Annotated in this window: 51 protein-coding genes and 5 tRNA genes (1 of these 56 running past the window's edge); 36 read left to right on the forward strand and 20 right to left on the reverse strand. The window is 40.8% G+C overall.

The genetic code is table 11. The features are described from left to right. Positions 1-119: 119 nt before the first annotated feature. Positions 120-557 carry a ZapG family protein gene (locus DS2_RS08340; protein ID WP_035014278.1) on the reverse strand — a complete coding sequence of 146 codons (438 nt, stop codon included), beginning with the start codon at positions 555-557 and terminating at the stop codon, positions 120-122. 69 nt (positions 558-626) lie between these two features. On the opposite strand from DS2_RS08340, the gene zapE reads away from it, so the two are divergent. The 8 genes from zapE to DS2_RS08380 all read left to right on the forward strand — a co-directional run bounded on the left by zapE (position 627) and on the right by DS2_RS08380 (position 6,962). Continuing rightward, on the forward strand, positions 627-1,727 hold the full coding sequence (gene zapE, locus DS2_RS08345) for a cell division protein ZapE (protein WP_035014279.1): 1,101 nt from the start codon (positions 627-629) through the stop codon (positions 1,725-1,727). Positions 1,728-1,915: 188 nt separating this feature from the next. Continuing rightward, positions 1,916-2,344, forward strand: a complete 429-nt coding sequence (rplM, locus tag DS2_RS08350) for a 50S ribosomal protein L13 (RefSeq protein WP_016954474.1) — start codon at positions 1,916-1,918, stop codon at positions 2,342-2,344. A gap of 15 nt (positions 2,345-2,359) precedes the next feature. Continuing rightward, positions 2,360-2,752: a 30S ribosomal protein S9 gene (gene rpsI / locus DS2_RS08355; RefSeq protein WP_035014280.1), complete on the forward strand. Its 393-nt coding sequence runs from the start codon at positions 2,360-2,362 to the stop codon at positions 2,750-2,752. A 351-nt stretch (positions 2,753-3,103) separates the two neighbouring features. Further along, positions 3,104-3,694 (forward strand): ubiquinol-cytochrome c reductase iron-sulfur subunit, encoded by a 591-nt coding sequence (petA, locus tag DS2_RS08360; protein WP_035014281.1) that lies wholly within the window; start codon positions 3,104-3,106, stop codon positions 3,692-3,694. 2 nt (positions 3,695-3,696) lie between these two features. After that, positions 3,697-4,965 (forward strand): cytochrome b, encoded by a 1,269-nt coding sequence (locus DS2_RS08365; protein WP_035014282.1) that lies wholly within the window; start codon positions 3,697-3,699, stop codon positions 4,963-4,965. After that, positions 4,962-5,702 (forward strand): cytochrome c1, encoded by a 741-nt coding sequence (locus DS2_RS08370; protein WP_035014283.1) that lies wholly within the window; start codon positions 4,962-4,964, stop codon positions 5,700-5,702. The genes DS2_RS08365 and DS2_RS08370 overlap by 4 nt, the downstream gene beginning before the upstream one ends. 139 nt (positions 5,703-5,841) lie before the next feature. Then, positions 5,842-6,474 (forward strand): stringent starvation protein SspA, encoded by a 633-nt coding sequence (gene sspA, locus DS2_RS08375; protein WP_035014284.1) that lies wholly within the window; start codon positions 5,842-5,844, stop codon positions 6,472-6,474. Beyond that, positions 6,474-6,962, forward strand: coding sequence for a ClpXP protease specificity-enhancing factor (locus DS2_RS08380; RefSeq protein WP_035014285.1), 489 nt, complete (start codon positions 6,474-6,476; stop codon positions 6,960-6,962). The genes sspA and DS2_RS08380 overlap by 1 nt, the downstream gene beginning before the upstream one ends. A gap of 558 nt (positions 6,963-7,520) precedes the next feature. Here the strand turns inward: DS2_RS08380 and DS2_RS08385 are convergent. Beyond that, positions 7,521-10,187, reverse strand: a complete 2,667-nt coding sequence (locus tag DS2_RS08385) for an alpha-amylase family glycosyl hydrolase (RefSeq protein ID WP_235188567.1) — start codon at positions 10,185-10,187, stop codon at positions 7,521-7,523. A gap of 247 nt (positions 10,188-10,434) precedes the next feature. Here DS2_RS08385 and DS2_RS08390 point away from each other — a divergent pair, with 247 nt between their 5' ends. From DS2_RS08390 to DS2_RS08430, 9 genes are all read left to right on the forward strand, one after another. Then, positions 10,435-11,238: an ABC transporter permease gene (locus tag DS2_RS08390; RefSeq protein ID WP_051479734.1), complete on the forward strand. Its 804-nt coding sequence runs from the start codon at positions 10,435-10,437 to the stop codon at positions 11,236-11,238. Continuing rightward, complete coding sequence (locus DS2_RS08395; protein WP_035014287.1) at positions 11,235-11,882, forward strand: ABC transporter ATP-binding protein; 648 nt, start codon at positions 11,235-11,237, stop codon at positions 11,880-11,882. The genes DS2_RS08390 and DS2_RS08395 overlap by 4 nt, the downstream gene beginning before the upstream one ends. 84 nt (positions 11,883-11,966) lie before the next feature. Next, positions 11,967-13,151 (forward strand): sugar transporter, encoded by a 1,185-nt coding sequence (locus DS2_RS08400; RefSeq protein ID WP_152537575.1) that lies wholly within the window; start codon positions 11,967-11,969, stop codon positions 13,149-13,151. Beyond that, on the forward strand, positions 13,151-14,731 hold the full coding sequence (locus tag DS2_RS08405) for a polysaccharide biosynthesis/export family protein (RefSeq protein ID WP_035014288.1): 1,581 nt from the start codon (positions 13,151-13,153) through the stop codon (positions 14,729-14,731). Before DS2_RS08400 ends, DS2_RS08405 begins: the two co-directional genes overlap by 1 nt. 18 nt (positions 14,732-14,749) lie before the next feature. Next, positions 14,750-17,395: a bifunctional glycosyltransferase/CDP-glycerol:glycerophosphate glycerophosphotransferase gene (locus DS2_RS08410; protein WP_051479736.1), complete on the forward strand. Its 2,646-nt coding sequence runs from the start codon at positions 14,750-14,752 to the stop codon at positions 17,393-17,395. A 171-nt stretch (positions 17,396-17,566) separates the two neighbouring features. After that, entirely contained in the window at positions 17,567-18,430 is an 864-nt protein-coding gene (locus DS2_RS08415; protein ID WP_160168551.1) for a glycosyltransferase family 2 protein, read from the forward strand. A gap of 19 nt (positions 18,431-18,449) precedes the next feature. Further along, on the forward strand, positions 18,450-20,549 hold the full coding sequence (locus tag DS2_RS08420) for a capsular polysaccharide biosynthesis protein (protein ID WP_051479737.1): 2,100 nt from the start codon (positions 18,450-18,452) through the stop codon (positions 20,547-20,549). Positions 20,550-20,583: 34 nt separating this feature from the next. Beyond that, a complete protein-coding gene (locus tag DS2_RS08425; RefSeq protein WP_051479738.1) occupies positions 20,584-21,885 on the forward strand; it encodes a capsule biosynthesis protein in 1,302 nt (433 codons plus the stop codon). Positions 21,886-21,890: 5 nt separating this feature from the next. Beyond that, positions 21,891-22,262 carry a DUF2750 domain-containing protein gene (locus DS2_RS08430; protein ID WP_035014290.1) on the forward strand — a complete coding sequence of 124 codons (372 nt, stop codon included), beginning with the start codon at positions 21,891-21,893 and terminating at the stop codon, positions 22,260-22,262. Position 22,263: 1 nt separating this feature from the next. On the opposite strand, the gene DS2_RS08435 is transcribed toward DS2_RS08430, so the two are convergent. From DS2_RS08435 to tusA, 3 genes are all read right to left on the reverse strand, one after another. Further along, positions 22,264-23,883 (reverse strand): putative bifunctional diguanylate cyclase/phosphodiesterase, encoded by a 1,620-nt coding sequence (locus DS2_RS08435; RefSeq protein WP_035014291.1) that lies wholly within the window; start codon positions 23,881-23,883, stop codon positions 22,264-22,266. A gap of 54 nt (positions 23,884-23,937) precedes the next feature. Further along, positions 23,938-24,120, reverse strand: a complete 183-nt coding sequence (locus tag DS2_RS08440) for a hypothetical protein (protein ID WP_035014292.1) — start codon at positions 24,118-24,120, stop codon at positions 23,938-23,940. Between the two features lie 85 nt (positions 24,121-24,205). Further along, on the reverse strand, positions 24,206-24,448 hold the full coding sequence (gene tusA / locus DS2_RS08445; RefSeq protein ID WP_035014293.1) for a sulfurtransferase TusA: 243 nt from the start codon (positions 24,446-24,448) through the stop codon (positions 24,206-24,208). 129 nt (positions 24,449-24,577) lie between these two features. On the opposite strand from tusA, the gene DS2_RS08450 reads away from it, so the two are divergent. The 3 genes from DS2_RS08450 to DS2_RS08460 are packed head-to-tail and all read left to right on the forward strand — an operon-like array spanning position 24,578 to position 28,693. Further along, on the forward strand, positions 24,578-26,455 hold the full coding sequence (locus DS2_RS08450) for a GNA1162 family protein (protein ID WP_035014294.1): 1,878 nt from the start codon (positions 24,578-24,580) through the stop codon (positions 26,453-26,455). Between the two features lie 11 nt (positions 26,456-26,466). After that, positions 26,467-27,441, forward strand: a complete 975-nt coding sequence (locus DS2_RS19800; RefSeq protein WP_152537576.1) for an LPP20 family lipoprotein — start codon at positions 26,467-26,469, stop codon at positions 27,439-27,441. Then, positions 27,437-28,693 (forward strand): glycosyltransferase, encoded by a 1,257-nt coding sequence (locus DS2_RS08460; protein WP_035014363.1) that lies wholly within the window; start codon positions 27,437-27,439, stop codon positions 28,691-28,693. The genes DS2_RS19800 and DS2_RS08460 overlap by 5 nt, the downstream gene beginning before the upstream one ends. A 432-nt stretch (positions 28,694-29,125) precedes the next feature. On the opposite strand, the gene panC is transcribed toward DS2_RS08460, so the two are convergent. From panC to DS2_RS08495, 7 genes are all read right to left on the reverse strand, one after another. Then, positions 29,126-29,974 carry a pantoate--beta-alanine ligase gene (panC, locus tag DS2_RS08465; protein WP_035014295.1) on the reverse strand — a complete coding sequence of 283 codons (849 nt, stop codon included), beginning with the start codon at positions 29,972-29,974 and terminating at the stop codon, positions 29,126-29,128. Positions 29,975-30,013: 39 nt separating this feature from the next. After that, positions 30,014-30,496: a 2-amino-4-hydroxy-6-hydroxymethyldihydropteridine diphosphokinase gene (folK, locus tag DS2_RS08470; RefSeq protein ID WP_035014296.1), complete on the reverse strand. Its 483-nt coding sequence runs from the start codon at positions 30,494-30,496 to the stop codon at positions 30,014-30,016. Then, positions 30,489-31,862 carry a polynucleotide adenylyltransferase PcnB gene (gene pcnB, locus DS2_RS08475; protein ID WP_235188568.1) on the reverse strand — a complete coding sequence of 458 codons (1,374 nt, stop codon included), beginning with the start codon at positions 31,860-31,862 and terminating at the stop codon, positions 30,489-30,491. Before pcnB ends, folK begins: the two co-directional genes overlap by 8 nt. 102 nt (positions 31,863-31,964) lie before the next feature. Continuing rightward, positions 31,965-32,840, reverse strand: coding sequence for a tRNA glutamyl-Q(34) synthetase GluQRS (gene gluQRS / locus DS2_RS08480; protein WP_035014299.1), 876 nt, complete (start codon positions 32,838-32,840; stop codon positions 31,965-31,967). Between the two features lie 82 nt (positions 32,841-32,922). Continuing rightward, positions 32,923-33,375 (reverse strand): RNA polymerase-binding protein DksA, encoded by a 453-nt coding sequence (dksA, locus tag DS2_RS08485; RefSeq protein ID WP_035014300.1) that lies wholly within the window; start codon positions 33,373-33,375, stop codon positions 32,923-32,925. 669 nt (positions 33,376-34,044) lie between these two features. Then, positions 34,045-34,617 carry a YceI family protein gene (locus DS2_RS08490; protein ID WP_035014301.1) on the reverse strand — a complete coding sequence of 191 codons (573 nt, stop codon included), beginning with the start codon at positions 34,615-34,617 and terminating at the stop codon, positions 34,045-34,047. A gap of 22 nt (positions 34,618-34,639) precedes the next feature. Then, positions 34,640-35,158 (reverse strand): cytochrome b, encoded by a 519-nt coding sequence (locus tag DS2_RS08495; RefSeq protein WP_035014302.1) that lies wholly within the window; start codon positions 35,156-35,158, stop codon positions 34,640-34,642. Positions 35,159-35,471: 313 nt separating this feature from the next. Here DS2_RS08495 and galU point away from each other — a divergent pair, with 313 nt between their 5' ends. Beyond that, entirely contained in the window at positions 35,472-36,308 is an 837-nt protein-coding gene (gene galU / locus DS2_RS08500) for a UTP--glucose-1-phosphate uridylyltransferase GalU (protein ID WP_035014303.1), read from the forward strand. Position 36,309: 1 nt separating this feature from the next. Here galU and DS2_RS08505 read toward each other — a convergent pair whose 3' ends face one another. Beyond that, the gene (locus DS2_RS08505) at positions 36,310-37,962 is read right to left on the reverse strand and encodes a fused response regulator/phosphatase (RefSeq protein ID WP_035014305.1); all 1,653 of its coding nucleotides are present in this window, start codon (positions 37,960-37,962) and stop codon (positions 36,310-36,312) included. Positions 37,963-37,986: 24 nt separating this feature from the next. After that, positions 37,987-38,292, reverse strand: a complete 306-nt coding sequence (locus DS2_RS08510; protein ID WP_035014306.1) for an STAS domain-containing protein — start codon at positions 38,290-38,292, stop codon at positions 37,987-37,989. A 297-nt stretch (positions 38,293-38,589) separates the two neighbouring features. Between DS2_RS08510 and DS2_RS08515 the strand changes: the two genes are divergently transcribed. The 9 genes from DS2_RS08515 (at position 38,590) to DS2_RS08555 (ending at position 42,856) form a co-directional block, all read left to right on the forward strand. After that, positions 38,590-39,393 carry a response regulator gene (locus tag DS2_RS08515; RefSeq protein WP_035014307.1) on the forward strand — a complete coding sequence of 268 codons (804 nt, stop codon included), beginning with the start codon at positions 38,590-38,592 and terminating at the stop codon, positions 39,391-39,393. A 156-nt stretch (positions 39,394-39,549) separates the two neighbouring features. Then, the gene (locus DS2_RS08520; RefSeq protein WP_035014308.1) at positions 39,550-40,164 is read left to right on the forward strand and encodes a 50S ribosomal protein L25/general stress protein Ctc; all 615 of its coding nucleotides are present in this window, start codon (positions 39,550-39,552) and stop codon (positions 40,162-40,164) included. A gap of 8 nt (positions 40,165-40,172) precedes the next feature. Beyond that, the gene (gene pth, locus DS2_RS08525; protein ID WP_035014309.1) at positions 40,173-40,760 is read left to right on the forward strand and encodes an aminoacyl-tRNA hydrolase; all 588 of its coding nucleotides are present in this window, start codon (positions 40,173-40,175) and stop codon (positions 40,758-40,760) included. Positions 40,761-40,770: 10 nt separating this feature from the next. Next, entirely contained in the window at positions 40,771-41,862 is a 1,092-nt protein-coding gene (gene ychF, locus DS2_RS08530) for a redox-regulated ATPase YchF (protein ID WP_035014310.1), read from the forward strand. A 571-nt stretch (positions 41,863-42,433) separates the two neighbouring features. Next, positions 42,434-42,510: transfer RNA gene (locus DS2_RS08535), tRNA-Met, on the forward strand. Positions 42,511-42,518: 8 nt separating this feature from the next. Beyond that, a tRNA-Leu gene (locus DS2_RS08540) sits at positions 42,519-42,601 on the forward strand. A gap of 4 nt (positions 42,602-42,605) precedes the next feature. Beyond that, positions 42,606-42,680, forward strand: a tRNA-Gln gene (locus DS2_RS08545). 13 nt (positions 42,681-42,693) lie between these two features. Beyond that, positions 42,694-42,768: transfer RNA gene (locus DS2_RS08550), tRNA-Gln, on the forward strand. A 13-nt stretch (positions 42,769-42,781) separates the two neighbouring features. Continuing rightward, positions 42,782-42,856: transfer RNA gene (locus tag DS2_RS08555), tRNA-Gln, on the forward strand. Positions 42,857-42,937: 81 nt separating this feature from the next. Here DS2_RS08555 and DS2_RS08560 read toward each other — a convergent pair. The 4 genes from DS2_RS08560 to DS2_RS08575 all read right to left on the reverse strand — a co-directional run bounded on the left by DS2_RS08560 (position 42,938) and on the right by DS2_RS08575 (position 47,110). Beyond that, positions 42,938-43,906, reverse strand: coding sequence for a sulfite exporter TauE/SafE family protein (locus tag DS2_RS08560; RefSeq protein ID WP_035014311.1), 969 nt, complete (start codon positions 43,904-43,906; stop codon positions 42,938-42,940). Continuing rightward, complete coding sequence (locus tag DS2_RS08565; protein WP_035014312.1) at positions 43,899-44,333, reverse strand: lysozyme inhibitor LprI family protein; 435 nt, start codon at positions 44,331-44,333, stop codon at positions 43,899-43,901. Before DS2_RS08565 ends, DS2_RS08560 begins: the two co-directional genes overlap by 8 nt. Then, positions 44,333-45,511, reverse strand: coding sequence for an FAD-dependent monooxygenase (locus tag DS2_RS08570; protein WP_160168552.1), 1,179 nt, complete (start codon positions 45,509-45,511; stop codon positions 44,333-44,335). The genes DS2_RS08565 and DS2_RS08570 overlap by 1 nt, the downstream gene beginning before the upstream one ends. An 81-nt stretch (positions 45,512-45,592) precedes the next feature. Further along, entirely contained in the window at positions 45,593-47,110 is a 1,518-nt protein-coding gene (locus tag DS2_RS08575; RefSeq protein ID WP_035014314.1) for a YifB family Mg chelatase-like AAA ATPase, read from the reverse strand. A 203-nt stretch (positions 47,111-47,313) separates the two neighbouring features. On the opposite strand from DS2_RS08575, the gene DS2_RS08580 reads away from it, so the two are divergent. From DS2_RS08580 to DS2_RS08600, 5 genes are all read left to right on the forward strand, one after another. Further along, entirely contained in the window at positions 47,314-48,282 is a 969-nt protein-coding gene (locus DS2_RS08580; RefSeq protein ID WP_051479740.1) for a CobW family GTP-binding protein, read from the forward strand. Between the two features lie 187 nt (positions 48,283-48,469). Beyond that, positions 48,470-49,249: a TetR/AcrR family transcriptional regulator gene (locus DS2_RS08585; RefSeq protein ID WP_035014315.1), complete on the forward strand. Its 780-nt coding sequence runs from the start codon at positions 48,470-48,472 to the stop codon at positions 49,247-49,249. A 33-nt stretch (positions 49,250-49,282) separates the two neighbouring features. After that, positions 49,283-51,622, forward strand: coding sequence for an efflux RND transporter permease subunit (locus tag DS2_RS08590; RefSeq protein ID WP_035014316.1), 2,340 nt, complete (start codon positions 49,283-49,285; stop codon positions 51,620-51,622). After that, on the forward strand, positions 51,588-52,394 hold the full coding sequence (locus tag DS2_RS08595; RefSeq protein WP_035014317.1) for an outer membrane lipoprotein-sorting protein: 807 nt from the start codon (positions 51,588-51,590) through the stop codon (positions 52,392-52,394). Before DS2_RS08590 ends, DS2_RS08595 begins: the two co-directional genes overlap by 35 nt. A gap of 43 nt (positions 52,395-52,437) precedes the next feature. Then, entirely contained in the window at positions 52,438-53,667 is a 1,230-nt protein-coding gene (locus DS2_RS08600; protein WP_035014318.1) for a hypothetical protein, read from the forward strand. Positions 53,668-53,670: 3 nt separating this feature from the next. Here the strand turns inward: DS2_RS08600 and DS2_RS08605 are convergent, their stop codons facing one another. Together DS2_RS08605 and DS2_RS08610 are read right to left on the reverse strand one after the other, a co-directional pair. Beyond that, the gene (locus DS2_RS08605) at positions 53,671-55,848 is read right to left on the reverse strand and encodes a DUF6351 family protein (RefSeq protein WP_035014319.1); all 2,178 of its coding nucleotides are present in this window, start codon (positions 55,846-55,848) and stop codon (positions 53,671-53,673) included. Positions 55,849-56,041: 193 nt separating this feature from the next. After that, the gene (locus DS2_RS08610; RefSeq protein WP_035014320.1) at positions 56,042-56,347 is read right to left on the reverse strand and encodes a YebG family protein; all 306 of its coding nucleotides are present in this window, start codon (positions 56,345-56,347) and stop codon (positions 56,042-56,044) included. Positions 56,348-56,506: 159 nt separating this feature from the next. Between DS2_RS08610 and panP the strand changes: the two genes are divergently transcribed. Then, positions 56,507-57,671: the 5' portion of a pyridoxal-dependent aspartate 1-decarboxylase PanP gene (panP, locus tag DS2_RS08615; RefSeq protein WP_051479741.1), read on the forward strand. The gene runs 512 nt beyond the window's last position; 1,165 of the gene's 1,677 nt are visible here — the first part of the coding sequence; it begins with the start codon at positions 56,507-56,509; its stop codon lies off the right edge, out of view.

Below are 57,671 nucleotides of genomic sequence, written 5' to 3' on the forward strand. Positions count from 1 at the left end.
GATTATCGCTATTTATATTGATTTAGCTCTAACTAACCTGCTATAACTTGGCGGAAATAACCTGCCTTGTATAACGCATAGTTGCAATAAAGACTCTTTCCAATGGAAAAAAGTTCAGTTTACTTTTGATTCTGTTCGCTAAACCAACCCATTTTATTTTCTGAATAATCACGCGGAAGCTCTTCAGAATGACTGTCGATTTTTGTTTTATTCGCACTTTCAACTGCCTGGCTTTGCGCCATGATAGCTGCAGTATCATCACCAAAAAATGGTACAAACTCTTTGTGTTCTTTTTGCGTAGCAGCTAATTTGGAAAACTGCTGTTGTGACTCGTTAGCGGCTTGGGTTGCTTGCTGAGCGATTTGTTGCATAGCTTGATTTACTGAAGCCAAATAGCTATCAACATCTTGTTTAAAAGACTCTTGCGCTTTTACGTGCTCAGCTAATTCCTCTGATAGTTTATGTGTTTTACCTGAAATTTGTGGGATAAAGCGCACGGCTATCAAACCTGTCGCCATACCAGCAATGAAAATTATAATGTCTATTAACCAAGTCATGATGAATTACCTCAAAAAAAATATTAGCATTAGCACTTTATCGTTAAATATACTTGTGTTTTGCCTGTTATGACTAGCCCGATTTTACAATATAAACAAGATTTATCCTCTGGAAAGTTGCTCCCAGACGACGCGCAAGCAAACGCAATCGAGCATTTAGATACATTACACCATCAATTGGTTGAATATTTAGCGTCAAACCCATCATGGCGAACCTCTCTTAAATATCTGTTTAAGAAGCCGAAAATTCAAGCGCCAAAAGGTCTTTATTTTTGGGGCGGTGTTGGGCGCGGCAAAACATACATGATGGATTTGTTTTATCACTCGTTACCAACAGAGCAAAAAATGCGTGTGCACTTCCATCGTTTTATGCACAGAGTACACAATGAGCTCAAATTATTGGGTGGCCAATCAGACCCATTAATCACCTTAGCAGACAAACTCGCCAAAGAAGCCAAAGTGATCTGTTTTGACGAGTTTTTTGTTTCCGATATTACTGATGCCATGATCCTTGCTGGGCTAATTCAAGCTTTATTTGAACATGGTGTGGTATTGGTTGCGACTTCAAATATCGAACCTCAGGGCCTATACCGAAACGGTTTGCAACGACAAAGATTTTTACCTGCGATTGATTTAATTGAAAAAAATTGTCTGGTCTTGAATGTCGATAGTGGGGTTGATTACCGGTTGCGGACTTTAACCCAGGCTGAGATTTATCATTCACCTTGTGACAAAAACGCTTTGGCGAATTTAGACAGCTATTTTAGCAAAATGGCCATTGGTGATATCTCGACTGACGATTTTATTCAAATTGAAAATCGTAAAATTGCAGTGCATAAACTTGCACAAGATTTGGTTTGGTTTGACTTTAGAGCTATATGTGATGGGCCGCGAAGCCAAAATGACTATATTGAACTAAGCCAATGTTTTCACACTGTATTATTAAGTAATGTTGAGCAAATGGGTCATGGCACTGACGATATTGCACGCCGATTTATTGCGTTAGTTGATGAATTTTATGAACGTAATGTCAAGCTGATCATCGCTGCGCAAGTACCGATGGAACAACTTTACACTCAGGGCTTGTTAAGTTTTGAATTTAAACGCTGCTTAAGCCGTTTACAAGAAATGCAATCAACTGAGTTTTTGGCTAAACCACATTTAGCCTAACTGATTTACTAAAAATGCAATTAATAGGTGATCTTTTTTTAACCGTCCTATATAATGCGCGCCTCCCAAACCCGGTAAGGCACGAAAAAGGGCCTTTGTTCAAATTCTCGAAGGGGTCTTTGACATAAACTAGGGGAGGCATACTGCCTCAAAAATGTGGAATTTTTTGTATTTAGGTCAAATTCGAAATGAAAACTTTCTCTGCAAAGCCTGAATCTGTAAAGCGCGACTGGTTTGTAGTTGACGCTGACGGTAAAACTTTAGGTCGTATAGCTACTGAGATCGCGCGTCGTTTACGCGGTAAACATAAACCAGAATATACTCCTCACGTAGATACTGGTGATTACATTGTTGTTATCAATGCTGAAAAAGTAGCGGTAACTGGTGCTAAGCGTAGTGACAAAGTGTATTACTCACACTCTGGTTTCCCAGGTGGATTAAAATCAATTACTTTTGACAAGTTAATTGAGAAAAAACCAGAAATGATCATCGAAAGCGCTGTAAAAGGTATGCTTCCGAAAGGTCCATTAGGCCGTGCAATGGCGCGTAAACTTAAAGTATACGCAGGTGCTGAGCACAACCATCAAGCGCAACAACCGCAAACTTTGGACATCTAATTCGGAGACATTACTATGGCAGACTCTCAATACTATGGTACTGGTCGTCGTAAGAGCTCAACCGCTCGTGTATTTATAAGACCAGGCACAGGTAACATCACTATCAACAAACGTTCTATCGAAGAATACTTCGGCCGTGAAACTTCACGTATGGTTGTTCGTCAACCTTTAGAATTAGTTGAAATGACTGAAAAATTCGATTTGTACGTAACCGTTGCTGGCGGTGGTAACACTGGTCAAGCTGGTGCTATCCGTCACGGTATCTCTCGTGCATTGATGGAATTTGATGAATCATTACGTCCTGCATTACGCCAAGCTGGTTTTGTTACCCGTGATGCGCGTCGTGTTGAACGTAAGAAAGTTGGTCTTAAGAAAGCGCGTAAGCGTCCACAATTCTCAAAACGTTAATTCGTTTTATATACCAACTTTTGCAAAAACCCGGCTTTGTCCGGGTTTTTTTATAAGTTTAAAAAATTTATTCAAGGTCAAATTTGTCTGTTGTTGGAAAGATCACAGGCTAATTCGGCAGTGCGAAATTGACTATAAATTAAGCCTACATGAGCGCATACGAACTAATTGCAAAATATATTGGTTATTTTGGGGCTTTTTCCGTGATTTCCTTGTCAGTTATACGGTTTTTTTTATATCATTCGCATTATTTTATTTCTGCCCCTAGCTGTGGGTGATTTTTGCTGTTTTTTCAGCCAAGTACTATGCTAGGACAGTCAATTTTTTAAATCTAGTCTCGGAGAAGATTGAATGAGTAATGCGCCTGTTGATAACGGTCGCCGTCGCTTCTTAACCGTCGCAACTTCGGTTGTTGGTGGGGTGGGTGCTGTCGGAGCAGCTGTGCCTTTCATCGCGTCTTGGAATCCGAGTGCAAAAGCCAAAGCGGCTGGTGCACCGGTAGAAGTAAACGTGAGTAAACTCCAACCTGGTCAAATGTTAAGAGTTGAGTGGCGTGGTAAACCTGTGTGGGTGGTCAAACGTACTGATGAAATGTTAGCACAATTAGCTAAACATGAAGGTCAGTTGCGTGACGCTGCGTCAGAAAACGAACAACAACCTCAATATGCTACAAACCAACATCGCTCAATCAAGCCTGAGTATTTTGTTGCAGTTGGTATTTGTACCCACTTAGGTTGTTCACCGCAATATTTGGCTGATAGTTTTTCGGCTCAAGTAGAAGGTGTACCATCGGGCTTCTTCTGTCCTTGTCATGGGTCTAAGTTTGATATGGCTGGTCGTGTATTCCAAAGTGTACCGGCACCATTAAACTTGGTTATTCCACCTCATAAGTACTTAGACGAGAATACTATTCTTGTCGGTGACGACTCGGGAGCTGCATAATCATGTGGAAAAATTTACTCGATTGGATTGAATATCGCATTCCAATGATGCGTGTTGCAAATATGCACGCACTACAATATCCAGCACCGAAAAACATGAACTTCTGGTATGTTTTCGGTTTTATCGCAACAGTTGTATTAGTTAACCAAATTGTTACTGGTATTTGGTTAACCATGAACTACGTACCAAGCGCAGAAGGCGCATTCGCTTCTGTTGAATATATTATGCGTGACGTCGACTACGGTTGGATTTTGCGTTATATGCATTCTACCGGGGCATCGGCATTCTTCGTGGTTGTGTATTTACACATGTTCCGCGGCATGATGTACGGTTCTTACCAAAAACCACGCGAGTTATTGTGGTTATTCGGTATGTTCATATACTTAGCACTTATGGCTGAAGCTTTTATGGGGTACTTGTTACCTTGGGGCCAAATGTCATACTGGGGCGCACAGGTAATTATTTCTCTATTTGGTGCGATTCCTGTTATTGGTGACGACTTAACTTTATGGATCCGTGGTGACTATGTAATCTCAGGCGCAACATTGAATCGTTTCTTTGCGTTGCACGTAATTGCACTGCCATTGGTTATTGTTATCTTAGTGTTCTTGCACATTGTTGCATTGCATGAGGTGGGTTCCAACAATCCGCAAGGTATCAACATTAAGCATCCTAAAGGCTCTTTGAAAGAAGAAGAGAAAACTAAATACCAAATTCACGAGTATTACACAGACAAATACGACATTATTGATGACGTAGTACCCTTCTTCCCACATATTGTGTTGAAAGATTTAGTTGCCTTTACAGTTTTCTGTGCCGCTTGTGCTTATGTTATTTTCTTCAACCCAGAAATGGGCGGGCTATTTATTGAGCCACCTAACTTTGAACCAGCTAACCCATTAAAAACACCTGAGCATATTGCCCCTGTTTGGTATTTCACACCTTTCTATGCAATTTTACGTGCGGTTCCTGATAAATTATTAGGTGTCATCGCTATGTTTGGTGCAATTGCTATGTTAGCGGCTCTACCTTGGGTTGACCGTTGTAAAGTACGTTCAATTAAATACCGTAGTGGTTTACACAAATTGAACTTAACGGTATTTGCAATTGTATTCGTATTGTTAGGTTGGTTAGGTTTAAAACCTGCAACTCCTACTTTTACTTTGATGTCACAAATTAGCACCTTGCTTTATTTTGGCTTCTTTGGCTTCTTGTGGTTGTACAGTAAAAACGAAAAAACTAAACCATTACCAGCGAGAATATCGAAATGAAGAAATTATTAATTGCTTTAGTTGCTTTAATTCCGAGTTTAGCTATCGCTGCAGGTGGTGGTTATTCACATCCGTTAGAAAAAGCAAAAATTGATTTAGAAGATAAAGCGTCATTGCAACGTGGTGCTGCTTTGTTTACTAACTATTGTTTAGGTTGTCACCAAATGCAGTTCCATAGATATAATCGTTCTGCGCAAGATTTGGGTATTCCTGAAGAATTAGTTAAAGAAAACTTAATTTTTGGCGATCAAAAAGTCGGCGAGCAAATGACTAACGCTATGCCTGCAAAAGAATCTGCAAAATGGTTTGGTAAACAACCACCTGATTTAACTTTGATTGCACGTTTGCGTAGCCCAGATTGGATCTACACTTATTTGAAATCTTTCTATATTGATGAAAGTAAAACTTTTGGTGTAAACAATGCTGTGTTTAAAGATGTAGGTATGCCACATGTGCTTGAACCATTACAGGGTACACAAACTGCAGAGTTTGTGTACACAGAAGTACATGGCGAAAAAACTTTATCAGGCATTAAGTTAACCCAAAAAACAGAAGGCTCTATGACACCTGAAGAGTTTGACCAAGCAATGCATGACTTGGTTAACTTTTTAGAATATGTTGGCGAACCTTCAAAACTTGAGTCTCATAAAATTGGTACTTGGGTATTAGTATTCTTAGCTGTCTTCTTTGTATTTATTTACTTGTTGAAGAAAGAATACTGGCGTGATGTGCACTAATTGTTAGTTCAGTTTACGCAATAATTTGCAGTATTTATGATGGGGGCTTGGCCCCCATTTGCCGTATCTAGTAACGTGGAATCATTCACGTTAATTTAGGCTTAAAAGCCGAATTGTTTGTTACCTTGGAGGATATTTCATGGCTGTAGCTGCCAATAAACGTTCTGTAATGATGCTTTATGCTGATGCCACTTCATTACACAGTCACCAAGTCCGCATTGTGTTGGCTGAAAAGGGAATTAGTGTTGAAATTAAACTACTTGATCCAAATAACAAACCAGAGGAATTATTTGAATTAAATCCTTATGGCACAATTCCAACTTTGTTAGATCGAGAACTCGTTTTATATCAATCTAACATTATTATGGAATATTTAGATGAGCGTTTCCCTCATCCACCTTTGATGCCAGTTTATCCTGTAGCTCGTGGTTCAAGCCGTCTAATGATGCACCGCATAGAAAATGATTGGTACAAACTTGTTGAGCAGGTTGAGAACGGTTCAGCTGAAGAAGCGAGTGCTGCGCGTGCTGAATTACGTGAAAGCATTTTAGCGATTGCGCCAATTTTCCAAGAAACGCCATACTTTATGAGCGAAGAATTTAGCTTGGTTGATTGTGTTTTAGCACCACTTTTATGGCGCTTACCTAAGCTGGGCATTGAGCTTATCGGCCAAGGTAGCAAAGAAGTTAAAGAGTATATGAACCGTGTATTTGAGCGCGAATCATTCCAAGCTTCTTTAACTGATGATGAAAGAGAAATGCGAGGCGCATAATGAATCCAACTGGCACCCAAACATCAATGTCGCCGTGTAAACCTTATTTGGTTAGAGCGATACATGATTGGATTGAAGATAACGGATGTACCCCTTACTTATTGGTGGATGCTGAGTTTCCAGGTGTGCAAGTGCCATTTGAATATGTTAAAGATGGTCAAATTGTCTTAAATATTTCGTCTGGTGCCACAGGTGCTTTGTCGATTGGTGATGATAGCATTGAGTTTAATGCTAGGTTTGGTGGTTCGCCACGTCATGTCAGTGTGCCTATTGCTGCCGTGTTGTATATTTATGCACGTGAGAATGGTGAGGGCATGCCATTTGCGCCAGAGCCTAAACCTGATTACGCTCAGCAGCCTTCTGAACCAGAGTTGACGACCATTGATGGTAGCCAGCCTGACGATGCTCCGGTTGAGACCGTGGCTGACGACTCTGCTGATAAGTCAAAAAAATCGGCTAAAGTGAGTCATTTAAAAGTGATTAAATAGGCGATTTGACTCTCGAGTCGCCTTTTTTATTCTTCGCTGCTTGTTTTGTGCAATTTTCGGAAATTCATAGGGCATAACTCTCTAGAAATTTTCTAAAAACACTGTAAATCCGTCCCTGGAAGCTCCCAAACGTCATGCCAGACGTTTGAAATTTTAGAAAATCAGTATTCGAGTTGGCAAAACTAAGCATCGGAGGTGCTAAATGTCGACATCAATATACAGAATAGCTAACGAGCAGCAATTTCGAATTAGGAAATGCTAGAGCAATAACTTAGAGCAAAATTTCTTTTTCAGGGATGAAAAAGCGAAGCGTACATGGAAGTATTCACAGCGGTTTTGCGATAGTTATGCTCTAGTAATTCCCACATGTTGCAAATAACTAGCAGCGAATAGTCGCTGGGGAAGTGCTCGAAACGTTTTTGTGAGCAATACCCATTTGTCTTCTGACTATATTGCGAAAATCAGCCAGCGCTAGGGCAAGTACGCGAGTGGGTTAGTTATGTTCGGATAGAAAATTTGCACTATCCGGCAATCCAGATAGTGCAAAAACATCAACAACTAGTTTGCAACAGTAAGAACAAACACAGCAGCAGATTGCGCTGGAACTATTACAGTTAGCTGACCACTAGAACTAGCGCCAGCATCCGCTAAATCACTTAACTCGTCAGTATAAACAGCATTATCATGAGTCACATCAACTGTGACACTTTCATCTCCATCACTATAGTTAATTAAAATGACTGCTTCGGTTCCAGTGCCCGTTCTAACTAATTTAAGCACCTCGTCACCGCCACTGCTTTGTACATTTAGTATACCTGTCGCAATTACCGAATGGTCATTTCTAACTTGATATAAGTCACGGTAGTAATTTAATAATGAATCAGCATTCGCCAATTGCGCGGTTACATTGTTGCTTGCAACATTGCTAGATAAATCTCTAAATGGCGTGCCAGTGGTAAATCCGGCATTGTTAGTATCGTCAGTCCAACTCATTGGGGTACGAATACTCCAATCACCGGATAAATTATCCGCTGCGGCCAAACCAATTTCTTCACCGTAATAAGTGAAAGGATTAGATGAAGCTAATAAGTAAGTGGCTGCCGCCAATTTGTATTGTGCAACATTGCCTGATAATTGATTCCATACACGATCACCTGCAAAGAAATCATGGTTGGCTAGAATCATCGGCATTTGGTCGGTATTCGACGCAGCTAACTCAGTTAATAATTCATCCCAAACCACACCGGTATCTACCATGCCAAGAATGGCGTGGCCCGCACTAAAGTTAAATGCACGACCACAGGAATTGTCGTTGGCAAATGCCGCATACCCAGAAGGTGATTCACAAACGATATATCTATTGTCGTAAGACTCGATGGTGTCTTTCATGGTTTTCATAATCACATGGTTTTCAGGCTGATCTTCTAAAGCGTCTTTGCCGTTCTCAACCAACACACCAACGGCATCGAAACGGAAACCGTCCACGCCCATATTTAACCAAAACTTAAGATTATTTTGATGAAAAGCAATTACATCAGGATTGGTTAAGTCGAAATCAGGCATGCTGTCGGCAAATGCTGCATAATAAGCACCGCCCGGGCTTGAACGCCATGGATCACCACCCCAAATATTCCAACCTAATGGTTTGTCAGCTTGAATAATATACCAATCACGCTTGTCATTATTGGCAGACGACATTGCATCAGCGAATAGCGGGTTTTGATTACTTGAGTGATTAATTACATAATCTAAAATAATTGCCATATCTCGATTATGCGCTTCAGCTAACAACGCCTTGAAGTCATCTAGTGAGCCGTAGTCACTTTCAATTTTGCGATAATCAGTTGTCGCATAACCATGATCATTGTCAGAGCTTTCCATCATAGGCATTAACCAAATGGCGTCAATGCCATTGTCTTTTAGATAATCTAACCGGCTGATTAAACCTTGAATGTCACCTACGCCATCACCATCTGAATCTTGATAAGCGCGTACATAAATTTGTGCAAACTGCGCGCTATCTACCCAACCATCTGCTAGAGCTGAGCTTGTATCTGTCGTTGTGACATCAGATAAATCTAAGTTAGCAGATTGATTACCCAAGTTCTGTAACAGTGAATTGTAGGCTGCACGAGCATCTGTTTCATTGTTATAAATAGTTGCTGTGTCTTGCACTATCCAAATGTCAGTGCCAAAACTGTTCGCTACAATTGATAGATCGCTATCCGTGCTCTTCACATCACCAAAGTGCATTATAAAATTAAAAGCGCTATTGGCATCTTCAATAGGCACCTGCCAAATTGCATAATCATCTTTTAGCTCGGCATATGGACGCGGCGCTTGCCAAGTGGTAGCAATTGAAGGGTCAATCGCATCCCCCCAAATATGCAATCCCCAACCAGAATAACTTTCACTGCTATGTAAATAATGAATATTTAATGTACCAGCTTGGCCTAAACCAGATTCATCAGGCAAAGGGTCAACAATTTTTAGCATTTGCATTTGTGCACTGCCATCATCTTGATAACTGACACCAATTCGATAAAGTGCATCTTCTTCAAAAGTAATTGAACCGTTATCTGGGTTGCCACCACAAGTGAGATCAACTGGTGCTGTATTGGCGCTAAGCGCAAAACCACCGCAGTTAACTGCCGACCAATCTTCGCTGGCAACTTTGACCATCTGTTGAGCAAATGTGCCATCGAACTCAATTACATAAATGCCATCATGCAAGGTGAATGGGTTAGTTGTGTCCCAGTCATCATTAAAACCACGTAAATAAAGAGCAGCTGGGGCAGTTGCGCTGGCTGCTAAGGTAAATTGTGGAGCTGGTTGACTAATGGTTATATTTAACGTTTGTTCGCTAGAAAATTCGCCATCATCGGCAGTGAATTTAATTTGATACTGCCCAGATTCGCTATAGGTTAAGGTGGTTTTTCCCGTATAAGCGCAATCAGTAATTGCAATTGGATTACTGCTATCACCCGCGTCGATTTCACAGGTTAAATTATCTTGCTCAGCATCTGAAATTGTCCAATTGAGCTCTATTGATAAGCCTTGTTCTACCGTTGCACTATCAAGCATATCAACAGTTGGGGCTGTATTAGCTGGAGTTGGCGTAGGAGTTGGAGTTGGCGTAGGCGTAGGAGTCGGACTTGGTGCTGGAGTAGGTTCTTCAGGGGGGTCAATGTCGACTTTAGTGTCTTTACAAGCGGATAAACTCATCGTCAGTACTAAAACAGAGCTTATCGCTATACAGCTTTTGGATAATTTGAACATGGGTCAATCTCGTTTTGTGTGCATGGTGTTAATAAAATGTCAAAAGTCAGTCTAGCTGCTTCTAATTAGAAAATCGCTATGCATACGTATGTAGCGGTTACATCGTGCTTGTACATTTTTAAACATTTAAACCCACTGTAAATTTGCACTTGTTTGTTATAATGCGCGCCGATTAGTCAGGAGAGCATACTTAATGTCATTTCAGCCCGCCGAGCACAGAATTCAACGCAACCCAATCCAAGTGATGTGTGATGTGATCTTTGCGTTATTTTTACGCGAGCTGAAAACCCGCTTTGGCACTTATCGACTAGGTGTTTTTTGGGCACTGGCGGAACCAATTGCCCATGTAATTATCTTTTCAATTATATTTGGTGTGCGCGCGCGTGAAGGGTTTGGGGGCGTTGAAACGCCAATATTTATTTACACTGGAATCATGCCATTTTTACTATTTCAAAACTTATTTACCAAATGCAAAAGTGCTTGTTCAGCAAATAGAGGCCTATTCCATTATCGCTATGTTAAACCAATTAATACCTATTGCGCGCGAACCTTATTGGAAATAGGGATCTTTTTATTTACTTCAATAAGTTTATTTGCGCTGTTTTGGTGGGCGGGTTACCAAGTGGCTATTTACGATATTTTGAGCTGTTTAATGATAGTGATGTTATTAACTGTCTTTGCAACATCATTTGGCATGATAGCTTCTTTTGCGGTTGAGTTTTTCCCCGAGAGCGACAAATTTTTAGCTATTTTAATGAAGCCTATGATGTTTATTTCAGGGATATTTTTCACTTTAGACATGATCCCTGAAAAATATCATGTGTACTTAATTTGGAACCCAGTGCTACATGCAGTCGAGCTATTTCGAGCCGGCTTTATCGAAAACTTTACTTCAGAACATGCTAGCTTATGGTATTTGTTTTGTTGCGCTTTGGTGAGTTTGTTTATTGCACTGCGTTTATACCGCTCACATTGGACAAGGATGATAGCAACATGATTGAGTTGGAAAAAGTTACCAAATACTACCTAACTAAGCTAGGCAAAAAATATGTGTTACGAGATGTCACCTTTACTATACCCGAAGGGCGTGACGTTGCGATACTCGGGCCTAATGGCGCGGGTAAATCGACATTATTGCGTTTATTGGGCGGGATAGACTTTCCCAACAAAGGGGAAATACGCTCAAATAAACGTATTTCATGGCCGCTTGCGTTAGCTTCAGGTTTTCAAGGCAGCATGACAGGACGAGAAAACGTCGAATTTGTTTGCCGTGTATATGGCAATAAACGCATTGCAAAAACCTGTGACTTTGTAAAAGACTTCTCTGAAATTGGTGACTATTTTGAGCTGCCGATTAAAACCTACTCGTCTGGCATGAAATCTCGCTTGGCGTTCGCTTTAAGCATGGCATTTGACTTTGAACTGTATTTAATTGATGAAATAACCTCGGTTGGCGATGCGTCATTTCGTAAAAAGTGCGCTGAGTCTATGGCAGAAAAGCGCAAAAATGCCAACGTGGTTATGGTGTCGCATGACATGTCGACCCTACGAAAACAATGCGATATGTCGATAGTATTGCAAAATAAACAACTGTATTTATTTGACAATGTTGAAGATGGCATTCAACAGTATCAAAGTTAAATATTACCTTTTTACTACAAATGTATAAATAAATTGATATAATCTTGCGCTTTTATGACTGGAACTGAATTTAGTGGTACTTTAATGGCACGGAAGTTAAAAAAGTTATTCCGTTCGCCCAAAGCCTTTTTGATAGACTCAATTGGCTTTAGGTTGGCAAAGGAAGGGGCAGATACATCATCAAAAATGGTGTTGTCTTTCCATTATGTTGCATGGCTTGTAGTGCCTGTTGTGGCATTGGCGATTTACTTGTTTGTAATCGCTAGTGACCAATATGAGTCTACCGCTACTTTAGTGATAAAAACCTCTGACGAGCCAAACCTTGCAGCTGGAGCATCTTTGCCTTTGTTGGGGATTGACGGTGGCCAGTCAAAAGATGCCTACCTAATTCAAAAGCACATTTTGTCGAAAGACATGCTTAAACATTTACAGCAAAATGTTCAATTAAGAGCGCACTTTAGCCAAACAAATGCCGACTGGGTAAGCCGATTATCGGCGGATGCAACCTTCGAAGATTTTTACCAATATTACTTAGACAAAGTGAATGTTGAATTTGATGATATTTCAGGGTTGATTAGTTTATCGGTTCGCACTTTTGAGGCCGACTATTCATACCTAGTTATCAACGAAATTATTCAACATGCCGAAGCGTTTATAAACCAATTAGGCCATCAAATAGCGTTGGAAGAAGTTGCTTTTGTTGAAAAAGAATTAAATCGCTCGCATGAAAACTTGTCTGACTTAACCGCTAAATTGACTCAATTTCAAAATAAACAACAAGTGTTCAGTACTGAACAACAAAGTACTGCGGTTTTGGGGAGCATTGCTGAACTTAATTCATTAATGATCAGCAAGAAAACCGAGGTAGAAGCATTATTAAGTTATATGAACCCAACCGCCGCCGAAGTGGTCACTTTACAAAACCAAATTAAAGCAATTGAAACACAAATAACTGAGCAACAAAGCAAACTTATTAGTGATTCAGACACAGCACTAAACGAGTTGGATATTCAATACCGCAACTTAAAAATGCAAATAGACTTTGCTGCAGACGTATATAAAGCTGCGTTACTCGGATTAGAAACCACCCGAGCCGAAGTACATAAAAAACTTAAACATTTGTTGGTGGTAGAGCACGCGACAGTAGCAGACGAAGCACTCTACCCCAGACGTTTTTATTGGTTTGTTACCCTAACCGTACTATTGGCAATGATGTACGGCATATTGGTAATGGTACTGGCAACCGTAAAAGAGCATAAAGAAGACTGATGAAAAAACATTTAATACTTTTCGCGCTATTGTTTTTACCTTTTACGACAATTGCACAAATTCAACAATCGCAGCAAACCCCAGTGTATGGTGATTGGTTGTTTAATGGCGACTTTGCTAACCAGTCTTTTAACGGTTTTAACCCAGACTATCAATTAGCGATAGGAGATAAAGTTCGTGTGCAAATTTGGGGGGGCACTAGCCTAGACGCCATTTTTGAAATAGATAAACAAGGCAACATTTTTATTCCTAAAGTTGGGCCTGTGCAGGTGAGTGGGGTTAAAAATAGCCAGCTAAACCAAGTAGTAGTTAACCGAGTAAAGCAGGTTTTTCAAAGTAATGTGCATATTTATGCAACGTTAGAAAGCGCCCAACCGGTAAAAGTATATGTCACCGGCCATGTTATGCAGCCTGGCTTATATGCAGGCTTGTCGTCTGACTCTATATTGTATTTTTTAGATAAAGCCAAAGGTATACACCCAACATCAGGTAGTTACTTAGATATTCGACTAATTAGAAGTGGCCAAGCGATTGAAACTTTTAATTTATACACCTTTTTAACCCAAGGTTTAATGACCCCGCATCAAATTCGCGACGGTGACACCATATTTGTAAGCCCACGTAAAAAACACGTCGCGGTAGACGGCTTAGTCGCCAAAGCAAGCGCAATAGAGTTTGCGCAAACGCAAACAAACCTAGCTTATATAAAACAAATGGTTAAACCACAACCAACTGTTACGCACGTACGAATTTACCGCAACTCAGGTACAGAGCAATTTGTAGACTACCATGCAATTGATGAAGCTGACCAAGCTCCGTTATACAGTGGTGACAAGGTGGTATTTGTGTCAGACCAAAAAGCACGCTCAATTAGTGTAAGAGTAGAAGGTGAACACGAAAGTGAGCGCGAATACGTACTGCCACATGGCTCAACCTTAGCAGAATTGATTAGCCAAATAGAGCTAAACAATTTATCTGATTTATCGGGTATTCAACTGTTTAGAGACAGTGTAAGAGCACGACAAAAAGAAATGTTGCAGTCGTCTTTACAATCGCTTGAATCTAGCGTTTTGACTGCACGCTCAGACACTGCCGAAGCCGCTGCTTTAAGAGCAAAAGAAGCTGAACTGATTTTGCAATGGGTTGAACGTGCCAAAAATATACAACCGCGCGGTCAAGTTATTTTGACAAATACAGACGTATTCAACGACATTCACCTAGAGCAAGGTGATATTATCCGCATCCCGAGCAAATCGTCACTGGTATTGGTACATGGTGAAGTGGTATTTCCGAGCGCAATTACCCATGAAGCTGACTCCACTGTGATTGACTATATAAACTCAGCTGGTGGTTACACCCAGAGTGAAGATTCAACTTACGTGATTGTTATGCATAAAAACGGTCAGTTTGAAAAGTATTTAGCTGAAGACACCAGCAAACTTAAACGCGCTAAAATTGTTGGCGGTGATGAAATATTCATATTGCCTAAAGTGGACACTAAGTACCTGCAATTTAGCAAAGATATAACACAAATTATTTACCAGATCGCAGTAAGTGCTGCGGTTGTATTGGGGATGTAAAAGTAAGAAGTAATCTATATGTCGATGTTTTCTAATTTCAGTAAGAAAAAATTTAATAAACTTATTCGTAATCCTAAATTATTTTTTTTGGATTTATTATTTAAGCGTTTGTACTTTTTGCCAAATAGATTTTACGTTGCGAAAAGTGTGGCTGGTAAGAACAAATTTAGTATTATTTCAGCTGCATATAATGTTGAGAAATATTTAGATGATTATTTCAAGAGCATAACCAAGCAAACGTTAGATAGTAAAAATATCGAAATCATTATTATCGATGACGGATCTACTGATAAAACACCTGATATTGTAAAGCAATGGCAGAAAAAATACCCACTGAACATTCAATATGTTAGGAAAGAAAACGGAGGTCAAGCTTCAGCTCGTAATAAAGGGATTCAGTATGCAAGGCATGAATGGGTAACCTATATTGACCCTGATGATTTTTTGCGTCCAAATTACTTTGAGGAAATAGACAAGGCTATAACAAACGCAAAAGAAGACATAGCCTTAGTTTCAAGTAACACTATCTTTTATAATGAAAGAAATAAAAGTTTTGTCAATAGTCACCCTTTACGTTATAGATTTGAAAAAGGAAACTGGATCGTCAATCCTTTTAAAAATCGAAAAGCGATACAATTTTCTGCATCAACAGCTTTTTTTAGAAAGGAAGATATCTTAAAGTTCAATATTGAATTCAATTCCTCTGTCAAACCTAATTTTGAAGATGGCAAATTTGTCTGTGATTATTTGCTAAATTCAAGCTGTAAGAACATCATGTTTTTACCAAAAGCTGTTTATTATTACCGAAAAAGAAAAGATGAATCATCAACTCTTGATTCGGTGTGGAGACAAGAAGCTAAATATACTAGCTTGCCGAAACTTGGATACTTGAGTGTTTTGGAGGAATATCGTAGTGCGCTAGGTTATGTCCCTCTATTTATTCAATGGACTGTTCTCTATGATTTCACTTGGTACTTAAAATATCTAATAAACCGGGATGAACGGGTTAATTTTTTGTCCAAAAATGACAAGGCGCTTTTTATTAGGCAATACCAAAGTATATTTACGTACATCGGTAAAAAAGAGATCCTTGACTTCAACTTAGCCGGATGTTGGTTTTTCCATAAAGTTGGGATGTTATCTTTGTTTAAGTGCAGTGAGCCACAACAACAAATCATTTATGTGGAAGAACTTGAACAAGACAAACAGTTAGTTAAGTTGCGTTATTTTTGTAAATCAGAAATGCTCGAGAGGTTTGAAGTTGATGGTGTGCCAATATCTCCAGCCTATCAAAAAATAATTTCCCACAAGTTGCTAAATGAAGTCTTTATTCATGAAAAAATTGTTTGGTTACCAGTTGGTGGTGGGGAAGAATTACAAATATTTTTAGACGACCAAATTTCGCGTATATCATTTAACGGAGAGCAAGTTGTTAAGTTGTTATTTAGTTATGTTCGCGATACTTTTGGAGCTAGGACATACATAGTCCATCATTCATTGTCGGCTGTGATTTTAAAACGTATAGCAAAGCTAAGCTATTTTTCTTCTAAATATCATGATTCTTGGCTGTTCTTGGATAGAGACACGCAAGCTGATGATAATGCAGAGCATTTATATCGCTATGTAAGCAAAAATGAAAAGCAGATAAATGCTTATTTTATATTGAGGCGAAAATCACATGACTGGGGGCGCTTGAAGAATGAGGGGTTTAAACTAATTGCATTTGGATCTTTACATCACAAGGTAGCTTTACTCAATTGCCAGCATTTAATTTCTTCACATGCAGATAATTATGTCGTTAATTATTTAAACCGACGGTTATATGGGGATGCGTTAAAATATAAATTGACTTTTCTACAACATGGCTTATCTGTTCATGATATGTCACGGTGGTTTAATACCAAAAAATTTGATTGCGTTGTGTCTTCTTCACCACAAGAATACCAAGCTTTGATTGGAGATGGTGGACAGTATCAATTAACACAAAAAGAAGTCGTTCTATCTGGCTTTCCTAGGCATGATAAACTTTTAGAATACGGTTCGAAGGGAGATAAAACCATTGTGGTTATGCCGACATGGCGAGAGTATTTAGTTGGTCGTACTAAAGGAAAATCAAACTCCCGCGTTGTAAAAGACGATTTTATGGACAGCACATATGCTAAATCTTGGCGGTCTTTTCTGGTTAGTGCCCAATTGCGTGAGTTAATAGAAAAACATAAATACAGGGTTATCTTTTTTCCTCACGCTAATATACAGCCTTACTTACGCGAATTTGATATACCAAAAAACATAGAAGTTCTAAGCCATTCGGAAATAGGTATTCAAGAGCTATTTAAAATTTCAACTGTTCTTATTACAGACTATTCATCAGTTGCATATGAAATGGCTTTGATGAGAAAGCCTGTATTGTATTACCAGTTCGACTATGATGAATTTTATTCCGGAAGTCATGTTTGTAAAAAAGGTTTTTTCGACTACGTTGATGATGGGTTTGGAGCTGTGTCATACGATGAAGAAACTTTAGTAAATGAATTGTCCTTGGTTTTAGACAATAATGGAGTACCAACCAAAAAATACTATGATCGTATGGTTAAACTCTTGCCGTTGGTGGATGGTAACAATTGCTCTCGTACATTTGAAGCAATACGCTCTGTTGCTTCATAAGCTAGCGTTGCGGCATAGAAATTTATAGTTCTCGATATGAAGTCTAGAGTGTTTTACAAGTTTTTTACTTCGCCGTACTTGTTTTTTGCTGATTCAAAAAACAAGTATGTAAGATACCTTGCGCTCAATATTTTCCGTTCCTTGCTCGATAGCAGGGAATTGAAGTTTTTTATGGCTGGCTATTTTGAAGCTAGCCAGTTTATGTTATTGAGGCAGTTTAAGTGGATTCGAAAAGGACTCTGGTTGATAAAAAAAAGGTACTTTTATCAACACCTAAAAAAATTAGACATGCCTTTAGTCTCTATCATTATGCCTAACTTTAATGGTGCTTCTACTCTAAAGCTTTCGATTGATAGTTTATTGAAGCAGACTTACCAGCACATAGAAATAATAATCATTGATGACAATAGTAATGATAGCAGTTGGGACATACTGAGCGAGTACTCAAATAACCCTAAGATTTGCATAATTAGAAACAAGTGGAATAAGGGAGCTGCATACAGTAGAAATCATGGAATTGTAAAAGCTAGAGGCCAATATGTAACATTTCAAGATTCTGATGATGTGGCTTTACCAGATCGTATTGCCAAGCAACTTTATCCACTGATTACAAATAAAAAAAAGGTTTTCTCATTTTGTAATCTTTGCCGCGTAAGTGAGGATAATTCAATATATGAAATCAACGGTAGAGTTGTATCAAAAGCTATCGTTAGTATGATGTTTGAAAGAGAAAAAGTAATATCTGAGATTGGCTTTTTCATGGTTTTACGAAGGAGTGAAGACACTGAGTATTTTGAGCGCCTGATTAGCTTTTATGGCGCTTCCGCTGCCTCCTATATTTTTGAAGTGCTATATTTTGCTAAGCTTCGAGTTAATTCACTGACCTTTTCCGATGGTGATTATCGTCAGGTTGGGCCTGTAAAAATAGAGCATCAAGTTTCAGCGAAGACTAAGGCTGATCTGGACAAGTTTAGACGGTTTCATACCCAAATAGAGTTAGGGGTGTTGTCTCCCTACATTTCATTTCGCGCATAAACTCAAAAAGCTTACTTACATGATATTACTTACATCATTTGGTTTATTTAAAAAAAGGAATAATATTCAGTGTTTTTGTGCCACTGAATCTTTAGAAACAGGGCTACTACTAATAGTTTGGGGGCTAAAGAAGCGAAGCGCATTAAGTAATTTGGTAATTAGAGCGCTTAGCTCTGAGGTGCCAACACTTAGACTGGAAGACGGCTTTATCGGCTATCTAAATCACCCAACAGCTAAGTCTAATTTATTGTCATTGTCGGTAGACACCACTGGTATCTACTACGATGCAACTAACCCGTCTGATATGGAAGCCTATATCGCTGCGGGTATTCCACAGCAGTTTAGTGCTAGGTTAAATTTGTCGAATGACGAGTTTGTTAGTAATCGCGCGCAGCAAAACTTGCCTGAGCGCGTTAAGGCATTTCGCCAAAGTTTAATCGACAATCAAATCACTAAATACAATCTATGTGGGCAAGTGGAGCAAGCGCCGCAGTTGGCTGAAAATGCAGTTTTAGTGATTGACCAAACCTTTGGTGATTTGTCGGTTGAATATAGTTATGCCAGCGCTGATTCATTTAAACAAATGCTGCAAGCAGCGATAGCTGAAAATCCAACTGCAACCATTTATGTAAAAGCGCATCCAGACGTTTTACTAGGCAAAAAAACAGGCTTTATTAAGCCTGAATGGACAAACTGCAATAGAGTGCAGTTTATATATCAGGCGTGTAACCCAATTGCACTTATTCAACAGGTGAGCAAGGTGTATACCGTTTGTTCGCAAATGGGCTTTGAAGCACTACTCAACAATAAACCCGTTGTTACCTTTGGTGCGCCTTTTTATGCAGGCTGGGGGTTAACGGATGATCGTGGGCACATTCCACAGCGTCGCCAACAATTAAAAGCTGAACGCCAAAGTGTTAGTATTGACGATTTAGTTTACGCTGCTTATTTTTGTTATGTGCGTTATGTTAACCCGCTTACGCAACAGCGTTGCGATCCTGAAGATATTGTTGAGTTTATTCAACTACAAAAAACAGCCCTGCAATTTAATACAATATATTGCTGTAATTTTAGTTTGTGGAAAAAGGCGTTTTTGCCTTACTTTTTGCGTAAATATGCTAAGAAAGTTGTATTTGTTACCACTAATCAGCTTAAAAAAATTAAACCTCAACAGAATGATGCTTTATTGCTGTGGGGCGCAAAAGCCGTTCCAGAACATGCGCCAGTTGTGCTTAAAAATAATCTCTTACGTATTGAAGATGGTTTTATTCGTTCAGTTGGTTTAGGTGCTGATTTACGCAGGCCTTCTTCATTGGTAGTCGACAATCAAGGTATTTATTTTAACCCGCAGCATTCCAGTCGGCTTGAAGATATATTGCAAAACAAGTGTTTTAGCCCTATAGAGCTTGAGCGTGCTGATAAGTTAATTCAACTACTTAATCAGAGCAAAGTCTCAAAATATAATGTGGAAGACTCAGCTAATTGTGCCATCTCACCTAAGGCAGGACAGAAAATTGTTTTAGTGGTTGGCCAAGTAGAAGATGACGCCTCCATTCAAACAGGTTGCCCTGATATTTCCACCAACTTGGGGTTGTTGCAACAAGTGCGCAAGCTAAGGCCTGATGATTATATTATTTATAAACCTCATCCTGATGTGCTAACTGGGAATCGGGTTGGCAATATTGCCAAAGACACGGTAAACACACTTGCAGATATTCAAATTGAACAAGCTTCAATTATTCAGTTAATAGAACAATGTGACGAGCTGCATACGCTGTCTTCACTTTCTGGTTTTGAAGCGTTGCTACGTGGCAAGCAGGTTTATTGTTATGGCTTACCTTTTTATGCTGGTTGGGGGTTAACGTGCGATGCTTTAACGATTAGTCGACGTAATCGCAATTTATCGTTAGCCGAATTAGTGCACGCAACTTTAATTGACTACCCAGATTACATTGATTGGCAGTCAGGTTTTTATACCAAACCTGAACTTATTGTGCAGCAGTTTGCTGGTAAAAGCGAAAAACTTGCCGCTCAGTCACAAATTAATACATTTTTATTACGGAAATGGCGTAAAATACGCTTTGTTTTTGAAGCATTATTAGTTAACCGCTTCGGTTAATTGTAGTACCTCGTTAAGGGAATCATTGCACAGTATGAGCAATATTTTGTTTTTACAAGGACCATTAGGGCCGTTTTTTGGCAAGTTAGCCAAACATTTGTCTAAATTAGGCAATACCACTTATAAAATAAATTTTAATGGCGGGGATGCAATATTCTCAAATGCCGATCATGTGTTTAATTATCGCGGCAGTTTAAAAAGCTGGCAGCGTTATCTTTCAATGTTTGTCCGCCGTAATAACATTCATGCAATTGTCGTTTATGGAGATTGCCGCAGCTACCATTCAATCGCCAAAGAAATATGTAATACATTTAATATTGAGTTTTGGGCTTTTGAAGAAGGTTATGTGCGCCCTAATCACATTACTCTTGAAAAAGGTGGGGTCAACGCAAACTCACCATTAAATATTTCGACTGTTGCCCATGCTCAGGCTACGCTCGCGCAAACGCATGAGCTGGCTAGAATACCAGAGCATTCATTTGGTCAAACTTTTTTCCATCGCCTATTTTATGGGGTGAGTTATTATTGCGCAAGAGGAATGAGTCGCATCTGGTTGTACAATGATGGCCATCATAGAGAATACACTAACTTAGACGAGCTAAGGTACTGGGCATTTTCAATTTATCGCAAATGGAAATATAAATTATTACAAAGCAATTTAGACAAATGGATTGTTGATAATTGGGCGAATCAATACTTTTTTGTGCCTTTGCAAGTACATTGTGATAGTCAAATTCATTCGCATTCTGACTATCAAGACGTCAAAGAGTTTATTCGCCGCGTGATGGTATCGTTTGCTAAACACGCACCAAAAGATAAAAAATTAGTATTTAAGCACCATCCTATGGATAGGGGATTTCGCCACTATGGCAAGTTAATTAGACGAATTGCTGCTAAGTTAGATATTCAACAGCGAGTAGTATATGGCCATGAACTCCATTTGCCGACCATGCTGAAAAACTGTTGTGGTACTGTGACTATTAATAGTACGGTTGGTTTGTCATCGTTACACCACTCTAAACCAACAAAAGTAATGGGGCGGGCAAACTATAATGTTGAAGGTTTAACTAGCCAGTACCCACTGAACTTTTTTTGGGAGTCACCATGCCCACCCAACCCAAGGTTTTTTGCTAAATTTAAACAGGCGTTAAAAGCGCATACACAAATTAATGGTAGTTTTTACCGCGACATCGACTTAACCTGTCAAAATATTGTGGAGTTTTTAACAAATAAACAGGTTAAAGTAGCGGACTATAAACAACTTAATCTGCGCGATGGTGCAGAAGGTCCTCATTTTCTTGACGACTTTGATGAATTTGAATCTATTAACGGTTAGCAAATATGACAAACACCAGCCAAATTGAATACCCATTTTATCAGCAAGTCGCCAAAGACTTAGTATTGTTTACCATTATGGATGAGCAAGGTATTCCAACCCCGCAAGGTGAAGATGGCCAAGCGGCTATGCCTTTTTGGTCGAGCGAAGAAAAAGCGCTCGCTTTTATTCAAGCTAATAGTGGTTACCAAAACTTCAAACCATACAAAATTGACTACGAAGTTTTTAAAGATAAATGGTTTGAAGGTTTAGTTCAGGACGATTTATTAGTTGGTTTAGATTGGTTAGATGCAACTGAAAATGCCTGTGTTACTGAAGTTGAAATTTTGGTACGCGAAGTGCAAAACGTTATTAAAAGCCAGCCTTTGAAGAAGTAGCCTAGCTTTCTAATTGTTGTTGCCATTGTTTAGCCCAGCTGGCAATGCCTTCTATTTCTATTGGTCTGCTGTATACGAATCCTTGGGCGTATTGGCAGCCCATTGATTTTAGAACTTTTTCTTGTTCTATATCTTCTATTCCTTCAGCAAACACTTTTCTGTGTAGGTTTCTGCTTAAATCGACCATAGTGTTCACTAGCGTTTGATGCTTTTTGCCTTTATTCATCAATTTAATAAATTGCCGGTCTATTTTGATTCCATGTAAGGGCAATGCTCTGAGGTGGGACAGCGAGCTAAAACCTGTGCCAAAGTCATCTATCACTACTTTAATACCAATTGCGGCTAAACGTTCAATTATACTATGTGATATAACAGGTTCTTGCATCAATGCTTGCTCTCTTATTTCAACAATGAGCGCGCTAGCTTGCAAATGGTGTGTATCTAGTTCTTGAGCCAAAAAGTCGACAAATTCATGCTGGAGTAAATCTTTGCTTGAAAGATTTATGCTGACGTCGATTTCCAACCCTTGCTGGTGCCATTGGCTACAAGCTTGGATGGAGGTTTTAGCAACCCATTGAGTTATCGAGTAAATAACGCCCGTGCGCTGTGCTAACTCAATAAATCGCTCAGGCTCAATTAAACCAAACTCGGGGTGTCGCCAACGTATCAAGCTTTCTGCGGCTATTAATTGTTTGTTCTCAAGGTTGATAATCGGCTGAGAGAACAAGCTAAGTTGTTGTAGTTTGATTGCTTGGCTTAGATCTGACAATAACTTTTGTTGAGTTTTATTAAAGATATCCATATCTTGAGTGTAAGCTGCATAGCCCTCTAACCCTGGGCTGAGGTAATCAATTGCCGTTTGTGCTTGCTGAATGCATTCTGCAATTTGTTTGGCATCGGATATTTGACCACTGACGCCCATCTCGAACGATAAACTGAGCATCATGGATTCATAAGGTATTGGATCGGGCAGTGCTTTTTTAATTTGCTGATAGACAGTTTCTACTATATGTGAGCTATTGCCTTGGTCGATAATCAGTGCAAAGCGCACACCGCCTAATGAGACTAGCTTTTTATCGTTTTCTAGCGGTTTTACCGCGTCAATTGCGAATAAGCTTTTGTTAATTCGCTGCGCGATTTGTATTAATACCAAGTCTGTTGTCTGGTAACCCAGTGTTTGATTTAACTGAGACACATCGGTTAGTTTTATAACGCATAACACATGCTGACCTTCAGTATGGTGGTGCCGCCATTGTTGTAACCTTTGTTGGTTGGGCAACCCAGTGGTGCTATCGTGCAATGCTAAATGTTGTAACGTTGCAGATTCATTGAGGTTGCGCACGCGCGATTCATTTGTACTATTAACACAAGTGATAAAAGTGCGGGCGAGCAAAGCTAATTGAGCACATCCCCAAATTAATGTGGCAGCACAAATAGGCAACAGCAGCAGCGCGCTCACCATACCTGTTAATCCAGCTAACACGAGTAATAAACTGAATGCAGTGATGGCTGTACAGGCATAATGCCAAAAGGTTCGGAATGTAAAAGCTACAAATGTTTGTGCCGCACACAATAAAATGAATAGCGGCAAACTAAGCGTGAAAATTGATGTTATGTCCATATCAAACCACGAGTGCGAGCACTCGGTACCTCATGATAATGTGTTGTAGCGGCGTTATATTCCACCTAACCTTTGGGCCAATTCTTTGTATTTTTCGACACTTTCTTTTTCGAACAAAGGTGCGCCATCTTCATTTTTGTCGGCAGCAATTAGTAAATGTTCTCTTTCCAAACGCAATACTCTAACGTCCTGCACTCCCAAAAATTCGGCAACTTCCGCAACAGTCATTAAACTCATAAAATACCTTCTTATTAGATTAGTTGTGATATTAATTCCTAATTAAAGACTATATGTGCCAGAAGCGCTAGCCCTTAAGCCCTTTTTATAACCCTTTTTGTATGAGAAATAAATAGGGGCGTTGGTCAATTTGTTGTGCAACTAATTTATGCTCCATAAAACGGCAGAAGCTAGGTATGTCACGGGTTGTTGAAGGATCGTCCGCTTTTACTAATAGGGTTTCGTGTTTAGCCATTGTTCGCACGGCTTGTCTAACCATCATAACGGGTTCTGGGCAGCGCAGGCCAACTGCGTTTAAGTTATGATCTGGGTTTTCAAAAGGGTTCATTGGCAGTGAATTCTTCAGTTTGAGTATTTCAGCACTATATTATGGTTAAATCTGTGCCTTGGCTCAACTTTTCTTGGCTATTATGGTTTACAATAAAATGAGTTGAGCATTTACAAAGGAATCAAACATATGAAACATGTTCGGCAAGTGAGCCTGTCTATACTGTTGCCGCTATTTTTTCTATTTGGTTGTGCTGTTAGTAATGAAGATGCTGTACTAGTTAACGCACCTTTAAATCAAATTGAGAATTTACTAGAAGAAGACAAAGAGCAGGTGAGTTTGGCTCAGAGCAAGTTACCTAAAACACTTGCAATACTTCCTTTTGAAAATCGCACCGAGTCAGCTGGTGCATTTGAAATCGTTCGTCGAGTAATCTTTAACCACGTTTCGTCAAAAAATTACCATATGCTGCATTGGCAAGCGGTTGATGACAAACTGCGAATTGCAAGCATTCCGCTGGATACAGCATATCAAATGGATGCTGCAAGTTTAGCGGACATACTAGAAGTGGATGCGGTTTTGTATGGCTCGATTACCGACTTTGAGCGATTGTTTGCTGGTGTTATTACTCAAATAAAGGTTGGTGTTGAGTTAACCCTGATTAATCGAAATGGCGAAGTGCTGTGGCAAGAGTCTGATTCTGCAACCAGCCGAGCGGGTGGTGCATCGGTAACACCTGTGGGTTTATTGTTAAACGCTGCACTTGCGACTATGCACTTAAAAGAAGAGAATTTGTTGCGAGCCGCCGATGATGTTGGTCGTGAGCTTGCTCGGGTAATGCCTCATCCGCCAAGGTTAACCACTAAAGCGGGGCCTGAAATTAAAGCCGTTGTGCACAATGGCATGAATAAAATTTTAAAATACGGTGATATTTTAGAGGTTGGGATCCAAGGACAGGCAGGGATGCGTGCGCAAGCCGTTATTGACGGTGTTGGCAGTTTTGATTTACAGGAAGTAGAGCCTGGTGAATATATCGGCAAAATTCCAGTATCGAAAAAAGCTAATGCAGACGCTGTTGTAGTTGAAGGGGTATTAATGGACGAAAACAGTAATATCAGCCGTTGGATTAGCCCTTTTGGTTTATTAACCATTGATAACCTGCCACCAAAAACACCACAAAACCTGCAAGCTTCTAGCCATGACCAGTTACTCAAATTGATGTGGCAGAATACAGATTCAGATGTCGCTGAATATCAAGTTTATTTACTAGACGCTATCAATAATCAAAAACAACTGGTACGTAAAACAACCCGTAAGCAAATTGAAATTGCTGGTTTATCCAATTTCGTTGAATATGAGTTAGAGGTGGTGGCGATAGACGCCGTGGGTAATTTAAGTGAGCCTGCATTGATAAATGCTAAACCTTTGCCTGATTTAAGATTTAATACGTTGCCTGCTTTAGAGAGTAATTTACCCAGTAAAATTGAGCAGCCAATGACAATGACACTCGCCAACAGCCCCTATTATTTGCGCCAGCCTATGCTGGTGTCTGAAAGCTCGGCACTGTTGATTGAACCTGGAGTCGAGATTATTGTCAGTAAAAATGCTCACTTGCAGATTTTTGGCCAATTTTACGTGTATGGAGATGTTTCTAGACCTGTGGTGGTGAAAGGTGCGCAAACCTCTGGTTTTGTGCAATTTGCCAGTTTACAGTCTAATAAAACGGTTGAATTAAAGCATTTGCATGTAAAAGGCGCTGACGTGGCTCTAACCATTCAAGCCGGTAAACCGCATATTAGTCAGTGTGAGTTTGTCGGCAATCGATTTAGTGCACTGGATATTTCGGGCACAGCAAATGTTTGGGTTGAACAGAGCAAAATTCAAGGTAGTAACACTGCTGGGGTTATTGTTTCTGGCCATGCTCAGGTGACGTTTAAACAAACGTCGTTTGCCGACAATCAGCCATTTCATATTCAGAGCTCATCGATTTATCCGGTTGATGCAAAAGGTAATTTTTGGTCACCTGCTGCAAGTCAAGCAACAGTATTAGGTGAAGTGAACTACTAATGGACATTCAAATGAAAGCGATTAAAACAATTTCTTTGGTTGCAGCATTATTCAGTGGATGTGTCGCAGCTAATCAAACGGGTGAATACACTGAGTTTGTTGGTGCTGCGGGTGCTGTAAATTGGTCGAAAGGCAAGATTGAAGCCGAAGGTATGGGGGCTGCACCACCAAACAAGCCACCTCATGTCATTCCGTTGTTAGCTTGTCGCGCTGCAATTGCCGATGCGCAACGAAATTTGTTAGAGGCGACTAAAGGTGTGCGCGTGCAAGCGACAACTGTAGTTGAAAAATATATGCTGGCGAGTGATCAGGTTTCGACCTCGGTTGAGGGGGTGGTACGTAATGCATTAATTACCGAAAAAACACCTTTAGCGGATGGTACTTGCCGAGTAACTGTTACCGCACCATTGGCAGGTAACTTGTCGCAAACTATCTATCAACATGCATTTGACCTAGAGAGCCAAAAAACGGCGTTGTATTATTTATTGGATGGCGTTGGTAAAAGTCTAAGCTGGTTAATGCCAGCAAAGGCACATGCTGCTACTTCAAACCAACAAATATTGCGTCGTTTAGAACAATTAGAGGCGCGCTTGCTACAATTAGAACAGGGCGTGAACCAGAAAAATGCACCTAGTGCTCAATCTGATGTTTTGCCTACTGGTTTAATTATTGATGTGCGTGGCGGTCACTTTGTCCCGTCAATGTCACCGAAAATCTATTCGAAATCAGGCAAAAAGCTTTATCCGAAAAAACAAGCTAGGGATGCGATTCTAGAAAATGGTCGTTTGGTTTCTTTATTCACCCGTGATTTAAGTTTTGCACAACGCCATCCGAAAGTCGGTGAGCGACCGTGGATTATTAAGGCTGCGCAATCTAACAATAGCCGAACAGATATAGTGGTGAATGAAAAAATAGCTGCCAAATTGCAGCAGTTAATTGCAAGTCAATTTTTTAATGATGCAGGAGTCATTATTGTCCTCGATTAAAAAATTATTGGTCATCGGGTATGTATGGCCAGAGCCGAATTCATCGGCAGCTGGCCAATATATGTTAACCTTACTTAAGTCTTTTCTCTCGCAAAACTACCAAATTACCTTTGCTTGTGCGGCTAGCGAAAGTGTTCACCGATATCCATTCGAGCAATTAGGAATTCAAAAAGCACAGATTAAACTCAATTGTCCAAGCTTCGATGATTTTGTTGTTGATCTTGCGCCAGATGTTGTTTTGTTTGATCGTTTTATGATTGAAGAACAGTTTGGCTGGCGGGTGGCTAAACATTGCCCGAATGCAATGCGCATTCTTGATTTAGAAGATTTGTGGAGTTTGCGGCATATACGTATGCTGGCCTACAAGCAGCAAAGACCACTACAGGCCCAAGATTATTTGCAGGATATCGTGCTGCGTGAGTTGGCCGCAATATGGCGTTGTGATTTGTCACTAGTGATTTCACACTATGAAATGGATTTATTGATTAATCAATTTAACCTGCCCCCTCATATTCTGGCTTATTTGCCTTTTGTATTAGATAGCGCACAGTTGACTCAGTTTAAGCAACAATCTAAGCATTTTGCCCAAAGAGCAAACTTTGTTTTTATCGGCAATTTTAAACATGAACCGAACTGGGATGCCGTGCTGTATTTAAAGCAGCATATTTGGCCGCTGATTAGTAAACAAATTAAAGATGCTGAGTTGCATATTTATGGGGCATACCCAGCGAAAAAAGTAACAGATTTACATAACCCAAAACAAAGGTTTTTGGTTAAAGGCTGGGCTGATGACGCACATCAAGTTGTTGGTAATGCTCGTGTGTGTATGGCTCCGTTACGATTTGGTGCAGGGTTAAAAGGTAAGTTATTCGAAGCGATGCAACTAGGTACGCCGAGTGTAACTACTAATGTAGGGATTGAAGGGTACTTTGAATCTGAGATAGTCAATGCCGGTAAGCCCAATATTTATTGGCCTGGCGCGATAGCCGACGGGGCTGAGGAAATTGCGAATAAGGCAGTTGAGTTGTATAACAATCAAGTTTTGTGGCAGGCTGCGCAAGATAAAGCTTGGGTTTTGTTAGAGCATTTTCGAGCGAGTAAATTTTTACCTGAATTTTGTATTCGGGTTGAAGCGATTCAGCAAGATTTAGTTGCGCATCGGGCACAAAATATTATCGGTGCTATGTTGCAACATCATACAATGAAAAGCACCCAATATATGGCGCAGTGGATTGCAGCTAAAAATGCTTAGCCTTCAGATGTAAATCTCTCTATTTGAATCGCTAGGAAATGGTGCCAAAGAATACAAAAGGTGAATGAGATATTGTTCACAAAATCGCTGCGGGCCCATCCATGGGGTGCTCTTACAAGATATCCCTCTCTTGTGAAGTTTTGTTCACAACATGCTCATTCGCCTTTTTCAACAAAAAAGTTGCTGGTATTTTCTGGCAGCAAAGTCGAAGCTTAGTAAGGATAGAGATTGTGAATAGGTAAACCGTTTAGGTAGCAATACAGATGTAAGGAGAGATGGTTAGAATGCTTTTCGCAAAACTTCCAATCGGTAGGGATACCGTTTGAGAGCGGCCCAGGGATGGGCTTGAAGCGTTTTTGCGAAAAGCATTCTAACTGGCTCGACGACTCCCTGCCCGGGTGTTCCAGCCGTTTTGCACCAGAGTTGAAGCAGCTAATTTAAATCAACCTGCCAATTATCAATCAAGCGAGTTTGCCCAAGAAGCGCCGCAACTAAAATAACCAGTTTTTTATCACCGGCAACGGCGTCTTGCATGCGGCTACGCTCTGCAATTTCAATATAATCAATGGTTAAGCCTTGTTGACTGATTTGCTCCGCTATAAAAGCTTTCACTTCTTCAAGAGGTTTTTGTTGTTGTAGTTTGTCTGCCGCTTGCAATAAACTTTGGTATATTATTCCGGCTTGTTGTTTTTGTGCGCTAGATAAATACCCGTTGCGACTGCTTTTTGCTAAACCATTTGTTTCACGAGCCGTTGGCACGCCAATAATTTCAATTGGCATAGCTAGATCTTCAACCATAGTGCGAATAACTTGCAGCTGTTGGAAATCTTTTTCGCCAAAGCATGCTACATCCGGCTGAACCAAGTTAAACAACTTGTTTACTATGGTTGCCACTCCACGGAAGTGACCAGGGCGAGAAGCACCACAGTAATTATCCGAAACGCCTGGTACTTCAATGTAAGTTTGGGCATTTAACCCCTTGGGGTAGATGGTTTGGGCGGTAGGAGTAAACAATAAATCTGTATCAACTGCGATTAGTTTTTCGCTGTCAGCTGGTAAAGTTCGAGGGTATTTGTCTAAATCCTCACCTTCACCAAACTGCATAGGGTTTACAAAAATACTGACAACCACTCTGTTTGCGTGCTTTTTTGCTTCTTCAACTAGCGAGATATGTCCTTGATGCAAGTTACCCATGGTTGGCACAAAAGCCACTGTATCACCCTGTTGTTTCCATGTTTTAATTTGTTGTCTGAGTTGAGTTAAATCGCTAATTGTTTGCATAAGCTTCTCGAGTTGGCTGTTTATACAAGTAAATACAAGTTAGTTGATAATGCTGAGATCGCCAGCTGGTACTGTGTTTAAAAGCTGCGTCAATGGCGTACCGCAAGGTAAAATAAGCTCTGGTGAGAGTTCGGCTAGCGGATATAAAACAAATGAGCGTTGGTGCATACCATAATGAGGGACTACTAGCCGTTCGCTTTCAATTGTTTGTTCGCCGTACAATATGATATCTAAATCCAATGTTCTTGGCCCCCAGCGCTCTGCTTTGCGTACACGCCCATGCAGTTGTTCAATGCGCTGTAACTCGTCGAGCAGGACTAAAGCCTCGCCTACCCAGCTAAAGCTAGCCACTGCGTTTACATAATCAGGCTGATCTTGTGGACCCATGGGTTTGCTCGCATACAGAGATGAAACCTGCAGGCTTGATACGTTAGGTAAATCAGCTAGAGCGTTCAACGCATCGGTAATTTGTTGTTGTGGGTTGGCTAAATTGCTGCCAAGCCCGATATACACTTTAGTCATTGTTACTTTGTTCAGAGTTATTGCTACGGCGTCGTTTATTGTATGGGCGTTTGCCATTGTTACGGCGCTTGCGTGGGCGTCGTTTATCTGCTTGGCTATTTAGCTGATTGACTAAACTTGCTTGTTTGCCCGCATCCGACTTTTGCAATTCTGTCCACCAAGTACATATTGCAGTGAGTTCAGTTGCTTGCTCGCCTTGGGCAATCTCAGTTCGCAGTAACAAAAAGTCGTAAGCTGCTCTAAATTTTGGATGTTCTAGTAATTTTAAGCAGCGTTTACCTGCACGTTTCTCTAAGCGTGGCTGTAACGCCCATATATCTCGAATGGTCGTTGAAAAGCGCTTTGGTATCGTAACATTGTATTGGCCGCCATCTAATACCGCACTGGCGGCGGTATGCAGTGCATCTTGTGCAGGCATGCCTTGAGCTTGGTAGTGCTCGCGCGCTTGTTCCATTTCATGCCATAAAAACGCGGCAAACAAAAATGCTGGGGTCACACGCATTTCGTTGTTGATACGTGTGTCTGTATTCCTAAGTGCTATGCTCATCAATTGATACGCTGCATTTTCGCTGGCGACCGATTCCGCAAGGTTTGGGAAAATTTGTTGAAAAAGTCCAAACTCAATTAGACTTTTAAAAGTGTCTAGTCCTTTGCCCGCTAAAAACAGTTTTAAACATTCTTCAAATAGGCGTGCTTTTGGAATGTTTTGCAACAGCGGTGCCAATTGATAAATAGGTTTAGCTGAGCGTGGGGTGATTTGCATATCTAACTTTTGCGCGAAGCGGACAGCACGCAGCATACGGACTGGGTCTTCACGGTAACGTGTATCGGGATCACCAATTAACTCGATTTCTCGGTTGGCAATGGCCGCTACACCTCCCCAATAGTCGCGAATAGAAAAGTCTTTTATGTCGTAATATAAAGAATTTGCTGAAAAGTCACGACGTTCTGCGTCTTGGTCTATATCGCCATAGACATTATCGCGCAGTAACTGGCCATCATCAGATTTGTGCTTGCTGTTGTCAGTCTCGTGGTGACCTCTAAATGTCGCAACTTCAATAATTTCTCGGCCAAATACAATATGAGCTAAACGAAAACGTCGACCGATTAAGCGACAGTTACTAAAACATTTTTTTATTTGTTCAGGAGTGGCATTGGTGACAATATCAAAGTCTTTTGGTTTTAAACCCAAAAGTAAATCACGTACGCCACCACCGACAAGGTATGCGTCGTAGCCTGCATCTTTTAGCCGATATAAGACTTTCAGCGCATTTTTACTGATATCTTTACGTGATATGTTGTGCTGTGCACGCGGAATAATTTGCAATTCGGCTGTTGCTTTGACTGAGCTTTTTTGGCCGCTCAAGACTTTTTTACACAAATTCAAGACACGAGTAATAATGGGTTTTACCTTTTAGCTGAAAAAATTGGCGCAATAATATAACAAGCGCGCGCAAATGAGAATTTTTTAAACACTATTGGGCGGTTTTACCGCAACATTTTGCACTTTTTGTCGTTGCCAATGCTCGATAGCCCATAAAATTATCTGTTCGACCGACTCTTTGTGCAACAATTTGGGTGGTTGCAAGCCTAAATGTTCAAGCGCATGTACAAGCAACTGTGGTGCTTGTTTGATATCTATCGCGCTTGCACCATTTTGTTTGCTGAGTTTGCGACCATCTTCGGCAAATGCAAGTGGTACATGCGCGTAGTTAGGTGGTGTTCCACCTAACTGCTTTATCAATGTGTGTTGCCAAATGGTTGTATCAATTAAATCGTATCCGCGCACAACATGATTAATACCTTGTGTTACATCGTCCAAGCATACAGCAAGTTGATAAGCGATTAACCCATCTTTACGTTTGATAATAAAATCTTGTTGGCAGTGCTGTGCTGCAAAAGCGCATTTACCATAAATAAGGTCGGTAAATTCTGTTTGCTGGCTGGTATTTACAAAACGAATTGCACTGTTTTCAGTTGGCAGGTTTTTATCTGAACAGTAGCCATCGTAAATATGCTGAATTGTTTTGAGTCGTTTGCGCGTGCAGCGGCATGCATATGCTTGATGCAATGATAACCAAGTATCAATCTGCTGTTGATACAAGTCTAATCGTTGGCTTTGATAAAGGACTTGTCCATCCCAATGCAAACCGAAGCCTTCTAGCTGCTGCAGAATAATCTGTTTAGCTTTAGGCATTTCTCGCGGGGGATCAATATCTTCCATCCTGACGAGCCATTGTCCTTGGTGAGCTTTCGCGTCACAGAAACTTGCGAGCGCAGCAACCAATGAACCAAAATGTAATGGCCCTGACGGGGAGGGTGCAAAGCGGCCTATATAAGTCATAAAGCTTTAAAAGCTAGGGCGTGTACACGAAAGATCAACACGCCCTAGCATGCTTGATATTTCAAGCATGCGTAAGTGACAGTTATAAACCAGCGTTTTGCTTTTCTTTAATCTCGGCTAGAGTTTTACAGTCGATACATAAATCAGCAGTAGGGCGAGCTTCTAGGCGGCGAATGCCTATTTCTACACCACACTCTTCGCAGTAACCAAAATCTTCGTTTTCGATTAACTGTAAAGTCTTCTCGATTTTTTTGATCAACTTACGCTCACGGTCTCGAGTGCGCAGTTCTAAACTGAACTCCTCTTCTTGTGATGCGCGATCTACTGGATCTGGGAAGTTAGCTGCTTCATCTTGCATGTGGTGCATGGTTTTATCCACTTCCGCACGCAGTTGGCTTCTCCAAGTTGCCAGTATCTTTTTGAAATGTTCAAGCTGAGCTTCATTCATATAATCCTCATCAGGGCTGAGCTGATAAGGTTGTAAACCTGCTTGAGCTATTATGCCAGTTGCTTTTGTTTTTGTGCCAGCGGGCATCTCACTTCTCCTAATTCTACGCCAGCTTATCGCTAGGCGGCTATCTATATCAAAAAGAGTCTGAGTAGGCAATCATAAATTTGGGTTTAAACTTTATTTATAGCCCGAGATCAGATTTTGTGCCAAGTTTATATGGGCATTATCTTCCATTATCAATGGGGAGTTGAAAAAGAATTGGCTTTAAGTGGAAAAGAAAAAGAAAACGCCTCGAAAAAGTTGAGGCGTTTTTAACGGTTAGCTGCATTACTCCAAAGGCTTCCTGCGCTTTTCCATGGATATGGACTGCATGTCCATAATAAACATCCTGTTGTGTCCTATCCCTTGTGGTTTAGTCATTAAACCAAACAACTACCTTGTTGTTTCCTGTTGCGTCCGTACGAGTTAAATATTAGTGATTTTTGCGTGGGTGTGGAGCTGCAAAAAAGAAAAAAATTATTAAGGCTCAGCTGGTTTTTAGTGGGATATTAGATAAATCCCATTAAAATCAGATAATTAGAACGGGGTTGTGATACTTAATTGCGAAAAGTTTCTGGCTTGACTCACTTTTTATATCAGAGATCTCTTACACACCAAATTAACGCAATCTTAATACGTTACACCAAGCGCCACAGACCCGCGTGGTGGTGTTTAAAGGATAGGGCATCAAATCGTTTATTTGATGCCCTCGCTTTATTTGCGGATACCTTCAACATGTAATTCTAAAATCACATGTGTTGAAGCTGGGCCTAAGTTTTTCTCGATAGCAAAGTCTTTTAGTGCAATTTCTGTGGTGCCTGAAAAACCAGCTCGATAACCACCCCATGGATCTTTACCTTCGCCTATTTTGTGTGCATCAATTGCAATTTGTTTGGTTACACCATGTAAAGTTAAATCGCCGATAATTTGAAACTTGTTGTCGTTGATCACTTTTATATCAGTGCTGACAAATTTTGCTTTTGGAAATTTATCGACATCTAAGAAATCATCGCTGCGTAAATGTTTGTCTCGGCGAGCATGATTACTGTCGATACTACTGGTGTCTATTGTGACCTCGACCGAGCTTTGAGCCAATTTGTCTGCTTCATAGTCGAATGTTCCTGAAAAGCGATTAAAGCGTCCAGTTAACCAGCTGTAGCCCAAGTGTTTAATTTTAAAATTAATAAATGCATGTGCGCCTTTGTTGTCGTCATCGATGACGTAGGTTGCACTATATGCGTTGGCAGATAGTAGTAGCGCTGCTAATGAAATAAGTAGTTTCTTCATGTCAGTTTCCTTGTGTTAGTTTTTAAATCATACGTTTGAAAATGGAATTTTTGTCTATCACTTGATGTTTAACGGCTCCAGCGATATGAACGATCACTAATGCTATCAATGTATAGGCAGCATATTGATGAAAATCACCAGCTAAATCGGCTTGTGTATCTGCATAGGCAATTGTGGCTGGAATGGGGAGCCAATCAAACCACATGATGGGTTTGCCACTTGCGGTAGAGATTAAGTAGCCGCTTAACATAATGCTCAGCAGTAAGATGTACATTAGCTTGTGCGTAATGCTCGCTGCTACTTGTTCCCACTTTTGACCTATGGGGGCTGGGCTTGGATAAATAATGCGTGCGGCGATACGAATCAGTACGATAATAAAAAGTACGATGCCAAAGTTTTTGTGTTGGGTGGGCGCTGTTTGGTACCAGTCATCGTAGTAACTTAATTCGACCATCCAAATACCGACAAAAAACAAAGCTAATATCATTACGGCACTAACCCAGTGGCAGAGCCGAGTAAGTAAGGAATACTGTGTTGGCATGTAACAAATCCTACTGTGCTGTAAACTTAAGTTTTATTAAGCACACATGCTAAGGTTTGTGCAAGTAGATTTACCATCTCTTTACTTTTTTACGCTTGGTTAAATTTTCGGAACAATATTTGCTGGTGATTAATTTGTAGATGTGCTGGCGAAGTTTTGCACTATTTTAGCGCGTTATTCGAGAACATGTGCTTAAATTTGCTAAATTTGCCAGTAAACATCTTGAGATCCGAGTTATGTCATAGCATTATCATATGAGCCGCGTATATACGCACACAGAAACATAATGATGAACAACAAAAGGAAACCAAGTATGGTTCAAAAATGTTTATTCCCAGCTGCTGGTTACGGTACTCGTTTTTTACCAGCTACCAAAGCACAAGCAAAAGAAATGCTGCCTATCGTTAATAAACCTTTAATCCAGTATGGTGTTGAAGAAGCATTAGAAGCTGGAATGAAGTATGTTGGTTTTGTGACAGGCCGAACTAAGCGTGCTATCGCAGATCATTTCGATATTTCTTACGAGTTAGAAAGAGAAATCTCTGGTACCAGTAAAGAAAAATATTTGGAGTCGGTACGTTATGTAATGAATAACGGTATTTTTTCTTTTACTCGTCAACCTGAGATGAAAGGTTTGGGTCATGCAATTTTGTGTGGTGAAACTTTAATGGGGAACGAAGCATTCGGCGTTATTTTGGCTGACGATTTATGTTTGCCAGAAGAAGTGGGCGGCGAAGGTGTCATGGCTCAGATGGCGAAAATCCATGAAGAGACTGGCTGTTCTGTTGTTGCATTGATGGAAGTGCCAAAAGAGACCATTTCTAAGTATGGTGTAATCGCAGGTGATAAAATTGCCGATGATAAGTTCCGTGTAACTGATATGGTTGAAAAACCAGCTGTAGAAGATGCTCCGTCTAATTTAGCAATTATTGGCCGTTATATTTTAACGCCAGATATTTTTGAAATTATTCGTAATACCCCACCGGGTAAAAACGGTGAAATTCAATTAACGGATGCATTATTAGCACAAGCTAAGCAAGGCAAAGTGATTGGTTATAAGTTTAAAGGCAAGCGTTTTGACTGTGGTAGCGTAAAAGGCTTTGTTGAAGCAACCAATTACGTATTTGAAAATGTGTATAGCGATGAATAAGTTAATCTAACGCATATTCTACTATTATGGTGCGGCCTTGATCTCTGTAGTCGAGTGTTTTGGCTAACTCACATATGAGTTTTAGTCCGCGCCCATGATGGTCTGAATCTTTCAACTGCGCTTTTACCTGCTCGGCATCAAAACCATCGCCGCTGTCTGTTATCGATAGCCGCACGCTATTGTTTTGTGGATTGTGCGCGACATTTAGTAGTAATTTGCCTTCCGTTAAATTTTCTAATGCTGCTTGTCTTTGCAGGTAGAATTCGAAAAAGCCTTCGTCTTCATTTTTAACGTTTGAATCCAGCTTGAGTAGCCCATGGTCTACTGAGTTGTTGTACATTTCAGCTAACAATAAAAATAGGGTAGAGCGATGTTTTTCCATGCCTTGAAAAGCTGACACCATATCAAGCACTTGAGCAACAGGATCTGTTTGTTTTATGTCGTCAGGGGTTAGCTCCACGTTGACTTGCCACGGCAAGGGGGGGATATCTTTTTGGTTGTTGAGCTCTGGGCTCGGGGAGCTTAAACAGTTTACTTGTACAATTGAAATATCATCCAATTGATGCTCTTTACCACGGTAATTGTCCAATACTTGGATAACGTCAATAATATCTGCTTTGGGGTTCTTATTGTACAAAGCTTCAAAGCGCTCTTGGCCAAACATTTGATCGTTTGAATTCATGGTTTCGGTAATGCCATCAGTGTATACAACCAAGCGGTCACTTGGGCTGAGCTCGCAATTAATCAGTGTATGCTCAAATTCGTCGTCATCTAACACGCCAAGAGCCATATGCTGCGACTGGATTTTATTTCTGATACCAACTTGTTTATCGACTATGAGTAAATCTGGCATGCCGCCAATCCAAATAGATGCCGCTTTGCCACTACAAGATAATTCTATAATACAGGCGGCACAAAACATATCGTTTGGTAACAGCTGTAACAAGCGGATGTTGATGGCTCGGGCGATGTCTCCAGCGGATAAACCCCTTTGTGTCAGTTCAAAAAAGGTTTGAGCTGTGGGTAATGCTCCAACTGCAGCTGCAAGTCCATGCCCTGTAAAGTCACCTAAAAAGACATAATTGCCACCCAAAGGACTGCGGCTGGTAAGCAAGAGATCGCCGTTGAAAGTTGATGCAGGTGCGAGGTAATGCTCAACAATTTCGGGACGAGCGTTGTTTTTACTCAGCGCGTTGGCAAATATATGCTCAACAATTTGATGCTCACGATCGGTTTGTAATTGATGAAACTTAAGCTGGTTGCGTTGTTCCAATATTCTGGCTGAGAGCTCCCGGCTGCGGCCATGAGCTTTGATTTTGGCCGAAAGGATCAGCTTATCAAACGGTTTGGCTAAAAAGTCATCGCCACCAACGTCTAAGCAGCGCAACATAGAATCTTGATCATCTAATGAGGTGATAAAGATGATAGGTAAATGTAGGTCGCCAGCGAGTTTCTTTAAAATGGGGGCTGTTTCGAAGCCATCCATTTCAGGCATAATGACATCAAGCAGGACGATGTCAGGATTAATATTTTCGAATCGTTCAATGGCATCTTTTCCATGAACAGCCATTGAGACCTGATGTCCCTCTTGTTCAAGCATATACTCCAGCATTGCTCGGTTTAAATCTTGGTCGTCAACCACAAGTATATGCATGAAATGGCTCCGGTCGAGTTGCGCTTAATCTATTTCAAACTTTTTATCAAAGCGCGAGATTTGCAAAATTTTCCGGATTTGCGGACGACAGTTTGCGATTTTTATGCCACTTACTTTGGAACCCAAATTCTTTTGCATATTTAATAACATGCCAAGTGCAGATGAATCCATATACTCAGTATCTCTCAAGTCAATTACAACTTGCGGTGTAGTGTCACCCACATTTGAATACGCAGCTCTAAATTCTTGGACTAAGTTAAAATCGAATTTTCCTGCGATCTGAATAGTGAAGGTTTTGCCATCAGATGAAAGGCTTTTACTTAAACTCATGCGTGTCCACCTATTAATAATCCATGAAGCGATTGTCCAGCAAACCAGATACTCCAGCTTGTCGGTAAATTGAAAAAAGTCTGTATGATGATGAGTTTAGCAGTAGATCTCTGTATGTGAAATTGTAAAAACAATAAAATTCGCAATTATTTTTTCGTGCGAATCAGATTAATTTACTCAGGCTAAGTTAATTGAACTTGAATTTAGCCAGAGAGTATTATCTAATCGATGTTTAATTTATTGTTAACGTTTGCAGTACGTTTGGCAATGTTGTAGCTGATGTAGGAAAGTTGTTTTATGCACCAATTAAACCCGTCTGATTTATCCATTCTATTAGTTGAGCCTTCAGTGACACAAAGAAAGGTCATAGCGCGACATTTAGAAAAGGAAGACATAGTGCATATTCGTGAAGCAACTGATATTGAGTCGGCTAAAATTGCATTAGAAAAAAGCCACCCTGACTTAGTTATTTGTGCGTTACATTTTCCTGACGGCACCGGACTAGAGCTATTGCATTTTATCAAACATACCGAAAGCCTCGCTGATATCCCATTTATGTTAGTGTCTAGTGAGTGGCGAAAGTGCCAATTGGAAGAATTTAAACAGGCCGGTGTTGTCGCTATTTTGCCTAAGCCTTTTACCTCAGAGCATTTGGGTACTGCGATTAATTCAACTTTAGACTTGTTAGTGCCAGATGAGCTTGAATTAGACTTGTTTGATGTGCACGACGTCCGTGTATTGGTGGTCGATGATAGTCGTTTGGCAAGAAATCACATTAAACGTGTATTAGCTAATTTGGGGGTGCAGCGCATTACCGAAGCTGTAGACGGCTCGGAAGCTCAGACTATACTTGGACACGAAATGTTTGATTTGGTTGTGACCGATTACAATATGCCAGAAGTCGATGGACGCGAATTAACCGAGTTTATTCGTTCGTCTGGTCAGCATTCCCATGTTCCTGTGCTCATGGTGTCGTCTGAAGCTAATGACTCACATTTGGCCAATATTGCTCAATCAGGCGTGAATGCTATTTGTGATAAACCATTTGAACCTTCTATGGTTAAACAAATCTTGTTTAATATTCTTAACCACGACCATTAACCCCAATGCGGTAAATTCGCTCAAAAATAATACTTCCTTCAATTATCTGTCAGTGCTAAACTACGCCGCCCTAATTCTACCAATCGGGTGGTTAGGGTTTTATGTGGTTATTTGGTCGCAAAGTAACCACGCTATTTATTATTTTGGAGAGATGTTATGTCTACTACTATCGAATTAAATGCAAGTGTGCGTACAGAAGTGGGGAAAGGTGCGAGCCGCCGCCTACGTCACGCAGACAAAGTTCCAGCTGTATTATATGGTGCTGGTAAAGATGCTGTTGCGTTAACTTTAGAGCACAACAAAGTTTTACAAGCTCAAGAGCATGAGCATTTTTATTCTCAAGTTTTACACTTGAACATTGACGGTGAAAAAGTTGAAGCTATCGTAAAAGATATGCAACGTCACCCGTTCAAGCCAAAAGTTACTCACTTAGATTTCCAACGTGTATCTGCAGACCAAGCACTTCACACTACAGTTCCAGTTCACTTCTTAAACGAAGAAGCTGCAACTAAAGCTGGTGGTGTAGTTTCTCACCATATTGCTGAAATCGAAGTTAGCTGTTTACCAAAAGATTTACCTGAGTTTATCGAAGTTGATGTAGCTGGTTTATCTGTTGGTGAAACTTTGCACTTGACTGACGTTAAATTCCCAGCTGGTGTTTCTTCTGTTGAGTTAGCTAAAGGTGCTGATCATGATGTTGCTGTTGTAACTATTGATAAGCCAAAAGGCGCAGCTGAAGATGATGCTGAAGAAGAAGCTGCTGAAGAATAATCATCAGTATGTCTGATTCAGTTCAGCTTATTGTGGGCCTGGCAAATCCAGGCTCGCAATATCAAAATACACGCCACAACGCTGGTGAATGGTACATCCAAGAACTGGCCCGCCGCTACAACGCAACTCTTAAACTCGACAATAAATTTTATGGTTTCACTGGCCAGGTGACGATTAATGGCCAAGATGTGAAATTGCTGGTACCAACAACTTTTATGAATAAAAGTGGTCAAGCAATTGGAGCCATGGCGCAGTTTTATAAAATACCTGCTGAAAATATCCTAGTTGCTCACGATGAGTTAGATTTGCCGCCTGGTATTGCGAAATTTAAGCGCGGTGGAGGCCACGGTGGCCATAATGGTTTACGTGATACAATTAGCCGGTTAGCCAATAATAAAGACTTTTTGCGATTACGAATTGGCATTGGTCATCCTGGTCACAAAGACAAAGTGACGGGTTATGTTTTGGGTAAAGCGCCAGCGATTGAACAGAGTGCAATTGATGCTGCGGTAGATGAAGCGGCGCGTTGTACTGAGGTATGGTTTAAAGACGGGTTCAATAAAGCAATGAATCGTCTTCACAGTTTTAAAGCATAGGATTTGACTTATGGGTTTTAAATGCGGAATTGTCGGTTTACCAAATGTTGGTAAATCAACTTTATTTAATGCGTTAACTAAAGCTGGTATTGAAGCAGCTAACTTTCCATTTTGTACGATTGAACCAAACACAGGTGTTGTACCTGTGCCTGATCCGCGTTTAGACGCTTTAGCTAAAATTGTAAACCCACAGAAAATTCTACCAACCACCATGGAATTTGTTGATATTGCTGGTTTGGTTGCTGGTGCTTCTAAAGGTGAGGGCCTGGGCAATCAATTTCTTGCAAATATTCGCGAAACCGATGCGATTGGCCATGTTGTTCGTTGTTTTGACAACGAAAACGTTGTGCATGTTGCTGGGCAAGTCAATCCAGCAGATGACATTGAAGTGATTAACACAGAATTGTCGTTAGCAGACTTAGACACTGCCGAGAAAGCTATGCTGCGTGCAGCGAAACGGGCTAAAGGTGGTGATAAAGACGCCAAAGCTGAAATCGAAGTACTCGAAAAAATTAAACCTGCGTTAGATGATGGTTTAATGCTGCGCTCGGTTGATTTGACCGACGATGAGTTGGCGGTTGTTAAACACTTAAACTTTTTAACCATCAAGCCAACTATGTACATTGCTAATGTTAGTGAAGACGGTTTTGAAGATAATCCTTTATTGGACTTAGTGCGAGAAATTGCTGCAAAAGAAAATGCTGTTGTTGTACCAGTGTGCGCTGAGATTGAAGCTGAGTTGTCTGAGTTAGAAGACGAAGATAGAGATGAGTTTATGGCTGATTTAGGTTTAGATGAACCTGGATTAAATCGAGTTATTCGCGCTGGGTATGATTTGCTTAATTTACACACCTATTTCACCGCTGGTGTTAAAGAAGTCCGTGCGTGGACGATTAAAATAAACTCTACAGCACCGCAAGCGGCGGGTAAAATTCATACCGACTTTGAAAAAGGCTTTATCCGAGCTGAAGTAGTTGGTTACGACGATTACATTGCTAACAATGGTGAGTCTGGTGCCAAAGAAGCTGGCAAATGGCGTTTAGAGGGTAAAGATTATATTGTTAAAGATGGTGATGTAATTCACTTCCGCTTTAACGTTTAATCGCCCGATTATATTTGAGATTTTTTAAAGCCAGCATAGTTAATATGCTGGCTTTTTTGTTGGGTTTTTGTGGCCATGTATCGGTGTCCCTGGTGGCTCAAAGTATCAATCAGGCTAAGCGGAATATTACCAACAAGTATTTTGATATTGCGTTATGGTTGAAACCAGTTTGGTGGCAGGGAAGGTCAATCTATCCAGAATATTTAACCTAAATTGTCAGCAAAGTTTCTCACTCCTCTAAATTTGAAATTTAATGTGCATGACCAGAAGGGCTAGTTATGCAGTCGAAATTTAAACTTTGGTTATACATCGAGATATTTACCCTGCTATTTATGTCAGAGGATGTCTATCAACCGATAATAATTTTTAGATTAAAAGGCCAATTGAAATTCCCTAGGCACTAACTTGCGGGTGATTTTTTGCTGTTTTGTTCGTTTTATATACGTCTTTTGGCGCTTTTTTAATTAAATAGACAAAAACTACAAAAACTCTGCGAAAAGTTGAAAAAAAGGGGTTGACGCGACCCAGTCATATCAGCATAATACGCGCCACTCGCTGAGGCGAGGTAAGTGGCTACATAGCTCAGCTGGTTAGAGCACAGCACTCATAATGCTGGGGTCGCAGGTTCGATTCCCGCTGTAGCCACCATTTTTTTAGCGGAAGTGGCGAAATTGGTAGACGCGCTGGATTTAGGTTCCAGTACTTCGGTGTGAGAGTTCGAGTCTCTCCTTCCGCACCATTGCTGGGGTATCGCCAAGCGGTAAGGCAGCGGGTTTTGATCCCGCCATTCCCAAGTTCGAATCTTGGTACCCCAGCCATCTCTCCCTTTGCTGGGGTATCGCCAAGCGGTAAGGCAGCGGGTTTTGATCCCGCCATTCCCAAGTTCGAATCTTGGTACCCCAGCCATCTCTCCCTTTGCTGGGGTATCGCCAAGCGGTAAGGCAGCGGGTTTTGATCCCGCCATTCCCAAGTTCGAATCTTGGTACCCCAGCCATTTAATCTCTAATTTATTCCTCGTTAAACAATATTTATATCTCTGTTCTATCTCAATCTAACTTTTAAGCTTTTTGTCATATCATGCTTTAATAGGTTTAGTGCGCAGGCGTTTATGTGCAATTGCTAACAACAAAACACAACTCGATGCAGCAACTAAGTAGCGCAATTCTATGTCTAATGATTGGTTGAATATGGTGCTGAGCAGCTCTAGTGTGATAACTAGATAGATAAGTTTTCTTAGTGTGTGTTCTTTTAACAAAGTTAGCATAAAAGCGCCTAGAGGCGCGCCTACAGCGGCAACAAGGCAAGCAGTCCACCAACTATTGACCACAAAGGTGGATAATTCGATTGACTCGATGAACACCAACCAAACCGATGCACAAATTGCATTAAATGCCATCAGCACAACTGTGCTGGGGATGGCTTCTTTGATTGGGTACTTTAGTACGTAAACCAAAACAAAAAATAGCACAACATCTGAACCTGAACCCAAGCTTGCGGACAAAAAACTACCCAGCACTGCTGTGGCGAATAGTATAACAGGTTTGTACTTAAGCTCGTGTCTGCGCGCGTATAAGCTATGATTACACAGCCATAATACCCAGGCTGTGACTAAAATGAATTCACTAAAAGCAAATCTCAACCATTGTGCGCTTAAACTGGTTTGGGTGAGTGCAAAAGGCAAAACGATTAACGCTGCCGGAAAGCAATAGCCAAGTAGTTCCCAATGAATTTTTACTTTGCGGCTAATGAAAAATAACGTCGCAAAGCCCATACCTATTGTTTGAATGGTTAAGCTAAAGTATTTAGCATCTATTGCATCCACTGCAAACAACTTGGTCAACACGGGAAACGCGACAGCACCACCACCGAGTGGCGTAATACCTGCTACAAAGGAACCAAATACCATGGTAAGGGCAGATGTCCAATATTGGGCAAATAACTCAGTGGCAGCTAGCGGTTTATCGCTGAATAACCAGAATAAAACTAAACTAAGCAAAGCCGTCGGATAAAGCCAAGTCGAACTTGGTTTAAATTTGCTACTCACTTTCTTCTTTTAGCTGTTCTATTCGTTGTAAGGTTTTAGTGATTTTGCACGCTCTAAACTTACTCGCAGCCTCGGACGACGACAGGTTTTGAAAAAACACGCTGCGACACTGCGACTCAATAAACTTGTCGTAATGAGCATTTGCACGCTTAAACTCGCTTAACATGCTTTCATTACCACTCTTATTTACTTGGGCTCTTAATTTGTCTTCAGCGTCTAATATCCAGGCATTGAGCTCGCGATTAATTTGTTTTTCGGTTTCATCTAAACAAATAGCGTAAGCGGTATGGTTGGCTGTGCTATTTTCGCATTCAGCTATGAGTCTTTTGGCTTTATTTTTTGCACTTTCTGCCAAAGCGCTTGATGGTACTAAATAACAAAACATCAGTAATACTGTTGCATAGTTAAATGAACTAATCGACTTCATTAGTTTTGATACTCCCCAATTGCAGCTTTGAGTATAAGTGATTTTAGGTTTGTCATCTGATTTAAGCTGCTCACCATTGTACGTCGGATACCCTTTAGTATAGGTGATTGGCTTGAGTAACCAAAGTATATTAAATCCATTAAATAACTCATGCTATTGATATCAATTTTGCGCTTTAATTGGAAAGGTTGCCAAAATTCATTGGTTAAACCTGACAAATCGCCTTGTAGACTACTCAAGTGGTTTACCAATAATTGTGCATCGCGAATCCCTAAGTTTACGCCTTGGCCTGCAAGCGGGTGGATGGTATGAGCTGCGTCACCAATTAATATTAAAGATTCATCGGCAATGTTCGCCGTGGTCATTTTTTGTAATGGAAAACTAGCACTGCTGATAAATTCAAATTTATTATCAGGTAAATACTTAGCAAATGCTTCGGATAAGTATTTGTGCTGCTGTGCCTGATTTAGCTGTGAGAGCTGGCGTAGCTGTGCGGGCCGATCATAAATAATCAGTGTTGCATATTGGCCATACAAGGGTAGGTAGGCGATTGCCTGAGCTTTATGATTGTCAAAAACTTGCCAAGTGTGTTGCCCTGAACTGTTTTGTTGTAATTTTACATTGGCACAATAACAGGCTTGATTATATTGCCAGCCTGATATTGGCAAATTTAATGAGCGGCGTATTTGTGATTGGGCTCCATCGGCTGCAATTAAAAGTTGGCAGTTAATCTGCTTATCACTTGTGTGTACAGTCCAACCAGATTCATTTTTTGTTACTTGTGTAATGTTTGTAACATACACTGGCTGTGCAAATTGTTGTAATGCAGCATGTTGTAAATGTTGATTTTCAACAAAACATCCTAGTTTATCTCGGTTGATATCAGATGCGCTAAACTGGCAACCACTATGTTGCTTTTCTTGCATAGATAATTGGTTGAAATTTTTCAGCCTAGTTGGCTCTAAAGCTTGCCATATGCCGAGGTCATTTAACCATTGTATCGACGATAAGCTGATGGATGATACCCGCAGATCTGGTGTTGTTGATTGAACATCAAACTGGCAAGGTTGTTTATCTATAACGAGGCAGTTAAAGCCAGCTTGGATTAATCCACAAGCTAATGAAGCGCCTACCATGCCAGCGCCAACAATTACAATGTCGTAGTCGTTTTTTTCCACTGAACGAAACCAAACGTATCTAATAGTAGGTGCATCATAGCACATTCAAAAAGTCAGATATTGCTGTGTATCAATTTTAACTTATAGGTTTCTTAGTTGAATTAATAACCTGTCCATTGCCCGGTAACTCAGTGCTTGGGCTAGGTGCGTTTTTTGAATATCAGTGTCGTTGTGCAAATCCGCGAGTGTCCGTGCAACCTTTAACAATCGGTGATATGCGCGTATGGATAAGTTAAGCTTTTCAATGGCGGTTTCTAAGAAATCGGCGTCGGTCGCTGAAATAGCCGCGTGCTGTTCGAGTTCTCTGTTGGTGAGATCACAGTTAAGTTTATTTTGTCGTTGATATTGTGTTTGTTGGGCTTGCAACACGCGTTGCCTAATCTGTTCGGAACACTCACCGCGTTCAAGGTTGTCGCGTAAACTGCCCTTGGGTAATCGAGCAACTTCTATTTGAATATCGATTCTATCCAAAAATGGTCCAGACAACTTGCTTAAATAACGCAGCATTTGTTCTGGGGTCGAGCGCATTTGCTCGTCGTTATAATGTCCACAAGGTGATGGGTTGAGTGCAGCAATTAGCTGAAATTGTGCGGGGAAGTCTACTTGCCTAGCTGCTCGACTTATGGTGACTTTACCCGATTCAAGTGGTTCACGCAGTACATCGAGTACTTTTCGATCAAACTCTGGTAGCTCGTCTAAAAATAATACGCCGTTGTGAGCCAAGGATATTTCGCCTGGTTTAGGTTGACTTGAACCACCAACTAAAGCAACGGCTGAGCATGTGTGGTGCGGTGAACGAAAAGGGCGGGTGTACCAATTGTTATTATCAACTTGTTTACCTGTAATTGAGTAGATAGCTGCTGTGGTAATTGCTTGTTGTTCAGTTAGTGGTGGCAAAATTGTAGCCAAGCGCTCAGCGAGCATGGTTTTTCCTGTGCCAGGTGGGCCCAGCATTAACATGTGATGGCCTCCTGCTGCAGCCACTTCCAGCGCTTTTTTTGCATGCGGTTGACCAATAATATCCTGCATGTCTAATAAGTGTTCAGTGGTGGTTTGTTCTGTGGAACATTGTGCTGGGGGCAAAATATTGTCGCCACTGAGGTGCTGTTTGACTGCAAGCAAGTTTGCTGCACCATATATTTGTGCTTGTTGGATGCGCGCTGCGGTTTGTGCGTTATTAATTGGCAGTATTGCTTTTCGGCCAGCTTGGTGGCAGGCCATGGTATATGGGATCTCTCCTAGAATATTTCTAAGTTCCCCCGACAAAGCCAATTCGCCGGCAAATTCATATTCGGCCAAAGCATCTATAGGCACCTGCTGACTTGCGGCCAAAATTCCTACCGCTATAGGTAAATCAAAGCGCCCACCTTCTTTGGGTAAATCTGCTGGCGCTAAATTGACCGTAATGCGTTTGTCGGGAAATTCAAATTCACTATTAATAATGGCACTACGAACACGATCTCGAGCTTCTTTGACGGTGGTTTCAGGTAAACCAACTATGCTAAATGCGGGTAAACCGTTAGATATGTGTACTTCTACTTGAACTAAAGGCGCATCAATAGCAACACGTGCGCGACTAAAAACTATGGCAAGTGACATTGTTCCCTCAACTTATAATTGGTGATCTAACCAACAAAAAATTCCGTAAATCGTCCATATCATTGAAACAAAAGCATGTTAAAACGTCAAATATTGCGTGAAGCTTGTTGAATAGTCAGCCTGCTTGTGGCTAATATACTCAAGTACAAATCAAAGGGATAAAAAGTCTCATATATAGATAAACAGATAAAGAGTGCTTCATAGTGCAGATAAACACAAAAATACCAACAAATTTAATCACTGGGTTTTTAGGCGTGGGCAAAACCACCGCAATCCAGCATTTGTTGAAACATAAACCACAAGACCAAACATGGGCCGTTTTAGTCAATGAGTTTGGGGAAATTGGCGTGGACGGAGCATTATTAAAAGATTCGGGTGCATTGCTCAAGCAAGTCCCTGGTGGTTGCATGTGCTGTGTACAAGGTGTAGGAATGCGCGTTGGTTTAAATGAGTTAATTAAACAAAAACCTGATCGTATTTTGATTGAGCCAACAGGCTTAGGTCACCCCAAGCAAATTATGCAGACGCTTCAAGACGAGATTTTTACTAAGTACTTGGATGTGAGGGCAACGATTACTATGGTTGACCCCGCCACTGTGGTTGACGAAAAATATTTAGAAAATGAAAACTTCATCGCTCAAGCGCAAATCGCAGATGTGATCGTGGCAAATAAGGTTGAAAAAGCAACTTCATCTCAACTTGAAGCGTTTGTAAGCTGGAGTAGTCAGTATCCTAACGCCGAGCAAATCGGCCAAATTAGTTATGGTCAATTAGCACTAGCTTGGTTAGATAGGCCAACGGCGCTTAAACCTTCAGCTATTGCAAGTAGCAAACATCATATTCCGGTCGATAAACCAGTCACGCAAGCGTTAGAAATTCCAGCTGGTGAACATTGGGTTATGCGCTCGCATTTTTCTGATGGTTACTGGAGTTATGGGTGGCTATTGGACGATGAAGTTGAATTTGAGTTGACGGATTTATTGGATTGGATCAGCGAGCTAAAAGCGCAGCGGGTCAAGGCCGTTGTTAAAACCAGCAAAGGCATTCTAAAGATTAACGCTGTTTTGGATGATGTGCGTTTTGAACCGGCCAAATTAATGGAAAATGCCGTGTTGGAAATCGTGACAGATAAACAAATTAATCAACCGAGTTTTTCACACCTGTTGAGCTAGAGGCTGTTGACTCTAGCCATTGACATTGGAATAGCATCACTGTTATTCCAATGGCTCTTTTAAAACCTTTTCTCATCTCCTTAGACAAAAAATATCTAAACAATATATTTTATTGCTCTATTTATACGCTAAAATGACGGAGTGTATAAAAATGACGTTTAGTCAAAAGTGAAACGGGTCGTCAATAATGGGATGTTGGTTAAAGCGCTTGAGGGACAAATATCAGAGAGATTGCCAAGCGGTCGATAAATTGTGTCCACGTAGCAAAGCTGAGAAAATTCAACAACGTGAGCAAGAGTTACTCCAGTTAGCCCATCAATTAGTGCATGAGGTTGGGTTAAATAATGTCACTATGGAAAAACTCGTATCTGCTTCCCCTTATTCAAAAGGTACTATTTACAACCATTTCTGCAGTAAAGAAGATTTATTCGTCGCTTTAGGCGTTCACTCAATGGGCTTGTGTGCTGAGTTGATGCACAAAGCTCACCAGTTTTCTGGCAGCTCAAGAGAACGAGCACTGGCTGTACATTTTGCTTATCACCTTTATGGTTTGTTAGAGCCTGCGCTATTTATGTGTGTATTGAATTGCAAAACGGCCAATGTGCAGCAAAAAGCTTCTAAAGCTCGGTTAGCCCAGTTGGATAAAGCGGATGAAGATATTGCGCAATTATGTGATTCTTTTTTTACTCAGGGAATTGAAGATGGCAGTTTAACGCTTGAAAAATCACAAATCGCCGCTGTATCTTTTGCCAATTGGGCTTGTTCATTTGGGACTAATTTATTACTACAAAATGCAGCAAGTATCTATGCAATATCGCGTCTTGGTGCAGCTAATAAAGTGTTGTTCAATGTCAACTTGGTATTTGATGGTATGGGCTGGCAACCACTGAGCAAAGATTATGATTATAAAATGAGTTGGCAAAAAATTGAGCAACATTTTGCTGACTATGTCGAAATGCTGAACTAATTTTATTTAATGGCCCAAGAGGATGGGAATAACATGAAAACTGACTGGTTAGAACTAATGGTAAAACGGCCTGTTTGGATTATTGTGCTCGGGTGTATTCTTACCGCAGCATTGGCCACAGGTGCGCAAAACCTCTATTTTAGAGGCGACTATAAAGTATTTTTTGGTCCTGATAATCCACAGTTACAAGAGTTTGAGGGGATGCAACGCACCTTTAGTAAAAATGATAATGTGGCTATTGTTGTTGTGCCAAAATCAGGCAATGTTTTTCAAAAAGATATTTTTACTCTAGTCATGCAAATGACAGAAGATGCGTGGCAAACCCCTTTTTCAACCCGTGTTGATTCCATCACTAACTATCAGCACACCGAAGCTGAACAAGATGATTTAATCGTAGATTATTTAGTTGGTGAGTTTTCCGATACCGAAATTACCCAAGATATGATAGAAAAAGCCAAAGAGGTTACACTAAATGAACCTTTGTTGGTTAATCGAATTGTCTCTCCTTCAGGTCATGTCACTATGATTAATGTGACGGTTCAGCTCCCTGACAAGCTAGATCAAACAGCGGACGTTATGGAAGTTACAGCATCGGTACGAGCTTTAGTCGATAAATACGCCAAGTTATATCCAGACGTGGATTTTCACTTAGCTGGCATTATTATGATGAATAATAGTTTTGCCGAAGAGTCGGTCAACGATTTATCTACGCTAGTTCCTGGTATGTTTTTAGCCGTCCTTGTGATGTTAGCTATTCTGTTAAGGTCAGTGTTGGCAACTTTGGCCACGCTTGTGGTAATTGCATTTTCAATACTTGCCGCCATGGGGTTTTTTGGCTGGACAGGCCTTTACATGTCAACCGCAACAATCGGTGCCCCTACTATAATAATGACGCTAGCTGTCGCAGATTGTGTCCATATTATTGCAACGGTTAACTACAATTTACGTCAAGGAATGGCCAAAGCAACGGCAATCATTGATTCGCTAAAGCTGAACTTTACCCCGATTTTAATTACCAGTGTGACTACCGCTATTGGCTTTTTAACCTTTAATTTTTCAGATGTTCCACCGCTTAGGCATTTAGGCAACTTGGTTGCTTTTGGGGTACTGATGGCATTTTTATTTGCCATCACAATTTTGCCAGCATTGTTGTACCTATTGCCGATTCGCATCGTTGCACAGACAGATGGCAGTTCCAATACAATGGAAAAGTTTGCAGACTGGGTTGTACGTAAACATAAAGTACTTTTGCCGACAACGGCTTTAATTGTCATCGTAATTGCAGGTATGGTGCCGCTTAATAAAATTAATGATGTTCCAGTGGAATATTTTGGTGAAGAGCTTGCTTTTAGACAAGCTTCTGACTTTATGGACGATAATTTACAGGGGGTCACTAATATCGATTTTGCGTTTCATACCAATAAAGAGAGTGGCATAAATGATCCCGAGTTTTTAGCGGATGTTGAAGCGTTTAGTAGTTGGTTGCGCCAGCAAGAAATTGTTGACCATGTTTTGACTTTAACGGATACGTTTAAGCGGTTAAACATGAATATGAATGCTGATGATCCGGCAATGTATAAATTACCTGAACAGCAAGATTTAGCCGCTCAATATTTGTTAATGTATGAAATGTCTTTACCCTATGGTCTTGATTTAAACAATCAATTAAATGTCGATAAATCAAGCATGCGTTTGACTGTTGCAATGGACAATGTTGGGTCAAAAGAAGTGATAGCGATGGAAAATGCTGTGCGAGAATGGTTTGCAGCTAATGCGCCCGACGTAACTGTTACTGCTGCCAGTCCTGCACTGATGTTTGCACATATTGGCGAAACCAACATGAAGAGCATGTTATCTGGGAGTGCATTGGCACTGGTGTTAATCAGTATCTTGTTGGTATTCGCATTAAAATCTGTCAAATTTGGTTTAATTAGTTTGTTGCCCAACTTAGCGCCCGCAGCCATGGGGTTTGGGATATGGGCGATATTTGCAGGCAATGTGAATCTGGGGTTATCCATAGTGACGAGTATGTGCTTAGGCATAGTGGTTGATGACACTGTGCACTTTTTAAGTAAATACAAAAAAGCACGTGAAAAAGGGCAAGCAGCAGAGCAAGCTGTGCGTTATGCATTTGCGAGTGTCGGTCGTGCGCTTTGGATAACCACGCTGGTGTTATTTGTTGGCTTTATGGTGTTAGCTCAATCTTCTTTTGCCTTAAATGGTGATATGGGGTTATTGACAGCGGTAATTATGGTGTTGGCACTTGTGGTTGATTTCTTATTATTGCCGGCATTTTTATTGGTTTTTGACAAAAAAGTTTATTCTACTGGAGCGGAAAATGTTGAACAGAAACAATCTGAAAGTTTGGCTTAAGTCAGTCAGCTTAGTTGGTGCATTATGGGTCGCCAATAGTGCATTGGCAGAAAGCCCTGAAGAAAAAGGTTTGCGTATCGCTACAGAGCGCAAAGCTGCAGATAAAGGTTGGGGAGATAGCATCGCGACAACCAAAATGATTTTGCGAAATGCTCACGGTGAAGAAAGTGTACGCGAAATGCGCTTAAAAGCTTTAGAAGTTAATGGTGACGGCGACAAAGGCCTTACCATATTTGACCGACCAAGAGACGTTGCAGGCACTGCGTTTTTAAATCATTCGCATATAAATGAACCGGACGATCAGTGGTTATATTTACCGGCTCTTAAACGGGTAAAACGTATCGCTTCGCGTAATAAGTCGGGCCCATTTATGGGAAGTGAATTTTCTTACGAAGACTTAGCATCGTTTGAAGTGGCTAAATACACCTATAAATATTTGCGAGATGAAGTGGTAAATGGAGAAAAATGCTGGGTGTTAGAATCAATCCCAACAGATAGGTATTCAGGCTACACTAAACAAATAGTCTGGATCGACCAATCTCATTATCGTCCGCAAAAAGTTGAATTTTACGACAGGAAACGCTCACTGTTAAAAACTTTGACTATGTCTGATTACAAATTGTATTTGGACAAATACTGGCGTGCCCACACGCTAAGTATGGTCAATCATCAAACAGGCAAAAGCACAGACTTGCTCACAACGGAAACTCAGTTTAGGGTTGGGTTAGAAGAACGAGATTTTGAACAAAACGCATTGAGACGCGCGCGATAACTGTTCAATACTAAGCTTAAACAACAAAAATTAGGAAAAACCTATGCTCAGGTTAAATAAAATTTGCGCCGCTGTTGTGATGGCTGCAAGTAGTTGCGCAGTAAATGGCGTAATTGCACAAGAGTCGGTTGATTTTGAATTACGAGGTTATTTTGGTGCTGAAGGTCGTTATTATGCTGAGCATGCGCATGACCCAATGCAGTCTGATAGCCAATTCTCTGTTACGGCTGAGCCCGACCTATATTGGCAGTGGCCTGATGGCAACAATAGTTTCACCTTTAAACCTTATTTACGGCTAGATAGCCAAGACAGTGAACGAACGCATTTTGATATTCGCGAAGCAATGTGGTTACACATTGAACGCGATTGGGAAATGCGTTTAGGTATTGGCAAAGTTTTTTGGGGCGTCACAGAAACTGTTCATTTAGTCGATATCGTCAACCAAACGGATACAGTCGAAGCATTTGACGGTGAAGAAAAGCTCGGTCAGCCAATGCTGCAACTAACCTTTCTAAAAGATTGGGGTATCGTAGACGCATTTGTTTTGCCAGGATTTCGTGAACGCACTTTTCCTGGAAAAGAAGGTCGTTTGCGTGGAAACTTTGTTATTGACACCAACAATGCGCAATATGAGTCGTCTGATAAAACAGGTCATATCGATTTTGCCCTCAATTGGCGTAATACTTATGACGACTTAGATATCAGTTTGAATTGGTTTAACGGTACTTCACGTGAACCAGTGCTGCGTCCAGAAATGAATCCGCAGGGAGGGTTAACGGGTGAATTGGTGCCTTTTTATCCACAAATTAATCAGTTTGGTGCTGTTGCCCAGTACATTTATTTAGATTGGATTTGGAAGCTAGAAGCCATAAATCGTGCGGGTGACAAAATTGACGACTACAACGCGATGGTTGGTGGTTTTGAATATACTTTCGTCGGTGTGTTTGGCAGTTTTTCTGATCTGGGTATCGTTGCTGAATATAGCTGGGATGAACGTGGCACAGATGCAAGCGTTCCGGCACAAAACGATGTTTCATTGGCTGCCCGTGTCGTCTTAAATGATATTAGCTCAACTGAGATTCTGGCTGGTTGGACGCAAGATCTCGATTACTCTGATAGCCGCTCATTGTTTGTCGAAGCAAGCACTCGAGTGGGTGATTCAACCAAGGTTACATTAGATATGTGGTTGTTCAACTCGGAAGATAGCAGAGATCTTGGTTATGGTTTTAGCCACGAAGATTTTATTCAGTTAGCTGTTGAGTGGTACTACTAGCGTCTATTTGTTATTCGGCCAAGCTAACGCTAAGTCTGTTGGTTTGGCTAAATCCGCTTGTGAATAGTCACAAACACCTGTTGGAAATATTTGCTCTAATGTCGCTTGATATTTGTGCATGTCGTGTGGGCCGTACCAACCCTGCTCAATGGCTTTAGATACAGGAATTTTTTCACAGTCAAAGCTATCCCCTCGCCATGAAGCTCCGGCTTGGATACGGCTGGTTGAATACACTTTAAATGCTTGACTGCATGCACCTAATGCATTTTCTGTACCATTCCATGGGCCATCAAATACGTTTGCACCAGCAGCAATTACTTTTCCACTTTCGTCAAAACATTGATCGACTAGCTGTGATGGTTTTGCAGCGAGGACGCTTTGACCATTGCGTATATTAATTAGCCATTCGTCCATTGCTTGAAATGCGTTATCAACAGGGTTGTATTTTTCGTCAGCTAACCACACAACTTGATTATCATAGTGTCCTTGGGTGTGTAACATGCGCATGCGCGCTGCGAATGTGGCTGAAACATGGTGCATGTCAAACTTATCCTCTAAATAGTGGCGCACGTCTAGAATGGGTATATCGGCTAATCCAGCAAATATTTGCCCATATCTATAACCGCGCTCAACCGCAATATGATCGGTTTTACTGCGTGAGGCCACCTGATTGTCATCTAGCGGTTGGACATTGTGTTTGCCCCACAAAGACAACCAGATTTTTAGCTTGATGCCGGGAATATCTGCAATGCGTTCGGCTTTCATTTGCTCTGCAGGTTTCCAACTACCAATTTTTCTATTTAAATCAATAAACTGCTCAATTGTTAGTTCACCTTGCTGCAGCGCTGATAAGCCATATTGCACGCCTTCATTACCCCAAATGTGGCGGGCGAATCCTTGTTTATTTTTGCCATAGACGTGGACTAAATCTTGCCAATGGCTCCAGTGTACATGTTGTTTCAGCTCTTCGGATACTGCATTGTTTAGCCAACCTTGGCGCGGGTTGTGGATGTACGCGTACAAGCCAAACCACCCATTAATACATTCACTATTTCCTTTCGGATAACTTGGCATTACACCACTTAAAACTTGATTGATCGGTTGGAAAAATGCTCCTTTGTGTGGCTCACCATTGTTGGCATTTAATCCTTCTACCAATTGACGTTTTTGCCAGTTTTGCCAAGTTTTTGGTTCGTTGGTTTTAAAGGTGTAGTAGTTGTTTAATAAGTCACAATCAAGCGCATACAGCGCTTGCGATACCATATCTGGGTATGAATATAGCGGCAGAGCACCGTCAATCAGGCCAGGTGAATTTTGTGCCATTAAATATTGGGCCAGTCCACCACCTGAACCGCCAACGCCAACCGTATAAACAGGTTCACCGTACAAGCTGATGAATTGGCGTTTCACTCGCCAAGCTGTATCTTCGGCCATCAACATATTATAACTATGGCTGGTTCTATTCGCGCCAGAACTGATTACCGCATAACCCTGTTTGAGCTGGTTGAGGCGACGTTTGATTAATTTGCTTGGCCGCATCGAACCTTGTTTAAACCCGATACCCGCGCCGCCTGCAAATTGGTATATTAGTTTGTTATTCCATTGCGATTTTTTATTACGGTCGCCTATTTCATCCAGCGATATTGGCATAGCTATCAAGTAGATATATCTATGAATAACCCCATACTCAACGCGCACCAGCGTTTGGTTGGCTTTTAATGCTTGCTGGTTATAGTTGTGAACCTTTTCACCATCAATAACATAATAATTGAGCCCAGTTGGAATTTGGCAATCTTTGCTATAGCCGATGATATTGTCTTTATTATTTCTATCACTATTTTCTTTATAGACTGGGGTCCCCCAGCCATGTTGGTTATCAACCAAGGGCTGACCTAAACGAGAGCTTTCAGTCATGCAGACAAAAGGATATTGTAAGTTACCGGAATAGAGTGGTTTGAGTGGCCCAACTTTGCCGAGTCTAATTGGGTAATCAAAATTGTCTTTCGGACGCGGGGTATGGCGTATATGTTTGTTTGGTATTAACAGCGGTGCTGTTTCTACTGGTGGTAATGCGGTGATCATTTGTGGGTTAGTTTGTTCGTTTGAAATAAATGCCGCAGTTAAGCCCACAATTGTTGTTATGGCTAATAACATCCCTGTTAGTCGTTTTACACTTTTCATTGCAAAGACCTCACAGCTTTAGATTTGAACAGAGCTTATACAACAAAGATCAACACGCTCTAAATAAAGTGTAGAAGTGAGAATAAATTTTGTACAGGTAGCAGGCGAGGATTGGTCAAACGGGCGAGCCATTCATATCAAGGGGGTTGTATATGAATGGCTAACAGTATCAGTTAGTTTTTGCAGCAACAGGTTAACTAACTTTATTAATTTTAGTCACTTTATTGTCAGCGTCGGCATCTGTGGTTGGCTCAGCAAAATCCAGTTTGGTTAATTCAGCTGTTTTGCCTTTAAAAGCCTTACTGAATAAATCTTTGTTGCGTGCTATTAATCGGCCTATGTCGTCTAATTTTTCGCTTTCAATGCCTGGCACATTTTCTTCAATTGCTTGGGCAATTGATTCAGCCAGTTCTAACATTTGATCATGTGCATCTGCATCTTTTTTATTGGTAAACATTTTTCCGTCCCGATCACATTGCCATAGAGCTTTAACCGCCATACACTTTCTCCAACTGTTTAAATATACAGTTAATTTAATTCAAAACTGTGTGTTTGTACAGTTTTTGCTGAAAAAATGACTGATTTTTTATCCTTATAATAAAAATAATTGCCCAGATACAAGACAACTTATCTAAACTTAATTAAAGTTGGCAGATTAATGACAGTGATACAGTTAAAAACTCAGGTGAAAGAACAAAATAACAAGGTTGCTAAAGCGGACATTGAGTCGCTTCATCGCATTTTTACCGTCCCCGAAGCGCCAGATTCTACTTTGGGAAAAATCGATAGTGAGATTTCGCAGAACTTAGCAGGGTTTCTTAATGAACATGTTGTGGCCAAGGCTATTTCGTTAGGCGATATCGAGCGCGACTTTTCCGATCCCTGTATTCCTGATCAACCCACATTTGTATCTGAACATACAAAGTTTTTGTTGGAAAAGTTAGTTGCGCAATCTGTCCATACATCTGCCCCAAGTTTTGTTGGTCATATGACATCGGCATTGCCCTATTTTATGTTGCCGCTGTCTAAAATCTTGATTGCGTTAAACCAAAACTTGGTCAAAATTGAAACGTCTAAAGCTTTTACCCCTTTAGAGCGGCAAGTATTAGGGATGATGCATAAACTGATTTACCACAACAAACCTGCTTTTTATGCTAATTATATGCATTCTGAATCAGACTCGTTGGGCGCTTTTTGCTCGGGCGGAACAGTTGCTAACATCAGTGCTCTGTGGGTTGCGCGTAATCAATTGTTAAAAGCGGATGGCGAATTTTCTGGCGTTGCCAAAGCGGGTATTTTTAAAGCGATGCAGCATTATGGTTACCAAGGCATGGCTGTATTAGTCTCTCGACGAGGCCATTATTCGTTGGCAAAAGCGGCGGATGTTTTAGGCTTGGGACGAGATGATTTAATTGCAATCGATGTCGACGATACTCACAAAGTTGACGTTGCACAAATGCGGCAAACCGCTTTTCAGCTAAAACAGCAGAAAATCGCCGTTTTGGCCATTGTTGGTGTAGCCGGTACCACAGAAACTGGCACTGTGGACCCATTAAATGATTTGGCCGACTTAGCTGAAGAAATCGGTTGTCATTTTCACGTCGATGCCGCTTGGGGTGGTGCGACGTTGTTTTCTGAGCAGCACAAAAATTTGTTGGCTGGTATTGAACGAGCAGACAGTGTAACTATAGATGCACACAAGCAAATGTATGTGCCAATGGGGGCAGGAATGGTGTTGTTCAAGTCACCGAAATTAGCGAGTGAAATTGAACATCACGCTGAGTATGTATTGCGCAAGGGCTCAAAAGATTTAGGCTCTCATA

This window comes from Catenovulum agarivorans DS-2 (genome assembly GCF_000568405.1).
Lineage (GTDB): Bacteria > Pseudomonadota > Gammaproteobacteria > Enterobacterales > Alteromonadaceae > Catenovulum > Catenovulum agarivorans_A.

Excerpts from the sequence above, each read along its gene's own strand:
- DS2_RS08340 (WP_035014278.1), bottom strand. The coding sequence starts at position 557 with ATGACTTGGTTAATAGACATTATAATTTTCATTGCTGGTATGGCGACA.
- zapE (WP_035014279.1), top strand. The coding sequence starts at position 627 with ATGACTAGCCCGATTTTACAATATAAACAAGATTTATCCTCTGGAAAG.
- rplM (WP_016954474.1), top strand. The coding sequence starts at position 1,916 with ATGAAAACTTTCTCTGCAAAGCCTGAATCTGTAAAGCGCGACTGGTTT.
- rpsI (WP_035014280.1), top strand. The coding sequence starts at position 2,360 with ATGGCAGACTCTCAATACTATGGTACTGGTCGTCGTAAGAGCTCAACC.
- petA (WP_035014281.1), top strand. The coding sequence starts at position 3,104 with ATGAGTAATGCGCCTGTTGATAACGGTCGCCGTCGCTTCTTAACCGTC.
- DS2_RS08365 (WP_035014282.1), top strand. The coding sequence starts at position 3,697 with ATGTGGAAAAATTTACTCGATTGGATTGAATATCGCATTCCAATGATG.
- DS2_RS08370 (WP_035014283.1), top strand. The coding sequence starts at position 4,962 with ATGAAGAAATTATTAATTGCTTTAGTTGCTTTAATTCCGAGTTTAGCT.
- sspA (WP_035014284.1), top strand. The coding sequence starts at position 5,842 with ATGGCTGTAGCTGCCAATAAACGTTCTGTAATGATGCTTTATGCTGAT.
- DS2_RS08380 (WP_035014285.1), top strand. The coding sequence starts at position 6,474 with ATGAATCCAACTGGCACCCAAACATCAATGTCGCCGTGTAAACCTTAT.
- DS2_RS08385 (WP_235188567.1), bottom strand. The coding sequence starts at position 10,187 with ATGAGTTTATCCGCTTGTAAAGACACTAAAGTCGACATTGACCCCCCT.
- DS2_RS08390 (WP_051479734.1), top strand. The coding sequence starts at position 10,435 with ATGTCATTTCAGCCCGCCGAGCACAGAATTCAACGCAACCCAATCCAA.
- DS2_RS08395 (WP_035014287.1), top strand. The coding sequence starts at position 11,235 with ATGATTGAGTTGGAAAAAGTTACCAAATACTACCTAACTAAGCTAGGC.
- DS2_RS08400 (WP_152537575.1), top strand. The coding sequence starts at position 11,967 with ATGGCACGGAAGTTAAAAAAGTTATTCCGTTCGCCCAAAGCCTTTTTG.
- DS2_RS08405 (WP_035014288.1), top strand. The coding sequence starts at position 13,151 with ATGAAAAAACATTTAATACTTTTCGCGCTATTGTTTTTACCTTTTACG.
- DS2_RS08410 (WP_051479736.1), top strand. The coding sequence starts at position 14,750 with ATGTCGATGTTTTCTAATTTCAGTAAGAAAAAATTTAATAAACTTATT.
- DS2_RS08415 (WP_160168551.1), top strand. The coding sequence starts at position 17,567 with ATGGCTGGCTATTTTGAAGCTAGCCAGTTTATGTTATTGAGGCAGTTT.
- DS2_RS08420 (WP_051479737.1), top strand. The coding sequence starts at position 18,450 with ATGATATTACTTACATCATTTGGTTTATTTAAAAAAAGGAATAATATT.
- DS2_RS08425 (WP_051479738.1), top strand. The coding sequence starts at position 20,584 with ATGAGCAATATTTTGTTTTTACAAGGACCATTAGGGCCGTTTTTTGGC.
- DS2_RS08430 (WP_035014290.1), top strand. The coding sequence starts at position 21,891 with ATGACAAACACCAGCCAAATTGAATACCCATTTTATCAGCAAGTCGCC.
- DS2_RS08435 (WP_035014291.1), bottom strand. The coding sequence starts at position 23,883 with ATGGACATAACATCAATTTTCACGCTTAGTTTGCCGCTATTCATTTTA.
- DS2_RS08440 (WP_035014292.1), bottom strand. The coding sequence starts at position 24,120 with ATGAGTTTAATGACTGTTGCGGAAGTTGCCGAATTTTTGGGAGTGCAG.
- tusA (WP_035014293.1), bottom strand. The coding sequence starts at position 24,448 with ATGAACCCTTTTGAAAACCCAGATCATAACTTAAACGCAGTTGGCCTG.
- DS2_RS08450 (WP_035014294.1), top strand. The coding sequence starts at position 24,578 with ATGAAACATGTTCGGCAAGTGAGCCTGTCTATACTGTTGCCGCTATTT.
- DS2_RS19800 (WP_152537576.1), top strand. The coding sequence starts at position 26,467 with ATGAAAGCGATTAAAACAATTTCTTTGGTTGCAGCATTATTCAGTGGA.
- panC (WP_035014295.1), bottom strand. The coding sequence starts at position 29,974 with ATGCAAACAATTAGCGATTTAACTCAACTCAGACAACAAATTAAAACA.
- folK (WP_035014296.1), bottom strand. The coding sequence starts at position 30,496 with ATGACTAAAGTGTATATCGGGCTTGGCAGCAATTTAGCCAACCCACAA.
- gluQRS (WP_035014299.1), bottom strand. The coding sequence starts at position 32,840 with ATGACTTATATAGGCCGCTTTGCACCCTCCCCGTCAGGGCCATTACAT.
- dksA (WP_035014300.1), bottom strand. The coding sequence starts at position 33,375 with ATGCCCGCTGGCACAAAAACAAAAGCAACTGGCATAATAGCTCAAGCA.
- DS2_RS08490 (WP_035014301.1), bottom strand. The coding sequence starts at position 34,617 with ATGAAGAAACTACTTATTTCATTAGCAGCGCTACTACTATCTGCCAAC.
- DS2_RS08495 (WP_035014302.1), bottom strand. The coding sequence starts at position 35,158 with ATGCCAACACAGTATTCCTTACTTACTCGGCTCTGCCACTGGGTTAGT.
- galU (WP_035014303.1), top strand. The coding sequence starts at position 35,472 with ATGGTTCAAAAATGTTTATTCCCAGCTGCTGGTTACGGTACTCGTTTT.
- DS2_RS08505 (WP_035014305.1), bottom strand. The coding sequence starts at position 37,962 with ATGCATATACTTGTGGTTGACGACCAAGATTTAAACCGAGCAATGCTG.
- DS2_RS08510 (WP_035014306.1), bottom strand. The coding sequence starts at position 38,292 with ATGAGTTTAAGTAAAAGCCTTTCATCTGATGGCAAAACCTTCACTATT.
- DS2_RS08515 (WP_035014307.1), top strand. The coding sequence starts at position 38,590 with ATGCACCAATTAAACCCGTCTGATTTATCCATTCTATTAGTTGAGCCT.
- DS2_RS08520 (WP_035014308.1), top strand. The coding sequence starts at position 39,550 with ATGTCTACTACTATCGAATTAAATGCAAGTGTGCGTACAGAAGTGGGG.
- pth (WP_035014309.1), top strand. The coding sequence starts at position 40,173 with ATGTCTGATTCAGTTCAGCTTATTGTGGGCCTGGCAAATCCAGGCTCG.
- ychF (WP_035014310.1), top strand. The coding sequence starts at position 40,771 with ATGGGTTTTAAATGCGGAATTGTCGGTTTACCAAATGTTGGTAAATCA.
- DS2_RS08565 (WP_035014312.1), bottom strand. The coding sequence starts at position 44,333 with ATGAAGTCGATTAGTTCATTTAACTATGCAACAGTATTACTGATGTTT.
- DS2_RS08575 (WP_035014314.1), bottom strand. The coding sequence starts at position 47,110 with ATGTCACTTGCCATAGTTTTTAGTCGCGCACGTGTTGCTATTGATGCG.
- DS2_RS08585 (WP_035014315.1), top strand. The coding sequence starts at position 48,470 with ATGGGATGTTGGTTAAAGCGCTTGAGGGACAAATATCAGAGAGATTGC.
- DS2_RS08590 (WP_035014316.1), top strand. The coding sequence starts at position 49,283 with ATGAAAACTGACTGGTTAGAACTAATGGTAAAACGGCCTGTTTGGATT.
- DS2_RS08595 (WP_035014317.1), top strand. The coding sequence starts at position 51,588 with ATGTTGAACAGAAACAATCTGAAAGTTTGGCTTAAGTCAGTCAGCTTA.
- DS2_RS08600 (WP_035014318.1), top strand. The coding sequence starts at position 52,438 with ATGCTCAGGTTAAATAAAATTTGCGCCGCTGTTGTGATGGCTGCAAGT.
- DS2_RS08605 (WP_035014319.1), bottom strand. The coding sequence starts at position 55,848 with ATGAAAAGTGTAAAACGACTAACAGGGATGTTATTAGCCATAACAACA.
- DS2_RS08610 (WP_035014320.1), bottom strand. The coding sequence starts at position 56,347 with ATGGCGGTTAAAGCTCTATGGCAATGTGATCGGGACGGAAAAATGTTT.